Raw genomic sequence first — 57671 nt, 5'->3', positions numbered from 1 at the left:
CTCGGACGCGGTGCGTCACGGAGTGTCCGCCGAGGAGGCGGCCGAGGCGGCCGATCTGCTGGTGCTGCCGCGCCACGCGGTGAGCGGGGAGTGGACGCTCGACCTGGGCGGCCGTCAGGTGCTGCTCGCCAACGTGGGCCCCGGGCACAGCGGACACGACCTCGCGGTCCTGGTTCCCGCGACCGGCGGCTTTCCGGAGATCGTCTTCTGCGGCGACCTCATCGAGGAGTCGGGCGAGCCCCAGGCGGGCCCCGACGCGGTGACCTCCCGCTGGCCGGCCGCCCTTGACCGGCTGCTCTCGCTCGGCGGCGAGGGCGCGGTGTACGTGCCGGGGCACGGGGCGGTGGTGGACGCGGCGTTCGTCCGCGCCCAGCGGGAGCGACTCGCGGCGCGCTTCGGGGTGTCGTAGCGGCGCCATGCCGATCTGCCCCGGGGCGCCCGTTCGTCGCGGCCGCCGCGAATAATGGGGCCATGCGCAGCTACAGCCCTGATCTCACGCCCCCTTGGAAGAAGAAGCAGGCTCCTGCTCCCGAGGTGCCTGCCGAGACCGACCTCGTCGTGGAGGAGGTCTCCACGGGATTCTGCGGGGCGGTGATCCGCTGCGAGAAGACGGCCGAGGGGCCGACGGTCACCCTTGAGGACCGCTTCGGCAAGCACCGCGTCTTCCCGCTCGCGCCGCGCGGCTTCCTCCTGGAGGGCAAGGTCGTCACCCTCGTACGCCCCTCCGCGGCCGCCCCGCCGCGTCCCGCGCGTACCGCCTCCGGCTCGGTGGCCGTGCCGGGGGCGCGGGCCCGGGTGGCGCGGGCCGGGCGGATCTACGTCGAGGGGCGGCACGACGCGGAGCTCGTGGAGCGGGTGTGGGGTGACGACCTGCGCATCGAGGGCGTGGTCGTCGAGTACCTGGAGGGCATCGACGACCTTCCCGCGATCGTGGCGGAGTTCGCCCCGGGGCCCGACGCGCGTCTCGGGGTCCTGGTGGACCACCTGGTCCCGGGCTCGAAGGAGTCCCGTATCGCGTCGTCCGTGACGCATCCGGACGTGCTGGTCGTCGGGCACCCCTACATCGACGTGTGGGAGGCGGTGAAGCCGGCGTCCGTGGGGATCGCGGGGTGGCCGGTGGTGCCGCGGGGGCAGGACTGGAAGACGGGGGTGTGCCGGGCCCTGGGGTGGCCCGAGAACACGGGGGCCGCGTGGCAGCGGATCCTTTCGGGGGTGCGGTCGTACCGGGACCTGGATCCGTCCCTGCTCGGCTCGGTGGAGCACCTGATCGACTTCGTCACGGCCCCGTAGGTCCTCAGCCCGGCCCCCTCAGTCCACCAGGTCCCGGACCACCGCATCGGCCAGCAGCCGACCCCGCAGGGTCAGCACCGCCCGCCCCGCCGCGAAGGCGGAGGGTTCCAGCAGGCCCCCCTCCACCGCGTCCCGCGCCGCCGCGAGGCCCGCCGGGTTCAGGAGGGTCAGGGGGCAGCCCTCGCGGAGGCGGAGTTCGAGGAGGATGCGTTCGACCCGGCGGTCCTCCGGGGACAGGAGTTCCCGGCCCGCGCCGGGAGAGCGGCCGGACGCCAGGGCCGCCGCGTACGCACCGGGGTGCTTGACGTTCCACCAGCGCACCCCGCCCACGTGGCTGTGGGCGCCCGGGCCGGCCCCCCACCAGTCCGCGCCGCGCCAGTACAGCTCGTTGTGCAGGCAGCGGCCCGCCTCGGTGGTGGCCCAGTTCGAGACCTCGTACCAGGAGTACCCGGCCGCGCCGAGGACCTCGTCCGCGATCAGGTACCGGTCCGCGTGCTCGTCGTCGTCCGTCATCGGCACCTCGCCGCGCCGGATCCGGCGGGCCAGCTGGGTGCCCTCCTCGACGATCAGGGCGTACGCGCTGATGTGGTCGGGGCCCGCGCCGACGGCCGCGGTGAGCGAGGCACGCCAGTCCTCGTCGCTCTCGCCCGGCGTGCCGTAGATCAGGTCCAGGTTGACGTGGTCGAAGCCCGCCGCGCGGGCCTCGGCGACGCACGCCTCGGGGCGGCCCGGGGTGTGCGTACGGTCGAGGACCTTCAGGACGTGCTGCCGGGCGCTCTGCATGCCGAAGGAGACCCGGTTGAATCCGCCGGCCCGCAGCTCCGCGAGGTACGCGGGGTCGACCGACTCCGGGTTCGCCTCGGTGGTGACCTCCGCGTCCTCGGCCAGGCCGAACTCCTCCCGTACCGCCGCCAGCATCCGGACCAGGTCGGCCGCCGCGAGCAGGGTCGGGGTGCCGCCGCCGACGAACACCGTGCGCACCGGGCGGGGGTCCCCGTCGAGCACCTTGCGGGCGAGGCGGATCTCCTCGACGACCATGTCCGCGTAGTTGTCGCGGGAGGCCAGGACCCCGCCCTTGCCGACCAGCTCGCTCGCCGTGTACGTGTTGAAGTCGCAGTAGCCGCAGCGCGTCGCGCAGTACGGAACGTGCAGGTAGAACCCGAGCGGCCGGTCCCCCGCGCCCTCCAGGGCATGGCGGGGCAGCGACCCGTCCTCGGGCATGGGCTCACCATCGGGCAGTACGGAAGGCATGCCCCCATTGTCCGGCACGCGCGGCCGTCCCTTGCCGCGTGCTCCGGACCGGCCGGCCCGGCCCGGTCCGCCCCAGGTCAGCCGACCCGGAGCACCAGCAGCGCCAGGTCGTCGGCGGGCGGGGTGTCGGCGAAGTCGTACACCGCCTGCTTGATCCGGGCCGCCACCGCCGACGCGGTCAGGCCGGTGCAGCCGGCCAGGACCGTGGCGAGCCCGTCGGCGTCGTCGAACATGCGCGGGCCCGAGCGCCGCTCGGTCACCCCGTCCGTCACGCACAGCAGGGTGTCGCCGGGGTTCAGGCGCAGGCTCTCGCTCTCGTAGCGCGCGCCCTCGACGACGCCGAGCAGGATCTGCGGGGCGGCGGCCGGGCGCACCGAGCCGTCGGGCCGCAGCAGCAGGGGCAGCGGGTGGCCGGCGCTGGCCAGGGTGCAGCGCACCGAGCCGCCGTCGGCGTCCGGCACCAGTTCCCCGTACAGGAGCGAGAGGAAGCGGGCCTGCTGGCCGTCCAGGGGGTCGGGCGGGGCGGTCGGCTCGATGGGCGGGGTGGCGGTCGCGAGGTGGACCGCCGCCTCGGCGGCTTCGGTGGCGTCGTCGACGAGCAGCTGGTTGAGCCGGTCGAGGACCTCGTGCACCGGGTGCCCCTCGCGGGCGAGGAGCCGCAGCCAGGGCCGGGCGAGGCCGGTGATCACGGCGGCCTCGGGGCCGCTGCCCTGGACGTCGCCGAGGGCGAAGCACCAGCGTCCGCCGGCGCCGGGGAAGACGTCGTAGAAGTCGCCGCCGGCCAGCGCCTCGTTGCTCGGCTGGTAGACGAAGGCGCTGTCGATGCCGGGGATCTCCGCGACCCGGCTGGGCAGCAGGCCGCGCTGGAGGATGCGGCTGATGGTGGCCTGCCGGGTGTACTGGCGGGCCGCGCCGATCGCGAGGGCCACCCGGCGCAGGAAGTCCTCGATGAGGCCGGTGACCTCGTCGGGGATGGGGGTGGGTCCGGCCCGGCCGAGCAGCAGGGAGCCCATGTCGCGGCCGCCCGCGACGAGCCGGTAGGCCAGGGCCACGCCGTCCGCCCCGAGCCCGGCGGCCCGCGGCCAGGGCATCGGCACCGGCCCGCCGCGCGCGGCGGCGGGCAGCCGGGGCGGCTCCTTCTCGACGGCGGCCCGCAGCGGCGCCATGGCGGCCTCCTTGGCGTGCCAGACCCGGGCCAGGCGGGGCGCGGCGAGCGGGCCGCCGGCGTCCTCGTCGAGCCAGATCGCGCACCAGTCGGCGAGCCGGGGCACCAGGAGCTGGCCGGCGAGCGCCGCGATCATGTCCTCGTCGAACTGCCCGGCCAGCAGGTCGGAGGCCTCGGCCAGGAAGGAGAGCGCGCCCCGGTCGACCCAGTCCCGGCCGGGTCCGCGCGGGGTGCGGGGCGGGGCGGGGGCGAGGATCTCGGCGGCGCGCGGGCCGCGTTGGGGCCGTTCGTCGCGGTGCGGGCCGCGCGGGGCGGGCCCTTCGGTGGCGTCCGCGCGGAGCCGGGCCCACACGGTCTTGAGCCCGGGGCGGTAGGTGATGCCCCAGCTGTCGGCGAGGGCGGCGACGACGTGCAGGCCGCGCCCGTACTCGTACGCGGTGAGGTCGTCCCGGGCCCGCCGCGGCGCGCCCCGTACCGTACGCGCGGGATGGTGGTCGGAGACCTCGATGACGAGGGCCGCGGGGTCCGACGGGCCGCCGCACTCCAGGCGGCACAGCAGATCGACGGTGGTGCCGGCGTGGACGACCGCGTTGGTGACGAGCTCGTTGACGAGGACGGCCGCCTCGTACGCGAACTCCTCGGCCAGGTGAGGGACTTGGGCCCCGCCGGCCGGTCCGGGGCCCGCCCAGTCGGCGAGCGTGGCGCGTATGAAGCGCCGGGCGGCGCCGGGGGCGAGCGGGTTGCCGGGCAGGCTGGTGCGGGCGGTGGGGCAGCCGGCGAGGGCGGCGGGGCAGGCCGCGGGGGTCGTGCGGGGGTCCGGCGGGGTCGAGGCGCGCGGCGCGGGTTCCCCGAACAGGTCGGACGGGAGCGGGGGTTGGGGGCGGTTCGCGCTGCCCCGCTGGGCTGGTAAGGGTCCCACGTGCGGCTCCTGACGGGTTCTCGCAATGCGCCGCTCACGGCTTCGACAGAGTGACAGACTGAGCGGGCCCATAAGCACCGAGTCATCGAAGTGGGCCCGCATGAACAGAGACAGTGCTATGCCGCCCGACGACGGCTGGGTCCGCGCCTCGGAGCTGCGTCCCCTGCTGGCTGCGCTGACGGCGCTGCGGGACGGCGACTTCCGGGTGCGGCTCCAGGAGGCCCACGAGGGCCTTCCGGCCGAGCTGGCGGCCCTGTTCAACCAAGTGGCCGGGCGCAACCAGCACTTCAGCGACGAGCTGACGCGGGTGCGCCGCGAGGTGGTCCGGCACGGGCGGCTCGACGAGCGGCTCGCGGCCAGCCCCGGCCAGGGCGCCTGGACCGCCGGCATCGGGCACGCGAACACGCTGCTGGACGCCCTGGTGGTGCCGGCGGCGAACGCGACGCGGGTCCTGGACGCGGTGGCGGGCGGCGATCTGACCCAGCGGGTCGATCTGCACGACGGGAGCCGGCAGCTGCGCGGCGATCTGCGCCGGCTCGGCCGGGCCGTCAACAAGATGGTCGACCAGCTGTCGCTGTTCACCGGCGAGGTGACCCGGGTCGCCCGTGAGGTCGGCACCGAGGGGCGGCTCGGCGGCCGGGCCAAGGTGCAGGGCCTGAGCGGGAGTTGGCGCGATGTGACGGAGGCCGTGAACACCATGGCCGCGCGGCTGACCGCGCAGGTCCGTGACATCGCGGCGGTGACCACGGCGGTGGCCCGGGGCGATCTGACCCGTACGGTCACCGTCGAGGCCACCGGTGAGCTGCTCGAACTGAAGCTGACCGTGAACACGATGGTCGACCAGCTGTCCGCCTTCGCCGACGAGGTCACCCGGGTCGCCCGCGAGGTCGGCACGGCGGGGCGGCTCGGCGGCCGGGCCCAGGTGCGGGGCGTGTCCGGGGTCTGGAAGGACCTCACGGACAACGTCAACTTCATGGCGTCCAACCTGACGTCGCAGGTGCGCAACATCGCCCAGGTCACCACCGCCGTCGCCAACGGCGACCTGTCGCAGAAGATCACCGTCGACGCCCAGGGCGAGATCCTGGAGCTGAAGTCCACCATCAACACCATGGTCGACCAGCTCTCCGCGTTCGCCGACGAGGTCACCCGGGTCGCCCGCGAGGTCGGCACGGAAGGGAACCTGGGCGGGCGGGCCGAGGTGCGCGGGGTGTCGGGGGTGTGGAAGGACCTCACCGAGAACGTCAACTTCATGGCGGACAACCTGACGTCGCAGGTGCGCAACATCGCTCTGGTGTCGACGGCCGTGGCCCAGGGCGACCTCGGCAAGAAGATCACGGTGGAGGCGAAGGGCGAGATCCTGGAGCTGAAGTCCACCATCAACACCATGGTCGACCAGCTCTCCGCCTTCGCCGACGAGGTCACCCGGGTCGCCCGCGAGGTCGGCACCGAGGGCAACCTCGGCGGTCAGGCCCAGGTGCGGGGCGTGTCCGGGGTCTGGAAGGACCTCACGGACAACGTCAACTTCATGGCCTCCAACCTGACGTCGCAGGTGCGCAACATCGCCCAGGTCACCACCGCCGTCGCCAACGGCGACCTGTCGAAGAAGATCACGGTGGACGCCCGGGGCGAGATCCTGGAGCTGAAGGACACCGTCAACACGATGGTGGAGCAGTTGCGCGCCTTCGCCGACGAGGTCACCCGGGTCGCCCGCGAGGTCGGCACCGACGGCCGGCTCGGCGGGCGCGCCCAGGTGCTCGGCGTGTCCGGCGTGTGGAAGGACCTCACCGACAACGTCAACTACATGGCGGACAACCTGACTTCACAGGTGCGCAACATCGCCCAGGTGGCCACGGCGGTGGCGCAGGGCGATCTGTCGAAGAAGATCGACGTGGACGCGCGCGGCGAGATCCTGGAGCTGAAGACCACCATCAACACGATGGTGGACACGCTGTCGTCGTTCTCCTCCGAGGTCACCCGGGTCGCCCGTGAGGTGGGTTCGGAGGGCCAACTCGGGGGCCAGGCGCGGGTGGAGGGCGTGTACGGGACGTGGAAGCGCCTGACGACCAACGTCAACGAGCTCGCCCTGAACCTCACCACGCAGGTCCGCGCGATCGCCGAGGTCGCCTCGGCGGTGGCCCAGGGCGACATGTCGCGCTCGATCACCGTGGAGACCCGGGGCGAGGTCTCCGAGCTGAAGGACAACATCAACCTGATGGTGTCCAACCTGCGCGAGACGACCCGCGCCAAGGACTGGCTGGAGTCCAACCTGGCCCGCCTGGCCGGTCTCATGCAGGGCCACCGGGACCTGATGGAGGTCGCCGATCTGATCCTGCGGGAGCTGACCCCGCTGGTGAACGCCCAGTACGGCGCGTTCTTCCTGGCCGACCCGGACGGCGACGGCACCCCTTCGCACATCACCAGCTCCACCAAGGGGCTCGCCTTCATCGCGGGGTACGGCGCGGCGCAGGGCGCGACCGTGGACACCACCGGCATGCCCGGGCACGGCCTGGTGCGCCAGGCGGCCCTGGAGAAGAAGCGGATCCTGCTGGAGGAGGCCCCGCCGGACTACATCAAGATCAACTCGGGTCTGGGCGAGGCCTCGCCCGCCAGTGTCGTCATCATCCCGATCCTCTTCGAGGACAAGCTGCTCGGCGTGATCGAGCTGGCCTCCTTCTCCCGCTTCTCCGATGTCCACCTGGCCTTCTTCGACCAGTTCGTGAACACCATCGGCGTCGCCATCAACACCATCATCGCCAACTCGCGCACCGAGTCGCTCCTGAGCGAGTCCCAGCGGCTCGCCGTCCAGCTCCAGGACCGCTCCAACGAACTCCAGCGCCAGCAGGCCGAGTTGCAGCGCTCCAACGCCGCCCTGGAGGAGAAGGCGGCACTGCTCGCCACCAGCTCCCAGTACAAGTCGGAGTTCCTGGCGAACATGTCGCACGAGCTGCGCACCCCGCTCAACTCGCTGCTCATCCTCGCCCGGCTGCTCGCCGACAACCCCGACGCCCATCTGTCCGAGCAGGAGGTGCAGTTCGCCTCCACGATCCACCGCTCCGGCTCCGACCTGCTGCAGCTGATCAACGACATCCTGGACCTGTCGAAGATCGAGGCGGGCCGCATGGACGTACGCCCCAAGAAGCTCCCGCTCATCAAGGTCCTCGACTACGTCCACGCCACCTTCCGCCCCATCACCCTCGACCGCGGCCTCGCCTTCGAGCTGGCCGTGGGCGAGGACGTGCCGCGCGAGATGTACTGCGACGAGCAGCGCCTCCAGCAGATCCTGCGCAACCTGCTGTCCAACGCGATCAAGTTCACCTCGTCGGGCCGGGTGGAGCTGCGCGTCAACCGGCTCAAGGACGCGCACGGCGGCGAGGACCTGGTCGCCTTCATCGTGAAGGACACCGGCATCGGCATCGCGCACGAGAAGCTGCCGGTGATCTTCGAGGCGTTCCAGCAGGCGGACGGCACCACCAACCGCAAGTACGGCGGCACCGGCCTCGGCCTGTCCATCAGCCGCGAGATCGCCGGGCTGCTCGGCGGCCGCATCGCCGCCGAGAGCGAGCCGGGCCAGGGCTCCACCTTCACCCTGTACGTCCCCGTCCACTACCCCGGACACGTGCTGGGCGACCTCGAGCAGCCCGGCCCCGCGCTCGCCTTCGACGCCTCCGACCGGTCGGCCCTGGGCGAGGACGTGCTGCTGCCCGAGCAGGAGGACGACTGGCCCACCACCAGCAAGCTGGAGGAGTGGCGGAACGGGCGCGCGGGTCAAGTCCTGTTCGGGAGGCGGGTGTTGATCGTGGACGACGACATCCGCAACGTCTTCGCCCTCACCCATGTGCTCGGCCGGGTCGGCATGCCGGTCCTGTACGCGGAGAACGGGCGGGAGGGCATCGAGACCCTGGAGCGCAACCCCGGCATCGAGCTGGTCCTGATGGACATCATGATGCCGGAGATGGACGGCTACGAGACGATCGAGGCGATCCGGCGCAGCCCCCGGTGGGCCGATCTGCCGATCGTCGCGCTCACCGCGAAGGCGATGCCCGGCGACCGGGAGAAGTCGATCGCCCAGGGCGCCAACGAGTACGTGCCCAAGCCCGTCGACGTGGACCGCCTCCTCGGCGTAGCCTGCGCCCTTCTGGACCCCGGCGGCGCGGCGCGGGAGGAGGACGGCGAAGCCCCCTCGATCCCCGGGCGGCAGGGCGGCGCCGGGGAGACCGAAGCCACATCACCCAGCCCGTGAGGGGCCTGGCATGAGCACACAGGCACCACCGCACGACGGCGCCGGCATCCTCCTCGTCGACGACATGGAGGACAACCTGATCGCCCTGGAGGCCGTACTCGGATCCCTCAACGAGCCGTTGGTGCGGGCCCGTTCGGGCGAGGAGGCGATGAAGGCGCTGCTGCGCAGGCGGTTCGCGGTGGTGCTGCTCGACGTGCGGATGCCGGGCATGGACGGCTTCGAGACCGCCTCCCACATCAAGCGCCTCGACCAGACCAAGGACGTGCCGATCATCTTCCTGACCGGCAACGACGGCGACGACGGCTACGCGTTCCGCGGCTACGCGACCGGCGCGGCCGACTTCCTCACCAAGCCCTTCGACCCCTGGGTGCTGCGCGCCAAGGTGAAGGTGTTCCTCGAACTGCACCGCAAGAACCGGCAGTTGGAGCGGATGCTGGCGGGCGACCGCGAGCGCCTCGACGAGATCGGCGCGCGGCTCGGCGCGATCGAGGACGAGCTGGGCCGGGGCGAGCGCGGCGAGCCGGCGGAGCTGCGCCACCAGATGGCCCGGCTCGAAGAGGCGCTGCGCGCCCTGAAGCAGGCCCGCAGCGCCCCGTGACGCCTTCCGCTCGGGCGCGGGCTCGCGGGCGCCGCCCCGTGACCGTGACGCGGGGTCTCAGGCCTCGCGGGAGCCGGCGTACATCTCCTCGATCAGGGCCCGGTACTCGCGCTCGACGACCGGGCGCTTCAGCTTGAGGCTGGGCGTCAGCTCGCCGTGCTCGATGTCGAGATCGCGCGGAAGCAGCCGGAACTTCTTGATCGTCTGCCAGCGCTGGAGGCCTTCGTTGAGGCGCTTGACGTAGCCCTCGACCAGCTCCAGCGTCTGCGGGGCGGCCACGACCTCGGCGTAACCGCCCTTGATGCCCTGCTCCTTGGCCCAGCCGAGGATGGTGGGCTCGTCGAGGGAGATCAGCGCGGTGCAGAAGTTCCGGTCGGCGCCGTGCACCAGGATGTTGGAGACGAACGGGCAGACCGCCTTGAACTGGCCCTCGACCTCGGCGGGCGCGATGTACTTGCCGCCCGAGGTCTTGATGAGGTCCTTCTTGCGGTCGGTGATGCGCAGATAGCCGTCCGCGGACAGCTCGCCGATGTCACCGGTGTGGAACCAGCCGTCGGACTCCAGGACCTCGGCGGTCTTCTCGGGCAGCCGGTGGTAGCCCTCCATGATGCCGGGGCCGCGCAGCAGGATCTCGCCGTCGTCCGCGATCCGCACCTCGGTGCCGGGCAGCGGCTTGCCGACGGTGCCGGTGCGGTAGGCCTCGCCCGGGTTGACGAAGGAGGCGGCCGAGGACTCGGTGAGGCCGTAGCCCTCCAGGATGTGGATGCCGGCGCCGGCGAAGAAGAAGCCGATGTCGGGCGCGAGCGCCGCCGAGCCGGAGACACAGGCCCGCAGCCGGCCGCCGAACGCCTCGCGGATCTTGCTGTAGACCAGCGCGTCGGCGGCCTTGTGCTTGGCCGCGAGGGCGAAGGGCGCCCCGGGCCGGCCGGTGCGGCGGAAGTTGTCCTGGCTGACCTTCGCGTACTCGCGGGCCACCCCGGCCGCCCACTGGAAGATCTTGTACTTGGCGCCGCCGCCCTCGCGGGCCTTGCTCGCGACGCCGTTGTAGACCTTCTCGAAGATGCGGGGCACGGCCGCCATGTAGGTCGGCTGGACCACCGGCAGATTCTCGATGATCTTGTCGATCCGGCCGTCGACCGCCGTGACGTGCCCGACCTCGATCTGGCCGGAGGTCAGCACCTTGCCGAAGACGTGCGCCAGCGGCAGCCACAGGTACTGGACGTCGTCGGCGGTGATCAGGCCGGTGGCCACGGTGGCCCGGGCCATGTACGACCAGTTGTCGTGCGGCAGCCGCACGCCCTTGGGGCGGCCGGTGGTGCCGGAGGTGTAGATGAGGGTGGCGAGCTGGTCGGCGGTGATCGCCGCGATCCGCTCCTTGACCGCCCCGGGGTTCTTCTCCAGGTGGGCCGCGCCGCGCGCCTCCAGGTCGGCGAGGCTGAGCACCCAGCCCTCCGGGTCGCCCTCGGCGGGCTCGGCGCCGGCCGGGTCGATGACGACGACGTGCTTCAGCTCCGGCAGCTCGGCGCGGCGCTCACGGGCCTTGGCCAGCTGGGCGGCGTCCTCCGCGATCAGGACCCGGCTCTCGGAGTCGGCCAGGATGAACGCCGACTCCTCGGCGTTGGTGGAGGGGTAGATCGTGGTCGTGGCGGCCCCGGCGCACATCACCCCGAGGTCGGCCAGGATCCACTCGACGCGGGTGGAGGAGGCGAGCGCGACCCGCTCCTCGGCCCGCACCCCGAGGTCGGCGAGGCCCGCCGCGATCGCGTAGACCCGCTCGGCGGCCTGGGCCCAGCTCAGCGACTTCCACTCGTCGGGGCTCTGGCCGCTGCCCGGTACCGGGTAGCGGTAGGCCTCGGCGTCCGGCGTGGCGTCCACGCGCTGGACGAAGAGGGTCGCCACGGACGGCGGCCGGTTCTCGATCAAGGTCTGTGTGTCGCTCACGACGTCCTCCGGGCTGGCCTGCGGCAAGGCTGCGCGACTGGTTTTGTTGTTCGAGTGCTCTGGCTGTCCGACCCTTGTTTAACTGGCGAGTAACCATCGGGCCGTGATCAGAGTAAGGCGCCACCGCCCGGCGCGTAAGGGGCAACGGAGAGTGGTTTCATAACGAACGGACCCCCGCGCGAAGGCGCGGGGGTCCGTTGTGGCGATGGTGCGAAGAGCCGGTGATCGCGGGCGTACTACTTCTTCTTGCCGCCCGACTCGTCGCTGGAGAGCACCGCGATGAAGGCCTCCTGGGGGACCTCCACGGAGCCCACCATCTTCATCCGCTTCTTGCCCTCCTTCTGCTTCTCGAGCAGCTTGCGCTTGCGCGAGATGTCACCGCCGTAGCACTTGGCGAGGACGTCCTTGCGGATGGCGCGGATCGTCTCGCGGGCGATGACCCGGGAGCCGATCGCGGCCTGGACGGGCACCTCGAAGGCCTGGCGCGGGATGAGCTCGCGCAGCTTGGCGACCAGGCGCACGCCGTAGGCGTAGGCCGCGTCCTTGTGGCAGACCGCCGAGAAGGCGTCGACCTTGTCGCCGTGCAGCAGGATGTCGACCTTGACCAGGCTCGCGGCCTGCTCGCCGGTGGGCTCGTAGTCCAGCGAGGCGTAGCCGCGGGTCTTGGACTTCAGCTGGTCGAAGAAGTCGAAGACGATCTCCGCGAGCGGCAGCGTGTAGCGGATCTCGACCCGGTCCTCGGACAGGTAGTCCATGCCGAGCAGGGTGCCGCGCCGGGTCTGGCACAGCTCCATGATCGAGCCGATGAACTCCGACGGGGCGAGGATCGTGGCCCGCACGACCGGCTCGTACACGTCCGAGATCTTGCCCTCGGGGAACTCGCTCGGGTTGGTGACCGTGACCTCCTTGCCGTCCTCCAGGACGACCCGGTAGACCACGTTGGGCGCGGTCGCGATGAGGTCGAGGTTGAACTCGCGCTCCAGGCGCTCGCGGATCACGTCGAGGTGCAGCAGGCCGAGGAAGCCGACGCGGAAGCCGAAGCCGAGGGCCGCGGAGGTCTCCGGCTCGTACACCAGGGCGGCGTCGTTGAGCTGGAGCTTGTCGAGGGCCTCGCGCAGGTCCGGGTAGTCCGAGCCGTCCAGCGGATACAGACCGGAGAAGACCATCGGCTTCGGGTCCTTGTAGCCGCCGAGGGCCTCGGTGGCCCCGTTGTGCAGGCTGGTGATGGTGTCACCGACCTTGGACTGACGGACGTCCTTCACGCCGGTGATGATGTAGCCCACCTCGCCGACGCCGATGCCGTCGGCCGGGGTCATCTCGGGGGACGAGACGCCGATCTCGAGGAGCTCGTGGGTGGCGCCGGTCGACATCATGCGGATGCGCTCGCGCTTGTTGAGCTGGCCGTCGACGACACGGACATAGGTGACGACGCCGCGGTAGGAGTCGTACACCGAGTCGAAGATCATCGCGCGGGCGGGCGCGTCGGCGACGCCGACCGGGGCGGGCACGTCACGGACCACGCGGTCCAGGAGCGCGTCCACGCCGACGCCGGTCTTCGCCGAGACCTTGAGCACGTCCTCGGGCTGGCAGCCGATGAGGTTGGCCAGCTCCTCGGAGAACTTCTCGGGCTGGGCGGCCGGCAGGTCGATCTTGTTGAGGACGGGAACGATGGTGAGGTCGTTCTCCATGGCCAGGTACAGGTTGGCCAGCGTCTGCGCCTCGATGCCCTGGGCGGCGTCGACGAGCAGGACCGTGCCCTCACAGGCGGCGAGCGAGCGCGACACCTCGTACGTGAAGTCCACGTGGCCCGGGGTGTCGATCATGTTCAGGATGTGGGCCCGGCCCTGGCCGGGGCCGTCGCTGGGAGCCCACGGCAGACGGACCGCCTGGGACTTGATCGTGATGCCGCGCTCGCGCTCGATGTCCATGCGGTCGAGGTACTGAGCACGCATCTGCCGCTGATCGACGACACCGGTCAGCTGGAGCATCCGGTCGGCAAGGGTCGACTTGCCGTGGTCGATGTGCGCGATGATGCAGAAGTTGCGGATCAGCGCCGGGTCGGTACGGCTCGGCTCGGGCACGTTGGGAGGAGTCGCGGGCACGCAGGGTCCTGATTCTTGAGGCGCGCGGTCTGATCGCGGCGCCTCGTCTCGGGTCGACGACGGTTCGATACGTAAGTAGCAGCCCCTATCGTCCCACGCCTGCGGGCCTGTGCTCGGTTTGGGCTGGTCGGGGGGCGGCTGGTAACGTGGACAGCTGTGTCTCGTCACCCTTGTGGCGGCGGGACGCGACCTAAGATCGAATCATCGAACCTGCAAAGGCTCTTTCGTGGCGAACATCAAGTCCCAGATCAAGCGGAACAAGACGAACGAGAAGGCGCGCCTGCGCAACAAGGCCGTCAAGTCCTCGCTCAAGACCGCGATCCGCAAGGCCCGTGAGGCTGCTGCGGCCGGCGACCTCGAGAAGGCCACCGTGGCCGCTCGCGAGGCCTCCAAGAAGCTCGACAAGGCCGTCAGCAAGGGTGTCATCCACAAGAACGCCGCCGCCAACAAGAAGTCGGCGCTGGCGCACAAGGTTGCCGCTCTCCAGGGCTAAGACTCAACCGCTTCATCTGATCGACCGCCTTACGGGACTCAGCGGACCCTCTCTACCGCTCCCGTACGGCAGCTTGGGTGCCGCACGCGGACGCGTTCGCCACGCGGGTGCGGCGCAGCAGAAGTAACACCGAGGCCCCGTTCCTCGTCCTTCCCCAGGACGGAACGGGGCCTTCGTGCTGCCCGCACGCGGTCGGTGCGGTACGGGGTCAGTGCGGTACGCGGCCGACCAGGTCGACGACCTCGCCGAGGAAGCCCTCGTCGAGCATGGTGGACACCGCGGTGTCGCCCTCGTCGCGCAGCCCCGCGTCGTGGCAGGCCACCCCCACCAGATAGCCGCCGTCGAGTTCGAAGGTGGCGAAGGCCCACTCGCCGTGCGAGGCGGGCTCGCCCTGCGGGGTGAGCAGGGTGGCGGCCTCGGCGTCGAAGCCGAACTGGGTGAAGCCCATCCGCATGCCCTGCCCGAGCGCCTTGGTGTACGCCTCCTTCAGGGTCCAGGTCCGCACCAGGCGGCGCTGCTGCTCGGCCTCGTCCAGGGCGCCGAGCCAGCGGCGCTCGGCGGGGGTGCACAGATGGCGCTGGACGGCGGAGTACTGGATGCGGCGGTCGGCGAGCTCGGTGTCGACGCCGACCCGGCCGCGCCGGTTGAGGCCCACCACCAGGAGATCCCCGGTGTGGCTGAGGCTGACCTCGATCTGGTCGCAGCCGCGCAGATAGGGGCGCCCGCCCGCCTTGGAGGCGAGCTCCACGGTCTCGGGCGGGGTCTGCAGGGCGGCGCCCGCGGTGTACTTCACCAGGAGCCGGGACGCGGCGAAGCGGTCGCGGGCCTCGGGGTCGGCGAGGTTGTTGAGGCGCTGCCAGTCGCGGGCGCCCAGCAGCGGGCGCAGCTGGGGGTCGGCGATGGCCGCAGGCAGCCAGTCCCGCCAGCTCGCGTGCACCACGACGTGGCCGTGCCACGCCATGGACTGCCGCACCCGGCTCCATGGGCTGTCGGGTCCCGGCATCAGAAGGGGTTCGGCGATGCCCGTCCTCTTGAGGGGGCTCATGGGGTACCTGCTTCCGCCAGAGGCGCGTCGTGAAGATCGAAACTGCGGCCGGCGCGAAAACGCTCCAGCAGCTCCTCCGCGACCCGGTCGACGCAGTCCGGCGGCAGCGGAGGAAGGGTGAGGCCGAGCCGGCGCCCGTAGCGGTGCAGGGCGAGCACCAGCCAGGCGGGGTCGGCGAGGAATCCGGCGCCGCGCCGGTGGTGCTCCCACCGGGCCAGCGCCGCGCCCGCCGCGGACAGGACGGAGTGCCGGTCGGCGAGGGCGGCGGTGGCGGGGCTCGCGAGGGCGGCCCGGTCGCCGGGTTCGATGAGGAGGCAGGCCTCGCGGACGGCGAGGAGGTCGGCGTGGAAGGCGGTGGCCATCGTCCGGAGCACCTCGCCGTAGGGGCCCTCGGGTGCGGAGCCGGCGAGGCGGGCGGCGACCGCGGTGAGGGACGCGGCCAGGAAGTCGCCGCCGCCCGCGACTTCTAGGCCGCCGATGTCGAGGTGCGGCACGGGCTCCGCGCTGTCGAACAGGGCGGCCGGCGGTTCGGCCTCCTGCCCCCAGAAGTGCCGTGCCAGAATGGGCAGTTGGGGAATGACCACGGCCTGGCAGGACGCGGTGCCGGCGTGGCCGAGCCCGGCGGCGGGCAGGTCGCGCAGGAGCTTGGTGAGCATCCCCTGGTCGGTGTCGCGGCTGTAGCCGCCGGCCCCGAGGACGGTGGCGAGCTCCTCCAGGTCGTCCCGGAGCAGATCCGGTACGAGGTACTTGAGTTCGGCCGCGGCCAGATGGGCGGCGCCGGGCAGCAGGGACAGGGCGCGCAGCACGGCGGTGGCCATGGCGTCGCCCGCCAGCAGATCGGCGAACACCCCAGCCAGGACGCCGCGTTGGCGCCTGCCGAGACTCTCGCCCGCGAGGGCCGCCCGCACGGCGGCGCGCAGCACGGTGTCCACGGAGGCGATGACGGCGCCGGTGATCAGGGTGCGGTTGAGCTGGAAGGTGCGCAGCGCGAGCCGTACGCCCGCGCCGGGTTCGCCGACCAGCGCGTCCCCGGGCACCTCGCACTCGTCGAACTCGTACCCGGCGAAGCGGCAGCCGCGCATGCCGGTGGTGGGCTGCCGCTTCAGCAACCGCACGCTGTCGTTGGGCAGTTGGGCCGGGTCGAGCAGGAACACCGAGTGCGAGGCGGGCCCCGGCGCGGGGTCGGTGCGGACGTAGGCGACGACGGCGCCCGCGCGTTCGGCGTTGATGACGACGTCCTTGCGGCCGTCCAGGACGAAGCCGCCGGAGTACTCCATGGCGGTGAGTTCGCCGCGCAGCATCGCGGTGCCGTGGGCGAGCGAGCGGTGCACGATGGCCGCGCGGCCGCCCGACACCAGGAGCCCGGCCACGCTCGCGCGCTGCTGGGGCGACCCGGCGGCGAACACCGGGGCGGCCGCGAACAGCGAGGTGATGCCGTAGCCGAAGGCGAGGGCGACATCGCGCCGGAAGACCGGGCGCAGCATCCGCATCAGCTGGTCGGCGTCGCGCAGCCGGCCGCCGAGCGCGACCGGCACCAGCTCGGCGCCGAAGCCCACCTCGTCCAGCAACTCCTCTGCGGCACCCAGGAGTTCGCTCTGTCCGTCGGCGGCGAGCAGGGCCCGGAAGCCGAGCGGGTTGGCCGGGTCGCAGGGGTCGCCGAAGCGGAATTCGAGCCGCTCGGCGCGCCGGCGGACGTCCGGGTCGGCGACCCGGACGGCGGTCTCGGTCATGGACTCAGCCTCCTTCCGCGGCGTACGGGGGCGCCGAGGCGTACAGCGGGCGCAGTTCGCCGCGCAGATAGAGCTCGCGCATGAGCGAGCGGCGGACCTTGCCGCTGGTGGTGCGGCGCACGGTGCCGGGGCGGACCAGGAGCACCCCGCCGAGGGACGCGCCGAACTCCTCGTGCAGGCAGCCGCGCACCCGCTCGGCGAGGTCGGCGAGCTGGCCGTGGCTCCAGCCGGCGCCGCGGATCTCCTGGATGGCGACGATCTGCTCGTGCTCGGCGGGCGCGGAGAGCACCACGGCCGAGCCGAACGGGGCGCCGGAGCGGGCGAGTTGGCGCTCGGCCTCCTGGGGGTGCAGGGTGCGGCCGTCGACGAGGAGGGCGTCCTTGATGCGGCCGGTGAGGTACAGCTCGCCGTCGCGCAGCGCGCCGAGGTCTCCGGTGCGCAGGAAGCCGTACTCGCCGGAGGCGGTCGCGTGCCCGAAGGCGGCGGCGGTCTCCAGGGGGCGGCGCCAGTAGCCGTCGGCGACGGCCTCGCCGCGCACCCAGATCTCCCCGACCGTCCCCTCGGGCAGCACGGCGGAGCTGCGCGGGTCGACGATGCGTACGGTGACGCCGCGCGCGGGGCCGCAGCCCGCCAGGGTGCGCACCGGGTGGCCCGGCACCGGTGGGGTGAGTTCGCCGCGTTCCAGGGCTTCGGCGGAGACGGTGGCCGGGGCGGGCGGCAGCCGGTCGGCGAGGCTGACCAGCAGGGTGGCCTCGGCGAGCCCGTATCCGGCGGCGAGCACGCCGGGGCGCAGGCCGGCGGCCGCGAAGCGGTGGGCGAAGGCGGTGAGGGTGACCGCGGAGACCGGCTCGGAGGCGTTGACGGCGGTGGTCAGCGCGCTCAGGTCCAGGCCCGCGAGGTCCTCGTCGGTGGCTTCGGCCAGGCACCGGGCGTACGCGGAGTCGGGGGCGGCGGTGACGGTGACGCCGTGCCGGGAGATCTCGCGCAGCCAGCTCAACGGGTCGGCGGCGAAACGGCGCCCGGGCATGAGGACGGCGGTGGCGCCCAGCCAGAGCGGGTGCAGGAGCTGGCCGATCAGGCCGAGGTCGTGGTGGAGCGGGAGCCAGCCGCCGACGCGGGCGTTCTCGTCGGTGCCGAGCGCGGTGCGCAGGCTCTCCATGGTGGCGAGGAGGTTGGCGTGGGTGACCTGGACGCCGCGCGGGGCGGCGGTGGACCCGGAGGTGTACTGGAGCAGCGCGGTGTCGCCGCCGTCGAGGGCGGGCGGGCGCCAGTCGGCGCCGTCGTCGGGGAGGCAGTCGACGGCCAGGCAGACCACGGAGGAGCGCCCGGCGTCCGCGAGGCGCCGGGAGAGTTCGCCGGCCTGGGCGGACTCGGTGAGCAGGACGGCCGCGTCGGTCTCGGCGGCGATGGCGGCGGTGCGTTCGGCGGCGGCCCGCGAGGTGTCCGGGGGCGGCACGGGTACGGCGACGGCGCCCGCGTACAGGCAGCCGACGAGGGCGGTGACGGCGTGCGGGCCGCCGTCCATGGAGATGAGGACGGGCCGGCCGGCCGCGCGGCGGCGCAGCAGCGCGGCCGCGACGGACCTGGCCCGTGCGTCGAGTTCCCCATAGGTGCGCCCGTCGGCGTTGCCCTCACCGTCCAGGCAGAGCAGAGCGGTCCGTGCGGCCCTGTCGGTGAACCGGGCCGCCAGTGCCTGTGTGAAGCTCCTGGCTTGGGTCATCCTCTGCTCCCTGGTGCTCGGACGGATGGTTGGTTCTCCTACTCTGCGCGTCACCCCTCGACGGCTGCTTGAAGATCAACTGTGCTGCGGCGGGCGGGCCGCTCATCTTCTGTGACCGGGCACCTCGTTCAGCAGGTCCTGCAGGAGCGCGAGTTCCTGACGGGTCAGCGGGACGTCGGGGCGCAGCCGTTCGGGATGGCCCGGCGGCGGGCCGTCGGCGTCGGTGCGCAGCATCAGGCGGAAGCCGCTGTCGAGCGAGTGCAGCCGCGCCCTGTTCCCGTCGGCGGCGGTCAGATACATGTCAACACCGCCGTGGACCATGAGGGCTTCGCCCACGGGTCGCAGGAAGCGGCCGATGAGGCGGCGCCATGTGCCCTTGGGACGGCGGCGGCCGGAGCCCTCGACTCCGTCCGGAACGTCCGGGTTCTGCCGGCGGGCCATGTCAGAGAACACCTTCCGAGCTGGGGTGTCCGTTCATGTTCACGTCACCTCTCCCTTCCCCCTGGCCGCCGGACGGCGCCTGGGTGGAGGGAGGATGGGAGCGACCACTTGAGCCGTGGTCGGGTTCTGGCTGAAAGGCGCGGGTGCGGAACCACTCGTACCGGTCCTGAAACGGCATGTGCCGGATTAGTCTCAGCCCCGGGATCCGGTGGCGGCCTATTGCATAATCGCTAGCAACCGACCCATGATCCAGCACAACGGGGGGCACCATGGTGCGAGTTCTGATTGCCGAAGACATGCATATGCTGCGCAAGGCATTGGTGTCGCTCATTGAACTGGAGTCCGACCTGGAAGTGGTCGCCGAGCTGTCGTCCGGTACGGACATCGTGCCGACCGCGATGGCGATGCGGCCGGATGTCGCCGTTCTCGACATCGATCTGCCCGGCACCGACGGGATCACCGCCGCCGCCGGACTGCACACTTCGGTACCGGAGTGCCGCACGCTCATCCTGACCAGTCTGGGCAGACCGGGAAACCTCAGACGGGCGCTGGCCGCCCACGTCTCCGGCTTCCTCCCGAAGGACTCCGACCCGGACAGCCTGTGCGCCGCGATCCGCCAGGTCGCGGCGGGCGAGCGGGTCATCGACCCGCAACTCGCGCTCGCCACGCTCGACTCGGGCCCTTCCCCGCTCACCGACCGCGAGCGCGAGGTGCTCCAGCTCGCCTCCGAGGGCATGGAGGCCGGCCAGATCGCGTCCCGCCTGCACCTCTCGTCCGGCACCGTGCGCAACTATCTGACCTCGGCCGTCAGCAAACTCAACGCGCGTAACCGGGTCGACGCGATCCGCATCGCCCGTGAGGCGGGCTGGCTGCATTCGGTCTGACCGCCACCGCAAAGGCTGCCGCCACAGCCTGGGCTGAAACGTTTCTTCAGTGGTGTTGTCGCCCCGGCCCTTCAGGCCACGAGCAGGACGACCTCGGCCCGCAGCTCGAACCGGCCGTCGGGGCGCGGCCCGGCGGTGAGCCGCCCGTTGACCGCCTCCACGCGTGTCGTCAGGTTGCCGATCCCGCTGCCGCCGGAGCGGCGAGCGGCGAACTCCGGGTCCCCGGTCGTGTCGGCCCCGTCGTTGACGAGGGTCAGCCGCACCGCGCCGGCCGTCCGCACCGCGGTGATCTCGCAGCAGGCCGGCTTGCTGTGCCGCAGCATGTTCGTCAGGCCCTCGCGGACCATCGTGGCGAGCACGGTCTCCACGTCACCGGGCAGCTCACCGCAGTCCAGGCGGACGGTGGCGTGGATGCCGGCGCCGGTCAGCATCGCCATCGCGTGCTCGGCCTCGGCGGTCAGGCACATCCGCCGGCTGCCGCCCGCCACGGTCCGCACATCGGCGAGCGCCTCGCGGACGATGCCGAGCACCTCGTTCAGCTCGTGCCGCGCCTGCACCGGCCGGTCGGACGCGAGCCGCCGTACCAGCTCGCACTTGAGCGTGATCGCGGACAGGCTGAAGCCGAGCAGATCGTGCAGGTCGCGCGAGAACCGCAGGCGCTCGGTGGTGACCGCGAGGCGGGCGATCTCGGCGCGGGAGCGGTGCAGTTCGGAGGCGAGCTGGGCCATTCTCGTCAGCCCGAAGACGACCACCGCGCAGATCGGGGTGTACGCGGCCTCGTAGACCACGTCCGCCGCCGGAACGCCCACCGCGTACTGGGCGGCGGCGCTCGCCGCGGTGACCAGCAGCAGCACCGGCCAGGCGGCCACCGCGGGCAGGGCGAGCAGCGCCGATCCGGCGAGGAAGCCGGGCAGGCCCGCCCACTCCTTGCCGAACGCCCAGAACGGCACGAACTGGAGCAGCGCCTGGAGCCCCAGCGCCCCGAACCGCACCCGTCCCCGCCAGCGCGGGCCCCAGGAGAAGCGCCGGTGGAAGGACTCGGCGAGCTGGAGCGCGAGACAGCCGAGCAGACAGAGCTCGACGGTGGGCAGGCCGTGTGCGTACGGGGCGTAGGACCAGCCCTCGGCCGAGTACGCCAGGAAGTAGCCGACCAGGACCGCGAGGGTGATCGCGCTCGCGGCGCGGGGCACCACATCGGTGTGGCCGGCCCGGGCGGCCCTGCTCCGGTCCCCGCGCGCGGAACGCCGGCCCCGGCTTCCGGCGTCGGGCGCGGCGGCCTCCTGCCGCAGCGGGACGACCGCCCGCAGTCTGAACCAGCCCCGCCCGTCGGCGCCGTGGGTGAGGGTGCCGCCGAGTTCGCGCAGGCGCGAGTCGAGCGCGGCCAGGCCGCTGCCCGGCTCCGGCTTCGCGGTGCGGCCGCGGCCGACGCCGTCGTTGCCCAGCACGAGAACGGCCACGCCGCCGCCGCGCTCGGTGGTGATGACACAGCGCTCGGCCCTGCTGTGCCGCAGCATGTTGGTCAGACCCTCGCCGAGCACGGCGGCGAGGACGGTGTCCACGGCGGCGGGCAGTTCGCCGCAGCGGTGGCGCACGGTGGTGTCGATGCCCGCCGCCGAGAGCATCGAGACCGCCGCGTTCGCCTCGTCGGACAGGGACATCTGGCGGTAACCGCGGCTGACCGAGCGCACATCGGCGAGCGCCTTGCGCGCGGTGCGCAGCACCTCGGCGACCTCGGCCTGTGCCTTGGCGGGCGCGTCCGCGAGCAGCCGGTGGGCGAGTTCGCACTTGAGGGCGATCACGGACAGGCTGAGCCCGAGGACGTCGTGCAGATCGCGCGCGAACCGTAACCGCTCCCCCGCGACCGCGAGCCGGGACAGCTCCTCACGCGAGGCGTGCAGCCGGTCGATCATGTCGGACATCCGCGAGAGCCCGATGACGACCAGCGGGATCAGCACCGCCTCGATGCCGCCGTACACGAAGTCCCCGGCGTCGAACCGCAGATGGTGGAAGAGCACGAGCTCCCCGGCGACCGCGCACGCGAAGAGCGGCCAGCCCACCGCCGCCGGGAAGACGAGCACCGCCGAGGCCGCGAAGAACTCCGTCATCCCGCCCCACGCGGCCCCGAACACGGCGATCGGCGCGTACGAGAGCAGCCCGAGCAGCGCCCAGGTCGCATAGCGGTAGCGCCCGAGCCGGGGGATGAACCCCGGGAAGGAGTGCACCAGTTGAAGCCCCATGATCCCGGCGAAGCCGAGGACCGCGGCGGCCCCGTGCCACACCGACGGGCGCTCGGCCCACACATGGCTGCCGTCGATCGCGCAGAGGCCGAGCAGCACCCCCGCGGTGATGGCTACCGCCGTACGCCGCGGCAGCGCCCGGCCGTCCCCGCGCACCGGTCCCCCTCGTACGGGTTCCCCACCCGTACGGCCGACCGCATCGGTCCCCAACTCTCCCCCCGGAGCTCTCACATATTCGGTTGCGGGTCGTGCGCCGGCATCCGTTCAGGCCGCTGTGGCGAGGAGTTCGACCTCTGCCCTCAGCTCGAACCATCCGTCCGGCCTCGCCCCCGCTTCGAGGCTGCCGTTCACCGCGTTGACCCGGGTGGTCAGGTTACCGATCCCGCTGCCGCCGTTGACCTTCGAGTCGAGTCCGGTGTCCGCGCAGCCGTCGATCCCGTCGTTCACGAGCGTCAGGCGCACCCCGGCCACCGTGCGCTCCGCGCGTATCTCGCAGTGTGCCGCCCTGCTGTGCCGCAGCATGTTGGTCAGGCCTTCGCGCAGCATGGTGGCGAGCACCGTCTCCACGTCGCCGGGAAGTTCGCCGCAGTCGGTGTCGACCGTCGCCCGGATGCCCACCCCGGCCAGCATGGCCGTGGCGCTCGCCGCCTCCTCGGTCAGGCTCATCCGTTGGCGGCCGTCCGCCACCATCCGCACATCGGCAAGGGCCTGGCGCGCGATCCCCAGTACCTCGGTCAGCTCGGCCTGTGCCTGTACGGGCCTGGTGGGTGCGAGCCGGCGTACCAGCTCGCACTTGAGGGTGATCGCGGACAGACTGAAACCGAGCAGGTCGTGCAGGTCACGCGCGAACCGCAGACGCTCCGTGGTCACCGCCAGGCGCGCGATCTCGGTACGGGACCAGTGCAGTTCGGACGCCAGCTGCGCCATGCGGGACAGACCGAAGACGACGAGACCGCACATGACCGTGTAGGCGCACTCGTACCAGATGTCCCAGAACATGTTGCCCGCCAGGTACAGCTCGACGCCGCACACCGCCGTGAGGCCCGCGACGACCGGCCAGGCGGCAACCGCCGGCAGCGTGAGGAGCGCCGCACCCGCCACGAAGCCGGGCAGCCCGAGCCAGCTCGGCCCGAAGAAGGCCCAGGGTACGAACTGGAGCAGCAGCATCGCGGCGAAGGCGCCATGGCGCAGCAGCCACGGATGGCGCGCCAGCCAGTCGAACCGCCACTGGAACGAGAGGGCGAGCTGGAGCACGAGGGTGGCGACCATGCAGACCTCCTCCACGACCGCCCTGCCGAGCGGCGGCCGGTAGGACATGGCAACCACGGAGTACGCCAGGAAGTAGCCGATCAGAACCGCGAACGTCATCGTGGAGGCCGCGCGCGGGACCATGTCGGGGTGACCGAGCCCCCGGGGCGGGAGCGACGGCCGGCCGGCCGTGCTCGCCTCGGGTACGGCGGCCCGGCCCTGGCCCTGATCCGCTTCCGCCAGGGCGGGCAGCGGCACGACGGCTTCCAGCCGGAACCAGCCCTGTCCGTCGGAGCCGTGCACCAGCTCGCCGCCGAGTTCCCGGACCCGTGAGTCGAGTGCGGCCAGGCCACCGTCAGCGCCGCTCTTGGGCGGCCGGGTCCGGCCGATGCCGTCGTTGGCCAGGATCAACGCGGCGGCGCCGTTCCGGCGTTCGGCGCGGATCTCGCACTGTTCGGCCTTGCTGTGCCGGAGCATGTTGGTCAGCCCCTCGCGCAGGACCGTGGCGAGCAGGGTGTCCACCACGCTCGGCAGCTCCCCGCCCTCGAACTTGAGCGAGGTGCGGATCCCCGCCGCCGAAAGCATCGACACCGCCGCGTGCGCCTCGCCCGAGAGCGACATCTCCCGGTAGCCGCGGCTGACCGAACGCACGTCGGCGAGCGCCTTGCGCGAGGTGCGCAGCACTTCGCCGAGCTCCTCGTTCGCCCTGGCCGGTGCGTCCGCCAACAGCCGGTAGGCGAGTTCGCACTTGAGGGAGATCGCCGAGAGGCTGTAGCCGAGGACGTCGTGCAGGTCGCGGGCGAAGCGCAGGCGCTCGTCCGCGACCGCGAGCCGGGAGAGTTCCGCGCGGGACCGGTGCAGCTTCACGATCATGTCGGACATCCGCGAGAGCCCGATGATGACCAGCGGGATCAGAGCGCCTTCGAGCACGTTGTAGAGCACCGTGTTGGTGTCACGGCCGCTGTAGAGACCCCAGCAGGTGAGCACCCCCGCACCGAAGAGCGGCCAGCCGATCACCGCCGGGAACACCAGGACCGAGGACGCGGTCAGGAACTCCGTCATGCCGCTCCACGCGGAGCCGAACAGGGTGATGGGCGCGTACGCGAGGACCGCCTGCACGGCCCAGGTGCCGTAGCGGTAGCGGTGGAGGCGCGGCAGCAGCTGCGGAAAGGAATGGACGAGCTGCAGCCCCATGATGGCCAGGAAGCAGAACAGGGCCGCGATGTCCTCCCACCACGGCGGATTCTCGGCCCAGATGAAGACGGCGTCGATGATGAAGAATCCGAGCAGAGCGGCCGCGGTCACGGCTATCGCCTTGCGCGGTGGAAGGGCCACACTGCCTACGTCCGCGGGCATTCCTTCCCCATGACCGACTACTTCTGTTTTCAACTGTCCCCCATGGTTTTCGGTGCCCGGTCAAAAGCACGTCTCCGGCCCGGATCATAGGCAATCCGGAGGCCGAATCTGTAGTGCCCGACCGGTTCTCACAGCCGGGCCGACCCTTTGAGATCCACAGCGCTGAGCACGCCGGCGGCAACCGCGTAGGCCAGGGCCGCCCGGACGACACTGCGCGGAAGCGGAACATCGGCCGGTGACCGAAAGTCGCCCTTCGCTCCCTGCAGATGGGCGAGCAGCCGCGGGGCGTCCGGACCGTGCAGTTCGACCCGGTGGTGGGCGCCCTCGTACGACAGCACGGGCTCGCGGCCCGGCCCGCGCAGCACCGCCTCCTTACGCACCCGGAGTTCGCCCCGGGGCGTGACCGGCGGCGGATGGAAGGTGGCGCGAGGTGAGAGCGGGATCACACTCAGCAGCGGCGAGGCCCCGATCGCGAGGTGCCGCACGATCAGGTGCTGCAACGGCTCAAGGGCATCGAGCAGCTCGCGCGACGCCTCGTTCCACTCGTTCTCCGGTACGTCATATCCCGGGAAGCCCGGCACCACGTTGCCGAGGGACACCGGGCCGAACTGCATCCGGTGCAGCGCCTCGCGCAGCAGCGGACCCGGACGCTCCAGGCGCAGCTCCCCCCAGGGCGTACGCAGCACGGTGCTCTGGCCGAACAGCACCGTGACGTCCTCGCGCAGCGACCAGAACTCACCGAGTTCACGGGCCGCGAGGCGGTCGATACGCATGAGAGGGGGTCCTTCCACCGGCAGGGTGTGGTTCGCGTGCGCCGTGCGGGTTCAGAGGAACAGCGGGACCGGGTTGAGGTCCTCGTACGGGGTCGGCGCGGCCAGTCTGCCGAGCTGCACCGGGATGTCGAAGAGTCTTCCGGGGGCGTAGCGGGCCCAGTGGGGTCTGAGTCCGGGCACCACCACCTTGACCACGGGAAGGCCGACGTCGGGCCGCGTCTGGTCGAGTACGAGGAGTTCCATCCCCTTGCCGCGCAGCAGCCCTACGACCGCCTCGATGTCCTCGTACAGGTCGTCGGTCGGAGTGTAGGGGTGCGTGTGCGGGCCGGTTCGGGCGCCGTCGGCGGGAAGGAGGTAGGGATGCCCCTCGACGGTGGCGGTCCGCAGCCATTCGCGTACGTCGGGGTCATCGGCGGCGGCGCGGGAGACGCTCCCGTCGGGTGCCACCACGTGCGGCATCATCTGGTTGAGTTCGGTCAGGGCACGGCGCAGCGCGATCGCGGGGTCGAAATGCGCGCCGAAACCGAACATGATGTCCTGCCGCTGCCCGGGTTCGGCGTCCACAATCCTCGACAGGGCCGCCATGACCGGGATGCCGAGGTCGGCGGTGAGGTCGAGGACCCACACCTCGCGCCCCAACGCGCCGTGCACGCGCCGCAGTTCACTGATCCACGGGTCGTCGAAGGCGTCGAGGTCCACGGCGGGATGACGGGTGCGGTTGTACCACCACAGGGCCAGCGCGTCGCGCTCGACCAGTTCGAGGAACCCCTGGAGCACGGCGTCCTCCACGGTCCCGCCGGCGGCCGTCCCGTTGGAGGTGGCCAGGCAGGAGAAGGCACCTGCGGGCTGGGGTACGCCGTAGTAGAGGAGCGAGGTCGGGAGCAGCTTGTGCCGCTGCTCGGTCACCGACCACAGCGGGGTCCAGTCGGTGGGGGCGTCGGCGTCGAAGGGGTCGGCCACGTGCTGGAAGGGAGCGTGCCGGGCGTTCCAGTCGGCACGTCCGGTGAACTGGCGCTCGTCGTAGAGCTGCACGGCGTCCGGGTGGATCGCGTCGGCCGCCAGTTCCCGGTAGCTGCCGCGCACGGTGGCCTCGCCGCCCTCGAAGTGACCCGAGTGGCGTTCGAGCGCCTCGGCCAGCGCACTGACCCGGGCCTGGACCTCGGTGGCGCCCTTGCCTCCGCAGGATGCCCGCAGGCCTCCGCGTATCGCACCGAGCCCCTCGGTGCCGGCGGCCGGGTTGAGGCCCGCCGAGAAGGAGTTGAAGAAGGCGGGACCGCACTCGTTGCGCACGATGCCGCGCACGAGCCCGGTGACCGGGTCGACCAAGTGACCGTAGCGGTCGAGGAGTTGTCTGGGCGTCAGACTGCGGTGGCCGTTTCCGTCCGTGTCCCGCTTGACGCGGGAGCGCAGCACGACGGGTGCCCGCACCTGTGCCGCGGCCATCCCCGGCTCACCGCAGCTCGGGCACTGCGGGCGGCGGACGACGGGGTGGAGTTCGCCGGTGAGGGTCAGCCCGTCGAGCGTGCGCAGCGCCTGCTGGCTCGCGTCCCGGTATCCGGCCAGCCACTTGGCGGCTTCGAGCCCCGCCAGCTGGAGGGCGGCGAGCCGGGCGGCGGGCAGGGTGCAGGACGGGCGGGCCACCGGGCCCGAACGGCCCAGCATCCGCTGGACGTGGGCCTCCACCGGGCGGCTGCGCCACAGACGTTCGGCCAGGCAGGCCCAGCAGGGCCCGTCCGCGTCCCCGAAGAAGGGGCCGATCCACAGCTCGGTGCCCTCGGTCTTCACCGGCAGCCAGCGCCTGCCCGAGGCCCTGAACTCGGCGTCGATGACGGCGAGTTCAGGGTCCAGATAGTCGTCACACAGGACGAGTGCGAGATCCGCGGGCTCGTCGGTGACGGTGAGCCCGGCGGCGCCGAGGACCGCGCACAGCTCCTCCGCGCTCGTGCTCCCGGCCGCCACGACGCGTATCGCGCCGTGGGCCAGGGCGTCGGCCGCCATGGTGCCGTCCAGCCCCGCCGCTTCCCAGTACGCCTGCTCGGCCGCCTCCTGCGGCGACATCTGGCGCTCGCGGCCGCAGAGCAGCCCGGCGCCGGTCAGTCGCGACACCAGCCGGGCGGCCTGCCCGGTGGGGAGCGCGCCCTCCGTGTCCCGGGCGATGCGCTCCAGGGGGCGGGTGCCGTCGAGCAGGGGGGCGAGCCGTGCGATCTGCTCGCCGTGCAGTGCGGTGACCCGCTGGTCGGAGATCAGGTACACCGCTTCACCGGGCACCTGCTCGACCCGCAGGTGCGGCTTGAACCCCAGGAGCGGGGCGGCGGTCCGGACGGCCCCCATCAGACGGTGCGCCGGGAGGTCTCGGTGGCGGCGGAGGCCGGTATCGGGGCGACGCCGGAGCCCGAGCACAACATCGGAACCTGTCCGAAAGCGGCCTGCCGCCCGAACTCCTCGATCACGAGGTCATCGCTGACAGACACCGCAAGTCCGACGTTCGCATTCATGGTTTTCCCCCTGGCAGACAGCTGACGAAGGCTCGGGGGACCTGACCCCCTAGCCGTCGGCTCTCGACTCCTGGTCGGGCCGACGTCCAGAACTCTGCCGGGTCGGCCGAATCCGCCCCAGTGCCGCCGTCACGGGATGCACATGAAACTTTCATACCCGTGCCCAGGACACTCACATGCCGGGTTCAGGAGCGCGGCACTGCCGTAAGCCGGGCCCGGATGACAGCTTTTGAGGGTGCTTGGAGCCGGGTCCGAAAACCATCGGGTCATCCGGCAGATCCGACCCCGGAGGAATCCCATGGAGATCAAGGTTCTCGGTCCGCTCATGGCCGAGTCGGGCGGCACGTCGGTCGTCCCGAGCGCCGGCAAGCCGCGGCAGATACTGGCGCTGCTCTCGGTGTACGCCAACCAGGTCATGCCCGTGCCGACGCTGATGGAGGAGATCTGGGGCGCCGACATGCCCCGGAGCGCGCTGACCACCCTGCAGACGTACATCCTTCAGCTGCGCCGGCTGATCGCGGGAGCGCTCGGCCCGGACAGCCCCTACACCGCACGTGAGGTGCTGGCCACCCGGCACGGTGGCTACCTCCTCGAAGTGACGCCGGGTGCGGTGGACGTGCACGAGTACGACCGTCTGGTGGCGACCGGGCGCGGTGCCGCCGAGCGCGGCGACGACGAGAGCGCGGCCGCGCTCTACCGCGAGGCGCTCGGCATGTGGCGCGGGCCGGCCCTGGTCGACGTGCGCCTGGGGCCGCTGCTGGAGATCGAGCTGGTCCGGCTCGAAGAGAGCCGGCTCGGCGTCCTGGAGCAGCGGATCGACTCGGATCTGCGGCTCGGACGCCACATGCAACTGCTCGCCGAACTCACCTCCCTGACGGCCCGTCACCCGCTGCACGAGGGCCTGCACGCCCAGTGCATGGTGGCGCTGTACCGCTCGGGCCGGCAGTGGCAGGCGCTGGACGTGTTCCAGAACCTGCGCCGCGGGCTCGCCGACGAGCTGGGGCTCGACCCCTCGGCGCGGCTGCGGCAGCTGCACCGCGCGGTGCTCGCCGGCGACCCGGCGCTGGACTCGCACCTGGCCGGGCGCCGCCCGGTGCTCGACCTCTTCGCCGCCTGAGCGGCGCACGGGCGGCCCGACCGCCCGGCAGCAACGCGTCCGGACCCCGCCCTCTCCCCCCACAGGGCGGGGTCCGACGCGTGCGTGGCTCGATCCGGCCTCTAGGCCCTCGACGCACAGTGCCCCCCGAACGTCGCCAAACGACACTGGGGGTTACCTTGCGAGTCATCGATCTGTCGTCGCCCGTGGACGCGGCCGGCTGGGAACCGGACCCGATCGTCCACGAGATCATGACGCCCGCAGAGGGCGCCGCACACATGGCGGCGGAGATGAAGGAGCACTTCGGGCTCGACTTCGATCCCGCCGACCTGCCCGGGGGCGAACTCCTGTCCCTGGACACGCTCACCCTGACCAGCCACACCGGCACCCATGTGGACGCCCCCTCGCACTACGGCTCGGTCGGCGACTACGGGCGGCCCCGGCACATCGACGAGATGCCGCTGGACTGGTTCCTGCGCCCGGCCGTCGTGCTCGACGTCAGCGATGTCGGCATCGGCGCCATCGGCGTCGAGCGCATCGAGAAGCAGATCGCCGAGATCGGGTACACCCCGCAGCCGCTCGACATCGTCATGCTGCACACGGGGGCGTCCCGGCACTCGGGCACGCCGCGGTACTTCACCGATTTCGCGGGCCTCGACGGACCCGCCACCGACTTCCTGCTCGACCTCGGCGTACGGGTCATCGGCACCGACGCCTGGAGCCTGGACGCACCCTTCGGGCACATGATCCGCACCTTCCAGGAGACCGGCGACAAGTCGGTCCTGTGGCCCGCGCACTTCGCGGGGCGGCGGCGCGAGTACTGCCAGGTCGAGCGGCTCGCCCAGCTCGACACGCTGCCCACGCACGGCTTCCGGGTGTCCTGCTTCCCCGTGAAGATCGCCGGAGCGGGGGCGGGCTGGACCCGGGCGGTCGCCCTGATCGACGAATGAGGGCCGAGAGCGCCACGCGGGAGGACACCGTGACGCCCTGGCTGTTCTGCTTCCACCACGCGGGCGCCGGGATCTCCTCCTTCGCCAAGTGGCAGAAGATCCTGGGCGACACGGCCGAGGTGGTGCCGGTCCTGCTGCCGGGCCGCGGGCCGCGCGCCAAGGAGGCCCGGATCACCGACGCCACCGAACTCATGAACGAGCTACGGGAGTTGATCACCCCGCTGCTCGACCGGCCCTACCTCCTGTACGGGCACAGCCTGGGCGGTCTGGTCGCGCACGCGCTGACCCGGACCCTGGAGGACGACGGGCTGCTGCCGCCGGCCCGCCTGGTGATCGGGGCCGTGCCGCCGCCGCATCTGCGCAACACGCTGCTGCGCGGGGCGCGGCTCCCGGACCACGAACTCATCGATCTGCTGGTCGACTTGGAGGCGGCTCCGCCGGAGGCCGGCGGGCGGGACCGGTCGCTGTGGCAGCGCCATGTGATCCCGGCGCTCCGTGACGATCTGCGGCTCGGCGAGGCGCTGTGCCAGGTCAACGCCGACAAGGCGGTGGGCACCCCGCTGATGGCGCTGGCCGGCCGGGACGATCCGATCGCGCCGCTGTGGGAAGTGGCCGAGTGGGCCGACTACTCGGTGACCCGCTTCCGGCTCCAGACCATGCCCGGCGACCACTTCTTCGTGCGCGAGCGCGTGGTGCCCGAGCTGCTTCGCGAAGTGGCCCTCGAACTGCGGGAGTCGCTCAAGGGCGAGTACGGCGGCGAGTCGAGCGGGCGTCAAGAGGACGGGACGAGACTCCTTCCAACAGCGGATCTCACAGCGGACCTATCAGAGAGGTGACGCAGCCGTGCTGCACATTCCCGGGGCGCACCCCCAGGCCCAGCCCAACGAGGGGGACAGGTGAGCCGACGCGTAGTCATCACCGGAATCGGTGTGGTCGCCCCCGGGGGCGTTGGCACCAAGGAGTACTGGTCCCTGCTGACCGCGGGCCGCACCGCGACCAGGGCCGTCACGCTCTTCGACGCCTCGGCCTTCCGGTCGAGGATCGCCGCCGAAGTGGACTTCGACCCGGTCGCCCAGGGGCTGACCGAGGAGCAGGCGGGACGGCTCGACCGGGCCGCCCAGTTCGCACTCGTCGGCGCCCGTGAGGCGGTCACCGACAGCGGTCTCGACATGACGGGCATCGACCCGTTCCGCACCGGCGTCACCATCGGCAGCGCGGTCGGCGCGACCACCGGGCTCGACTACGAGTACGCGGCGGTCAGCAACAACGGCGCCGAGTGGCTCGTCGACCACGAGCGGGCCGTGCCGCACCTGTACGACTACTTCGTGCCGAGCTCGTTCGCGGCCGAAGTGGCCTGGGAGTTCGGCGCGCAGGGCCCCACGGCCGTGGTCTCCACCGGCTGCACCTCGGGCCTCGACTCGGTCGGCCACGCCGTCGAGCTGATCCGCGAGGGCAGCGCCGACGTCATGATCGCCGGTGCCACCGAGGCGCCGATCTCGCCGATCTCGGTCGCCTGCTTCGACGCCATCAAGGCCACCTCGAACCGCAACGACGAGCCGGAGACGGCCTCGCGGCCCTTCGACAAGTCCCGCAACGGCTTCGTACTCGGCGAGGGCAGCGCGGTGTTCGTCCTGGAGGAGTACGAGCAGGCCGTGGCGCGCGGCGCGCACATCTACGCCGAGATCGCCGGGTTCGCCTCGCGCTCCAACGCGTACAACATGACGGGCCTGCGGGCGGACGGCGCGGAGATGGCCGAGGCCATCGGCGCGGCGCTCGACGAGGCCGGCATCCCCGGCACCGACATCGACTACATCAACGCGCACGGCTCGGGCACCCTGCAGAACGACCGGCACGAGACCGCCGCGTTCAAGAAGAGCCTCGGCGACCACGCGTACGCGACGCCCGTCTCCTCCATCAAGTCGATGATCGGGCACTCGCTCGGTGCCATCGGCTCCCTGGAGATCGCGGCGTCCGCGCTCGCCATCGAGCACGGCATGGTGCCGCCCACCGCGAATCTGCACGAGGCCGACCCCAAGTGCGACCTCGACTACACGCCGGTCCACGCCCGTGAGCGCGAGATCAACACCGTGCTCAGCGTGGGCAGCGGCTTCGGCGGATTCCAGAGCGCGATCGTGCTCACCAAGCCCGAGCGGAGGAAGACGGCATGACGAGCGAGCTGCTCGAACGTACGGCGGTTCGCTCCGCCACCGCGGTGTTCACCGGGATCGGCGTCACCGCCCCCAACGGCCTTGGCACACAGGCCTGGTGGGAGGCGACGGTGGCCGGCGAGAGCGGCATCCGCCCGGTCTCCCGCTTCGACGCCTCCGGCTACCCGTCGACGCTCGCGGGCGAGGTGCCCGGCTTCGAGGCCGAGGAGCACATCCCGAGCCGGCTGCTTCCGCAGACCGACCACATGACGCGGCTCGCGCTGACCGCCGCCAAGGAGGCCCTGGAGGACTCGGGCGCCGACCCGGCCGAGATGCCGCAGTACTCGGCGGGCGCGGTCACCGCGGCCTCCGCCGGCGGCTTCGAGTTCGGCCAGCGCGAGCTCCAGGCGCTGTGGAGCAAGGGCGGCCAGTACGTCTCCGCGTACCAGTCGTACGCCTGGTTCTACGCCGTCAACACCGGCCAGATCTCCATCCGGCACGGCCTTCGCGGGCCCAGCGGCGTCCTGGTCACCGAGCAGGCGGGCGGCCTCGACGCCGTCGCGCAGGCCCGGCGCCAGCTGCGCAAGGGCAGCAAGCTCATCGTCACCGGTGGCGTGGACGGCGCGGTCTGCCCCTGGGGCTGGACGGCGCAGCTCGCCGGCGGCCGGATGAGCCCGGTCGCCGATCCGGCGCGCGCGTTCCTGCCGTTCGACAGCGAGGCCAGCGGTTACGTCGCCGGCGAGGGCGGCGCGATCCTCGTCCTGGAGGACGCCGAGGCGGCCCGCGAGCGCGGCGCCCGGATCTACGGACAGCTCTCGGGTTACGCCGCCACGTTCGACCCCGGGCCGGGCCGCGAAGGTGAGCCGGGCCTGCGCCGGGCGGCCGAACTCGCGCTCACCGAGGCCGGGTTGACGGCATCCGATGTGGACGTCGTCTTCGCCGACGCGTCCGGGGTGCCCGAGCTCGACCGCCAGGAGGAGGCGGCGCTCACCGCCCTCTTCGGCCCCCGTGGGGTGCCGGTGACGGCCCCCAAGACCATGACGGGCCGCCTGTCGGCCGGCGGCGCCTCGCTCGACCTGGCGGCGGCGCTGCTCTCCATCCGGGACGCGGTGATCCCGCCGACCGTGAACGTCACCTCACCGGTCGCGGCCGACGCGCTCGACCTGGTCACCGAGGCCCGGCGCGGGCCCGTCCGCACCGCACTGGTCCTGGCCCGTGGAACCGGCGGCTTCAACGCCGCGGCCGTCGTGACCGCGGCGAACTGAACTCCAACTGTTGTCATTGAGAGAGGCGAGCTTCATGAATCTCAAGGAACTGACCACGCTGCTGCGCGAGTGCGCGGGTGTCGGCGAGGGGATCGACCTGGACGGCGACGTCCTGGACGTGCCGTTCGACGACCTGGGCTACGACTCCCTGGCGATCCTTCAGGTGACGGGTGTCATCGAGCGGGACTACCAGATACAGCTGTCCGACGACACGGTCGCGGAGGCGTCCACGCCGCGGGTGCTGCTGGAGTTCATCAACGAGTGCCTGTCCTCCGCGAAGGCCGCGGCGTAACCCCGCCCGCACCCCGGCCGCCCACCCTCCACGGGTGCGGCGGCCGTCCGCGTTCCTGGGGCTCCGCCCCAGACCCCGTTCGCGCCTAAAGGGCGCTCGTCCTCAAACGCCGGACGGGCTGAGGATGCCCATACCACCGGCGCCGCCAGGGGCGCGAGGAACTGCGCGACCAGCCACGCACGGTGCGAGGACGAAAAGAGGTTGGGGGCGCGGGGAACTGCGCGACCGGCCACGCACGGTGCGAGGACGAAAGGGGTTAGGGGCGCGAGGAACTGCGCGACCAGCCACGCACGGTGCGAGGACGAAAGGGGTTAGGGGCGCGGGGAACTGCGCGACCAGCCACCCACGGCCCGCAGACGACACCCGCACCCGGAATCTCATACCCCCGGAGGGTTGCGGGAAGGGGCGGGGCGGGGCGAACTCCCGGGGTCTGGGGCGGAGCCCCAGCGGCCCACCCCCGGCCCCGGCCCCGCAGCCGACATGCGTACCCCGTACCCACCACCCCCCACCCCGCCGCCGCGCACACGCAGAAGTGCCCGCACGCCGGGGGATCGCGTGCGGGCACTCGTCGGGGGGGAGGGTCAGATCAGGTCGTCCCGGGTGATCTGGCGGTCCTCGATCTGCCAGGCACCGTCCACCCGCACCACCCGGTCCACACACAGCGTGCTCGCCTTGATCTCCGGGCGCCCGCCGCGCGGGGTCTCGATGACCAGCGCGTAGCAGCGGGCCGTCACGACGTCGCCGTCGACGCCCTCGACCGAGACCATGCCCAGCCAGTGGCGGCGCTGGACGCCGGCCTTCGCGTACGCCTCGGTCGCCGCGGCGGCCGCCGCGACGATGGCCTCGCGGCCGACCGCCGGCACGGGCTGCGCGTTGGCTGCGAACACACCGTCCGTGGTGAAGGTGTGGGCCCACTCCTCGACCCGGCCGTCGTCGAGCAGATGCATCTGCTGCGCGTAGAACTGCTGGATCTCCGTGTACAGCCCGGCGGTGGTCGCCTGCGGCAGCTCGGTGACGCTCATGGGGGTCCTCTCCTCCTGGATCTTCCTGCCCCCTGAGCATCGGGCCCGCCGCTCGACCCTCGCTGGTGCCCCGGTGGTGGCCGCGCCCCCGGTCGGGGGTCCAGCCCGGCTCGATACCGGTTCGAGTGGCCGTGGGCACTTTGGCCGCGTACACCAACTCATCCGAGGAGATTCGTATGACTCAGCCCAAGGCCACCAGCGAGCGCCGCGTCGCGCTCATCACCGGGGCGACCAGCGGTATCGGCCTGGCGTCGGCACGGGCGCTGGGCCAGGCCGGTCTCGCGGTGTTCATCTGCGCGCGCGGCGCCGAGTCCGTCGAGCTCACCGTCAAGGAGCTCCGCGAGGAGGGCCTCGAGGTGTCCGGCGCGACCGCAGATGTCCGCAGCCCCGAGTCCGTCAAGGAGCTCGTCGCCGCCGCCGTCACGGCGTACGGCCGGGTCGACGTCGTGGTCAACAACGCGGGCCGCAGCGGCGGCGGTGTGACCGCCGACGTGTCGGACGAGCTGTGGGAAGACGTCATCGACACCAACCTGAACAGCGTGTTCCGGGTGACCCGCGAGGCGCTCAACGCCGGCGGCATGCGCGAGCGCGGCTGGGGCCGGATCATCAACATCGCCTCGACCGCCGGCAAGCAGGGCGTGGTGCTCGGCGCCCCGTACTCCGCGTCCAAGCACGGCGTGGTCGGCTTCACCAAGGCGCTCGGCAACGAGCTCGCCCCGACCGGCATCACGGTCAACGCGGTCTGCCCCGGTTACGTCGAGACGCCGATGGCGCAGCGCGTGCGGCAGGGCTACGCCGAGGCGTACGACACCTCCGAGGACGCGATCCTCGCCAAGTTCACCTCCAAGATCCCGCTCGGCCGCTACTCGACGCCGGAGGAGGTCGCCGGTCTCGTCGGCTACCTGGCCACCGACACCGCCGCCTCGATCACCGCGCAGGCCCTCAACGTCTGCGGCGGCCTCGGCAACTTCTGAGGCCGGGGACCACCAACCCGCCGAGCCCGACGGCTTCCCTCAACTCCCGCCAGAAGCAAAGGAATTCACTCGTGTCCGTGACCGGAACGAAGCACCACACCCTCCACAGCGTCGCCGTCGCCGCCCCCGCCGAGGTCGTGTACGGGATCGTCGCCGACGTCACCAAGTGGCCGCAGTACTTCGGCCCCAACGTGCACGTCGAGCACCTGGAGCAGGACGACCGCGCGGAGCGCATCCACATCTGGGCGACCGCCAACGGCGCCGTCAAGAACTGGATCTCGCGCCGCACCTTCGACCCGGAGCGGCTGCGGGTCGACTTCCGCCAGGAGGTCTCGACGCCGCCGGTGGCGGGCATGGGCGGCGCCTGGGTGGTCTCCCGCGTGGACGACGAGACCTCGCTGCTCGAACTCCACCACGACTTCGAGGCCATCGACGACGCCTCCGACTCGGTGGACTGGATCAACGCGGCCGTGGACCGCAACAGCGCGGCCGAGCTGAACAACATCAAGGAACTCGCCGAGCGGCACGCTCAGTTGGACGAGCTGGTCTTCACCTTCGACGACACCGTCCACATGAAGGCCGACGCCGGTGACGTGTTCGACTTCCTGAACCGGGCGGACCTGTGGCCCGAGCGGCTGCCGCACGTGGCGCGCCTGGACCTGACCGAGGACGAGCCGGGTGTGCAGGTCATGGCGATGGACACCAGCACCGCCGACGGTTCGGTGCACACCACCGAGTCGATCCGCGTCGTGTTCGCGCCGGACCGCATCGTCTACAAGCAGACGACCGTGCCCGGTCTGATGACCGCCCACACCGGCCGCTGGACCATCGTGGAGACGGCGGACGGTGTCGACGTGACCTCGCGGCACACCGTCACCCTGCGGACCGACACCATCGAGAAGTACCTCGGCGAGGGCAAGACGGTCGCCGATGCCCGCGCCTACGTGCACCGCGCGCTCTCCACCAACTCGACCAACACCCTGAAGCTGGCCCGTGGTTACGCGGAGGCGCTCCGTGGCTGACACCCTGCCCGAGGTGCCGGAGCGGCTCGACCTGCTGCTGTCCCGGGCCGCCGCCGCGCACCCCGCGCGGCCCGCCGTCGTCACCGACGACTCCACGATGGACTACGCCACCTTCGACGCCCGGGTGACGAGGGTGGCCGCCGGCCTCCAGGCCCTCGCGCCGGAGCCCTCGGTGGTCGCGGTCGGCACGGTGCTGCACCCCGATGTCGCGGTCGCCTACTACGCGGCCGTGCGGGCCGGGCACACCGTCGCGGTGGTCAACCCGCTGCTGCGCGAGGACGACCTGGCGCATGTGCTCGGCCTCGGCGGGGCCCGGGTGGTCCTGCTCGACCCGGCCCTGAACGCGCGTCTGGAGAAGGTCCGCGACCGGCTGCCCGCCTTGCGCGAGGTCGTGCTGATCGGCGCCGGCACGGACGGCCTCGACCTGCTCGCCTCCGACGCCCCGCTCGCCGCCTCCGCCAGGCGGGCCGAGGACACCGCGGCCCTCCAGTTCACCAGCGGCACCACCGGGCGCCCCAAGGCGGTCCGGCTCAGCCACCGCAATGTGACCGTGAACGCGGCGCAGATCGCGCGGGCGCACCGGCTCGACGGCGGGACGGTCAGCCTGAACCACCTGCCCACCTACCACCCGATGCACCTCAACTCGGCGATCGCCGCGGGCGCCACCCAGGTCCTGTGCGCCTCGCCGGAGCCGTACGCGGCCCTGATGACCGCCAACCGGCACCGGGCGACGATCCTGTACAGCCTGCCGGTTCGCCTCGCCCGGCTCGCGGCCGACCCGGACCTGGACTCCGTCTCGATGCCGACGGTCCAGCGCATCGCGTCGGGCGGATCGGGCCTGCCGGTGCCCGCAGCGCGCCGCCTGTCCAAGCGGTTCGGCGTGCCGGTCTTCCAGGGGTACGGGCTCGCCGAGACCTCCCCGCTGACCCACAGCGACGACCCCGACCACCCGGTGCACGGCTCGGTCGGCACCCCGGTCGCCGGGACCGAGTGCCGCGTCGTCGACATCGACTCGCGCGCGGTGCTCGCGCCGGGCGGCGTCGGCGAGGTGCAGCTGCGCGGCCCGCAGGTGATGCAGGGGTACGCGGGCGGCCCCGACGGCACCGGCCTGGAGCCGGACGGCTGGCTCAGCACCGGCGATGTCGGCCGGGTCGACGAGGACGGCCGCCTCTTCCTGGTGGACCGCCTCAAAGACGTCTTCAAGTGCGACAACTTCCTGGTCGCGCCCTCGGACGTGGAGCGCGTGCTGCGCCAGGACGCCCGGGTCGCCGACGTCGTCGTGGTCGAGCTCGCGGACGTCGAGCACGGCGCGGTCGCCGGCGCCCTGGTGGTGCTGGCGGGCGCCCACTCCGGCGACCTCGCGGATGTGATCGCGCGGGCCAATGACGCCCTGCCCTACTACCAGCACGTGCGCGACGCCATGACGCTCGACGCGATCCCGCGCTCGGGCAACGGAAAGATCCAACGCCGCCTGTTGGCACAGCAGTTGACCAGCCGTCAGCCCGTCGCGGGCTGAATCCGAAAGGGTTCGCATGTCCTTCACCGTCATCAACACGTTCACGCTGCTCGACCCGGCCGGCGCCGAGGAGTTCGAGGCGCGCTTCCTGTCCCACGTGGAGTGGATGCGCGCCCAGCCCGGCTTCGTCGCCCACCAGGCCGTGCGCTCCACGGAGCGGCCCGAGGTGTACGTCAACCTCGGCTGGTGGGAGCGGCCGGAGGACTTCCAGAAGGTTTTGGCGAGCGCCACGTTCCAGGAGCACGCCGAGGAGTTCCACAAGATCGTCGCCGTGGAGGCCGACCCCTCGATGGGGATCGCCCGCTTCGACGGCGCCCCGGGCGAGCCCGGTGACGTGCTCTTCGTGGACTCCTTCACCGTCGAGGCCGACAGCGCGGACGCCTTCGTCGGCGCCTTCCACGCCCACGCCGGTGCCGCGGCCGCCCTCGACGGCTTCGTCGCCGGCGACCTCGCCAAGTCGCTGTTCGCGCGGCCCGGCGGGTTCACCGCGCTCACCCGCTGGCGCGACGCGGAGGCCGCGCTCGCGGCGACCGCCCTGCCCCAGTACGCGGCGCTCGCCGCCCTTGCCGAGGTGCGCACCACGCCCGCCGCCCATGTCGCGGGCAACCGCGCCGAGTTCGCCCCGGCCGGGGCCTGACGGCTCGGGAGGCGGGGTCCGCCCGGCGGAGCCGCCCGCAGGACCGCTCGTAGGGCCCGCCGGAGAGGCCGGCCGGAGAGAGAAGGGATTCACCATGGAGTACCGCCGTCTCGGCGCCTCGGGACCGGTGGTCAGCCGGGTCGCGTTCGGGAACTCGCTGACCGCGGGCAACCAGCTGGACGACCGGGCCGCCTCCGCCTGTGTGCGGGCCGCGCTGGACGCGGGCATCACCACGTTCGACACCGCCGACGCGTACGCCGAGGGCCGGGCCGAGGAACACCTCGGCCGGGCCCTCGCGGGCGTCGACCGGGACGCCGTCGTGATCTGCACCAAGGTCGGCAGGGGCGGCGGGCCCGGTCCCGGCGCGCTGTCGCGCACCCGGATCGCCGAGTCCCTCGACGCCTCGCTGCGCCGGCTCGGCACCGGGCACATCGACCTGTACCAGGCGCATCTGTACGACGACTCGACGCCGCTCGAAGAGACGATGAGCGCCTTCGCGGCCGCCGTCGGCGCGGGCAAGATCCGCCATGTCGGCGTCTCGGAGTGGGCCGCCGACGAGATCGAGCGGGCCGCCGCACTCGCCCGTGAGCTGGGCATCGAGCTGGTCTCCAACCAGCCGCAGTACTCGATGCTGTGGCGGGTCATCGAGGCCGAGGTCGTCCCGGCCTGTGCGCCGCTCGGCATCGGACAGATGGTGTGGTCGCCGCTGGCCGGCGGTGTGCTGACCGGAAAGTACCGGCCGGGGCAGCAGGCGCCCGCCGGGTCGCGGGCGGTGGCCGCCAAGGGCGGTGACGTCTCGATCCAGCGCTACCGCTTCCTGTCGGACGAGGTCCTCACGGCGGTCGCCCGGGTCGCCGAGCTCGCCGCCGAGACCGATCTGACGATGCCTCAACTCGCCCTGGCCTGGGTGCTCCAGAACGCCCAGGTCGCCACGGCCGTCATCGGCGCATCGGCACCCGAGCAGATCGCCCGCAACCTCGCGGCCGCCGAGGCCGTGCTCGACCCGGAGCTGCTGGCCCGCATCGACGCGGCGCTCGGGTCCGTCGTGGTCACCGACCCCGGCCTGACCCTGAGCCGCATGCTCCGCGCCAGAGCCGCCGCCCCCTCCCCCGCCACCCTCTGAGAGGTATCGCTGTGAGCACTTCCACGACCGCCAGGGAGATCCACCGCACCCGCGCCGGCATCGACGTCGACGCCTCGGCGGACACCGTCTACCGGGCGCTGACCGATGTGGCCGACTGGCCGCTGCTCTACCCCTGGATCGCGCACACCGAGGTCGTGTCCCAGCGGGGCCACGACGACGAGGTGAAGTTCTGGGCGGTGCGTCCGGGCCCCGAGGGCGGGCTGCGCATCTGGACGTCCAAGCGCACCCTGGACCCGGTGGCCCTGCGCATGGACTTCGTCCAGCAGGGCTCGGTGGGCCCCATCAAGGAGCTGGGCGGCACCTGGGACTTCCTGCCCCGCCCCGGCGGCGGCTGCCGGGTGGTGTCCGGGCACTGGTTCACCACCGACGCCGACCCGCAGGACACCGCGGGCGAGCTGGACCGGCACGGCGGGCTCCAGATGCGCACCCTCAAGTCCAAGACGGAGAACCCCAGTTCGCTGACCAGTGACGTCATCCGGGTCGAGGACAGCGCGGTGCTGCCCGGCTCGGTGGCCTCGGTGCACGCGCGTCTCCTGGACGCGCTGCCGTGGCGCGACGGCGAGGAGAGCGCCTGGTTCGGCGTCCAGGACGGCGTCAGGACCGTACAGATCGAGCACGACGGCCACACCCTCGTGCAGAAGCCGCTCACCCCGCCCGAGCCTGCCGACCTCTACCGGCGCCGCTGGCGTCTGGAGGCGGTACCGGACGGGGTCCGGGTGACGGCGGACGTGCTCGCGGTGGCGTCCACCGGGCGCGACCGGGTGCTCGCCCTCGCCACCACCGATGTGCGCGCCGCGCTCGCGCTGGCCGGGCAGCGATGACCGCGGCCGCCGAGGAGGTCCGCGCCGGGGCCCGCGCCGACGAGGAGCACCGCGCCGACGTGTGCGTCGTCGGGGCGGGCCCCGCCGGTCTGACCCTCGCCCTGCTGCTGCTCAAGTCCGGGGTGCGGGTGACCGTGGTGGAGCGTTCGCGCTCGCACCAGCGGGAGTTCCGCGGCGAGATCCTGCAGCCGGGCGCGATGACGGTCCTGGACCGGCTCGGCGTGCTCGCCGGGGCCCGGGCGCGCGGCTGCCACGAGCACGACCGTTTCCGCCTGGTCGAGCAGGACCGGGTGCTGCTCGACATCGACTACCGCGCGCTCCCGGCCCCGTACGACCACCTCCTGTCCATACCGCAGTCCCATCTGCTGGCCGAACTCCTGCTGCACTGCGCCGAGTTCGCGGGCTTCGAGTACGTGGACGGCTGCCGCGTCAACGCCCTCCTGCGCGACGAGCGGGGCCGGATCACCGGGGCCGCCGCCGACGGGCACGTCTTCCACAGCAAGGTCGTGGTGGGCGCCGACGGGCGGTTCTCCAAGGTGCGCCGGCTCGCCGGCATCGAGGCGGGCCGCAGCGAGGCCTTCGACCAGGACGTGCTCTGGTTCAAGCTGACCCAGCCCGACCCCCAGGCAAGCCATGACGTACGGGTGTTCAGGAGTGCGGGCACCAGCCCGGTGCTCGCCTACGGGTCCTGGCCCGACCGGATCCAGGTCGGCTGGACGCTGCCGCACGGCGGCTACAAGAACGTCGTCTCCGAGGGCCTCGGCCACGTCAAGGCACAGCTGTCGCAAGCGGTGCCGGCGTACGCGGACCTGATCGACGCGCAGATCACCTCGCTGCGCGACCTCAGCCTGCTCGACGTGTTCTCCGGGCGCGCCGAGCGCTGGGCCGCCGACGGCCTGGTCCTGATGGGAGACGCCGCGCACACGCACAGCCCGATCGGCGCGCAGGGCATCAACCTGTCGGTGCAGGACGCGGTCGTGCTGCACCCGCTGCTCGTCGAGTCGGTGGGCCGCGGGGACGCGAGCGCCGCGTTCCTGGGGCGCTTCGAGGAGCTCCGGGCGCCCGACATCGCCACGATGATGCGGCTCCAGGGCCTGCAGTCCAAGGCGATGCTGTCGACCGGCACGTTCGCGACGCGGGTGCGCCCCAAGCTGGCGGCCGTCGTCAAGCACACCCCGGTCTACCGCAAGGTGCTGCGCACCATCGCGTTCGGCAACCCGTCGATCGAGGTGGCCGAAGGGCTGTTCACCGCTCACTGACCGCGTGGCACACGAAAGGCGGGCCGGGTCTCGAAGACCCGGCCCGCCTTTCGTGTGCGCTGGTTCAGACGCTGGCGACCTCGGTGCGGGCCGAGTCGACGACCGCCTTGTACAGGCCGCCCTTGACCTCGGCGTGCACGGCCATGGTCTTGGCGTCGGCGGCCATCTCGGGGCTCTGCAGGACCGGCAGGTAGGCCTGGGGGCCGCTCCACCAGCCGATGTTGACGTAGGCACCGGTCTCCCGGTTGGAGTGCACCAGCTGGTGGCCGAGGAAGCCCTCGTGGCCCTTCACGAAGGAGAGGTGGCCGAGGAAGGAGCCCTCGAAGGCCTGCTGGTCGGCGCCCTCGCGCAGGGTGAACGTGGTGAGCGCGACCGCCGCGTCCTCGGACGGCACCGCGAGCTCGCCGAGCCCGTCGGCCGCGTTCTCGCCGGCCAGGACCGGGCCGTGCACGCTGGTGATGGCGGCGAGGTAGACGAAGCGGCTGCTCACCGCGGTGAAGAACTGCCAGTCGCCGACGACGGTGCGGTGCGCGTCGGCGTCCCGCCACCAGGTGAGGATGACGAAGTTGTCGGGCTCCTTGATGCCGCGCAGCAGCGCGGTGCGCAGCAGACCGTCCTTGGCGGCGACGGCCTCCTTGTACTTGAGGTAGGCCTTCTCGAACTCGGCGCCCTTCGCCTTGTGCTTCTCCTTGAGGACGAAGTGGGCGACCGCGACGACGGGGCTGTTCTCGCTCATGGGGTGGACCTTCCGATTCTTCGGGTGGATGGGTTACGCGGCGACCGGCTGGTGGTGCGCATAGGCGTGGACGTACTTGTCGAGGACCGCGCGGTAGTAGTCGGGTCCGAAGCCGAGCCCGTACACCGGCGGCACGAGACGGCAGAGCTTGTCGATGGACACGGGCTGGGCCCCGGACGCCTCGACGTAGGACTTCTCGGCGCGGGTGGCGAGCAGGTGCTCCATGTGCGTGACGATGTCCTCGATGCGCGGGGCGTGGCCCGAGGCGACGTTGACGACGTCACGGGTGCGGCCGTCGACGAGCAGCGTGTGCACGATCTTGATGACGTCCTCGACGTCGATCAGATCGCGCTGGGCGCCGCGGTAGACCTGGATCCGGCCGGCCGTCAACTGCCGTACGAGCGCGGGCAGTAGCTGGTGCGCGGGCTGGTTGAAGCCGACGACGTGCGACAGGCGCAGGATCAGGTACTCGACGTCCGAGGACTTGACGACCGCTTCGAGGGAGAGCTTGTGGCGGCCGTACGGGGTCGCCGGGTAGACGGGCCCGTCCTCGCGGCCGGGCGAGGCGTCGGGAACCGAGTACATTCCGGCGGACGCCGTGGAGAAGAACACCAGGCGCTTGCCGTTCTTCTCGCAGTACCGCAGCACCTCGTACAGGCGCTTGGACTCCCGGGTGTACTGCTCGGGCGGGATGTCACCGGCCGCCGAGACCCCGGCGGCCAGCGCCACCACGTCGGGGTGGTGTCCGGCGATGCCTGCCAGGTGTCCGGCCAGGAAGCCCCTGCCGACTATCTCCATGGGGTGTGCCAACTCCTTGTGGTGGACGGCTTGTTCAGGCCGCTGCGGATTCGGCCCAGGCGGGGATCTCCAGGATTTCCAGGACGGCGGTGGTGATGGTGTAGCCGGCTCCGCCGCCGTAGAGCATCACGTGGTCGCCGGGCTTCAACTGGCCGGTGAGCAGCAGGTTTTCCAGGCCCGCGGCCCAGTCTCCGGCGCCGATGTGACCGCTGCGACGGGCGAACTCCCAGGTGGTCTCGGACTCGTCCACGCCCAGCAGGTGGTGGATCTGGAAGGGGCCCTTGATGCGGCCGGTGGAGGGGATGATGACGAACGCGATGTCGTCGATCTCCAGGCCGGCGTCGTCCAGGACGGACTGCTTGGCCTCCTGCATCACCTTGCCGAAGCGGATGTTGGTCATCGTCTCGTCGCTCACGGCCTTGTGGGCGTCGCCGCGTGCGGTGAGGTCGATCTGCCGTTCGGCGGCGCGCGAGACGGGGCCGAACTCCTCGTCGCCGCGGGCCATCGGCTCCAGGGAGTTGTCGGCGACGGTGGCAGTGGCCACCAGCCGGGCGAAGCCTCCCGCGGTGGACAGGACGGTCGCGGTCGCGCCGTCGGCGTAGGCGTTGCCGTGCCGCAGCTGCCAGCGGTTGGCGCCGGGACCGCCGAAGCGGTCGGCGGTGGTGAGCATGACCGCGCTGCCCTTGCCGTAGCCGGCCGTCAAGTGGGCGGCGGCCAGGTCGAGTCCGCTGATGCCGATGTTGCAGCGCTGCTGCACATCGAGGCCCGGCACGGTGGCGCCGACGGTCCGCTTGGCGATGTAGGACGCGGCGGGCCAGATGTCGAGGCCCTGGAACCAGGTGCTGCCGTGCAGGAGCAGGGAGTACGCGGACTTGTTCAGGCCGGAGCGCTCGTGCGCGGTGCGGCCGGCGGCGACCGCCATGTCCGGCGGCGCGGTCCAGCCCTCCTGCTCGCTCTCCCGGGCGATCCGCACCGACTCGTACCCGAAGTCGTCGATCCACTCCTGGCCGCACTCCCCGGCCGCGACGGCCTCGGCCACCGGGACGGGCTCGGGCAGCCAGGTGCCGAGCGAGGCGACATAGATCTCGTTCCAACGCATCCAGCTACTCCCCTGTTCGGCGGTTCGGTCGAATCCTTCGGGCATACGGCATGCGCCCAAGGTCGCCACCACCTCTCGAATCGGACTTGAGTGCGGCCGGGGAAAGTCCGGCCCAGGACGGCTCAAGTGCCTCTCGAGTGGGGCAGGTCACGCTCTTGGGCATGACCGACGGTCGGCCCAGGCGGGCCGGCCCCACCCCCCAATCGGAGACCCGCCGTGCGCATCCTGTTCACCGCCCATGCGGGCAAGTCGCATCTGCGCCTGCTGATCCCCCTGGCCCAGGCCGCCGTCCGGGCCGGGCACACCGTTGCCGTGGCCGACGACGAGTCCATGCGCGAGGAGAGCGTGAGCTACGGCCTGGAGTTCTTCCCGGCCGGGTTCGACTGGGCCAAGGACCCCTTCTGCGTCGAGGCGATCGCGCTTCCGCTGTTCCGCGGCGACCAGGAAGCGTACGAGGACGGGCTCGTGGAGTGCGTGCTCGGCCCGCCCGCCCTGGCCGCGGCCCGCGACATCCTCGCCGTCGCCGCCGACTGGAAGCCCGATCTGATCGTCCGCGAGGGCGAGGAGCTGGGCGGCCTGCTCGCCGCCGAGACGCTCGGCATCCCGCACATCGCGGTGGCAGGCGGCTCGACGCATCTGCTGCCCCCCGCCGTCACCAACGGACCGCTCAACGAACTGCGGGCCGAACTCGGCCTGCCCGCCGACCCCGACGACAACTCCGCCTACCGGCACGGGCTCATCAGCTGGCTCCCGGCCGAGTGCACCGGCGACGACCTGGACCCGCGCACCCTGCGCCACTACCGCCAGACCGCCCCCTACCGCAGCGACGACAAGGCCCTGCCCTGGCTCGCCGGGCTGCCCGACGACAAGCCGGTGGTGTACGCCTCGATCGGCACCATGGCGCCGTCCATGCCGTGGAAGTCCGACGAGGTGCTGCACGCCGTGATCGAGGCGGTCTCCGGCCTGGAGTGCACCGCGCTGGTCTCGATCGGCGTGGGCCGCGACCCCGAGGAGTTCGGCGAGGTGCCGCGGCATGTGCGGCTGCTCACCGAGTGGGTGCCGCAGGACGTGCTCCTTGAGGCGGCCGACGTGTTCGTCACGCACGGCGGCCACAGCAGCATCCGCGAGGGCCTGCGCAGCGGGACGCCGATGCTCGTCACGCCCATGTACGACGACCAGCCCAACTCCGCCGAGCACGTCGCCGACGTGGGCAGCGGCATCAACCTGCCCGCCTACTGGGTCACGGGCGAGACCGTCACCGAGGCGCTGGGGCGGCTGCTCACGGAGCCCGCCTTCCGGCTGCGCGCGGCGGCCGTGCGGCGCTCGGTGCTCGCCTGCCCGCCGGTGGAGCAGTTGGTCACCGACCTCGAAGAACTCGTCGCCGTACACGCGGCACAGGAGGAGACATGCGTGTCCTAGTGACCGCTCTGGTCCCCAGCCACATCGTGCCGATGGTGCCGCTGACCTGGGCGCTGCGCGCGGCCGGGCACCAGGTGATCGTGGCCGGCGACGCCGAGCTGGTGAAGTTCGCCGCCGCGGCCGGTCTCGACACCCGTCCGGTCGGCGGCGGGGAGACCCGCCAGCGTCTGACCCGGCCCGGCGCCGTGGCGATGCCCGACCGGGCCGGCATGGACCGCCGCGCGGACTCCGAGTGGGACGCGGTCGGCGAGCGCTGGCGCACCCGGCTCGGCGGTTACATCGACGACCTGGTGGCGCTCGGCCGCGCCTGGGAGCCGGACCTGGTGATGACCGACCCGGTGGAGTTCGGCGGGCTCGTGGTCGCCGCCGCGCTCGGTGTGCCCGGTGTCGTCCACCGCTGGGGCCCGGACGACTTCACCAGCCCGCTGCTTCGCCAGGCCAAGGTCCAACTCCACGACCTGTGCGTCGAGTTCGGCGCGCCCGGCTTCCCCGACCCGGCCCTCCTCATCGACCCGAGCCCGGCCTCGCTGCTGCCCGAGGGCGACAACACCCCGGGCCTGCTCTCGCGTTACGTGCCTTACTGCGGCACCGCCGAGCTGCCCGACTGGGCGGTCCGCACGCCCGAGCGGCCCAGGGCCCTGCTGTGCCTGGGCATGTGGCACGGCCGGGTGCTCGCCGAGACGGGCGAGCTGCCGCTGGGCTTCCGCCACGTCCTGGACGCCTGTGTCGAGCAGGGCCTGGACGTGCTGTTCCCGATCGACGCCCAGTACCACTCGGCGCTCGCGGGCATCCCGTCCTCCGTCAAGGTCGTCGACCGCTTCCCGATCGGTCCGGTGATGCGCCACACCGCGCTCGCCGTCCACCACGGCGGCAGCGGCACGAGCATGACGTCGTTCGCCTCGGCGGTCCCGCAGCTGGTGCTGCCCGGTGACAAGCCGTTCCTCCAGACCACCGGCCGGCTCGTCCAGGAGTCCGGATCCGGGATCAGCCTCGCCACCGAGGCCGAGCAGCACGACCCCGCGCTCGTCCGGGAGGCCCTCGCGGACCTCCTGGAGAACGAGCGGCACCGCAAGGCCGCGCGGGACGTACGCGCGGAGATCGAATGCCTGCCAGGCCCCACGGAACTGGTCCACACCTTGGAAGGGCTGATCTGACATGCGTCCACTCACACAGGAAAGGGAACAGGTGCCACCCCCCATGGCAGAACAGCACGGCCCGCCCGCGGTCGTCTTCAAGGGTGTCGTCAAGGAGTACGGCAACGTCCGTGCCGTCGACGGAATCGATCTGACGATCCACCGAGGTGAGACGGTCGCCCTGCTCGGCCCCAACGGTGCCGGCAAGTCCACCACCATCAACATGCTCCTCGGGCTCTTCCCGCCGGACCAGGGCCAGATCGAGGTCTTCGGCAAGAAGCCCGAACTCGCCATGCGGGCAGGGCACTTGGGGGCCATGCTCCAGGAGGGGAAGATGATTCCCCGGGTGTCGGTGCGCGAGCTGGTGGACTTCGTCCGCCAGACCTACCGCAAGCCGCTGCCGCTCCAGGAGATCCTGGACCTCGCCGAGCTCTCCAAGATCGCCAACCGCAACGTGGACCGGCTCTCCGGCGGTCAGGCCCAGCGGGTGCGCTTCGCCCTCGCGCTGGCCGGCGACCCGGACCTGGTGGTCCTCGACGAGCCGACCGCCGCACTCGACGTGGAGTCGCGGCGTGAGCTGTGGGCCGCGATGCAGCGGTACGCGGAGCGCGGCAACACCGTGCTGTTCTCGACGCACTACCTCGAAGAGGCCGACGACAGCGCCGACCGCGTCGTCGTCATCGCCTCGGGCCGGGTGGTCGCCGACGGCACCACCTCGCAGATCAAGTCCATGATCGAGGGGCGTACGGTCAGCTTCGTGCCGCGCGGCCGCCAGGAGGGCTTCGACCTGCTGCCGGGCGTCAGCTCCGTGGAGCACCGCGGCGGGCGCGTCCACCTGCGCACCAGCGACTCCGACTCCACGGTGCACGCGCTCTCGCGCGCCGACGCCTTCACCGATCTGGAGGTGTCGGGCGTGGGCCTGGAAGAGGCCTTCATCGCGCTCACCCACCAGTCCCGCCACGCGGCCGCCGCTCCGGAAGGACGGACCACCTGATGCTCGGTTACATCCGCCTCGAAATCCTGCGGCTGGTCCGCAACGGCGGCTACCTCATGATGAGCCTCATCATGCCGGTCGGCCTCTACGTCACCCTCGCGGGCGGCGGCCCCGACCAGGAGTCCCTGGTGCGGGCCATGGTCGGCGCGGCCGCGTTCGGCGCGCTCGGCGTGGTCATCACCAACGGCACCGGCATCGCCGAGGACCGGGCGCTCGGCTGGCTGCGCCAGCTGCGGCTCACCCCGCTCTCGCCGGTGCAGGTCGTCATCGCCCGCGGCGCCGTCGCCACCTGCCTCGGCATCCTGCCCATCGTGGTCATCGGCCTGATCGGCAAGTTCTACCGGGGCGTCGACCTGTCGCCCGGCACCTGGCTGGAGATCTTCCTGCTGCTCTGGGTCGGCATCGCCCCGCTCGCGATGCTCGGCATCGGCATCGGCTACCTCTTCAAGGCACAGCTCGCCCAGATCGCCGGCACCGTCTCCTACCTGACGCTGACGCTGCTCGGCGGCCTGATGATGCCGACCGACACGCTGCCCAGCTGGCTCCAGCCGCTGTCGAAGGAGACCCCGGTCTACCGCTACGCCCAGCTCTCGTGGGACGCGGCCGCCAACTCGGCGCCCAGCGGCACCGGCCTCGGCGTCCTCGCCCTGTGGACGGCGCTGCTCGCGGCCTTCGCCGCCTTCGCCTACCGCAGGGGCGGCCGCCGCGCCTGATCCGTACCGCCCGTGAAGTGCCCGCAGGGACTCCCCTGCGGGCACTTTCGTGTTCGTACCGGACGCGAGTCGCATTCGAGCGGGTGCCCCCACCCTTGCCCTGCCACTGACCGTACGCGATGGAGTGAGGCAACTGAATGCGCGTGTTGTTCGTGGGGCACGGCCCGGCCCATGTCCCCTGGATCATCCCGCTCGCCTGGGCCTGCCGCCTTGCGGGCCACGAGGTACGGGTGGCGGTGCGGCCCCAGTGCGTGGCCCCCGTGACCCGGGCCGGTCTGGTGGCCGTGCCCGTCGGTGACGAAGCGGCGGCGGGAGCCGTCGCGGCCCGCCAACTCGGCCTGGGACCCGGCAGGTTGAAGGCCGGCTCGGAGTCCGCGGCGGTGCTCGACGCCGATCTCAGCGAGGCCCTCATCGAGAAGATGATCGCCGTCGCCGACACCCTCACCGACGACCTCGTCGACTTCGCCCGCTTCTGGCGCCCGGACATCGTGGTGCACGACACCGCGGCCGCCGCGGGCCTGGTGGCCGCCGCCGCGGTCAAGGTGCCGGCCGTCGGGCACACCTGGGGCGTCTCGCTCGGCGTGCACTGCGAGAGCGAGGCGGACCTCCGCCCCTCCTACGCCAAGCTCTTCGAACGCTTCGGCGCCGACCCGGTGGTGGGCCCCTCGGTGTGGATCGACCCGTGCCCGCCGGGCCTGCGCCCGCCGCACGGGGTGCGCCGCGCCAACATGCGCTACGTCCCGTTCGCCGGGCCCGCGGCGCTGCCCGACTGGCTGCGCTCGGAGCGCCCCTCGGGCCGCCCGCTGGTGTGCGTCACCGGCGGGGTGACCACCAGCGCCCTGGACGAGGTGCGCGACCACGTGGTCCGCTCGCTGCTCGCCCTGGACACCGACGTGGTCCTCGCGGTCACGCCCGAGCAGGCGGCGAACACCGGCCGGCTCCCCGACGGCGTACGGATGGTGGAGTCCTTCCCGCTGGACGTGCTGCTCGCGCACTGCGACGCGCTCGTCCACCACGGCGGCGTCGGCAGCGGGTTGATCGCGGTCACCCACGGACTTCCCCAGCTGCTCCTTCCGCGCAACGCCTTCCAGGAGCACTGGTCCGATCTGGTGCGCGCGTCCGGCGCGGGCACCGCACTGCCCGCCGACGCCGAGGAGGGCGCGGTGGGAGCCGCCGTCCAGGACCTCCTGACGCGGCCCTCGTACCGGGAGCGGTCCGAGGCGCTGCGGGCCGAGACCGACCGGATGCCCACCCCCAACCAGCTCGTGGGCTTCCTGGAGGAGTGCGTGAGAGCCGGTCGCACGGACGTACCCACACCTGAGGAGACAGGAAGACGATGACCGTACTCCTTGAGCCCACGACGGGCACGAACCGCTTCGTGCGGGGCGAGACGATGCACGGCCTGTTCCAGGACGCGGCCCGCCGCTTCCCGGAGGCAACGGCCCTGTCCCATCGGGGAGTCGCGGTCACCTACCGCGAACTCGACGCCGCGTCCGACGGCTACGCGGCGCTGCTCCAGGCCCACGGGGTGCGCCGGGGTCATCTCGTGCCGGTGCTCATGGAGCGCGGCACCCCGCTGATCGCGGTCCTGCTCGCGCTGTTCAAGTGCGGGGCCGCCTATTCGTTCCTGGACGCCCGCTGGCCCGTCGACCGGATCGAGGGAGTGATCGGCCAGCTGGAGGCACCCCTCCTGGTGACCACCACGGCCGGCGACTGGTCCGTGCCGGTGTGGGCACCGCCCGCCGAGGACCTCCGCCTCACCGCGGCGCGCGGCCTGCGGCCCGCCCCGGTCGCGGTGACCGGCACGGACGCCTGCTCGGTGTTCTTCACCTCCGGCTCCACCGGTACGCCCAAGGGCGTGGTGTCCAGCCACGAGAACGCGGTGCGCCTGTTCGACGGCGCCTTCTACGCCGAGCTCGGCCCCGGCACCGTGATGCCCCAGACCGCTCCCCCGACCTGGGACGGCTTCACCCTGGACTGCTGGAGCATGCTCCTGACCGGCGGCACGACCGTGCTGCTCGACGAGACGGTCCTGGTGCCGCGCACCCTGCGCGCGCTGATCGCCGAGGAGGGCGTGAACGGCGCGTTCATGACGACGCAGCTGTTCAACATGCTGGTCACCACCGATGTGGGCGCCTTCGCCGGGATGAAGTGGCTGTCCATCGGCGGCGAGCGGGCCGCCCCGACCCGGGTCCGCGCCTTCCTGGCCGAGCACCCCGGCATCCGCCTGGTGAACGTGTACGGGCCCGTCGAGTGCGGCGCGGTCGTCACCGCGCACGCGATACGCCCCGAGGACTGCGACGACCCGGCCGGCATCCCGCTGGGCCGGGTGCTCGCGCACACCGATGTGTACGTCCTCGACGGCACCCGGGTGTGCGCCCCCGGCGAGACCGGCGAGCTGTGCCTGGCAGGCCCCGGCCTGGCCCGCGGCTACCTCGGCGACCCCGAGCTGACCGAGGCCGTCTTCGTCGAGGCCGAGATCGAGGGCCGCACCCAACGCCTCTACCGGACGGGCGACTTGGGCAACCGGTCGGCCGAGGGAGTCTTCCACTACACCGGCCGCGGCGACCGCCAGATCAAGATCCGGGGGCACCGGATCGAGCCCGCGGAGGTGGAGCGCACCGTGGAGCGGGTGGCCACGGTGACCGGCGCCGCGGTGGTGCCGATGCCCAAGCCCGACGGTTCGTACCACGGGCTCGCCCTGTTCTACACGCACGGCGGGCACGGCACGGGGCCGGAGGAACTGCGCGAGCGGCTCACCGAGCTCCTGCCGGAATATCTGGTGCCGCGCCGGGTCCATCTCCTGGACGTGTTCCCCCAGTTGGCGAACGGCAAGATCGACCGGCGTGAGCTGGCCGCCCGGGTCCGCCCGGAGCAGGAGCGCACCGAGGTGCCGGCCGAGTCGTTCGAGGGCACGTCGGCGCTGGTCGCCGACGGGTTCCGCGCGGTGCTCGACCTCGGCCGGGTGCCGGGTGACACCTCGTTCTTCGAGCTCGGCGGCAGCTCCCTGGAGGCGGCCCGGCTCTGCCAGCACCTGGACGCGACGCTCGGCGCGGCCGTCCAGCCCTCGCAGATCTTCCGCACCCCGACCGTGCGCGGGCTCGCCGCCTGGCTGGACGCCACCGCGCGCTCCGCCGAGGCGGCCGACGCCCCGGTGCCGGGTCTCGAGCCCGGCGAGATCCTGCTGCCGCCCGAGCAGTCCGGCTTCCTGTTCGCCGCCGCCCACGACAAGGACGGGCTCGGCGGTCTGTGCCGGATCACCTGGTGGATCGAGGGGCCGGTCGACCTGGACGCACTGCGCCTCGCGGCCGGCGACGTCCATCTGCGCCACCAGGCCCTGCACGCGCGGTACTTGATCCGCGACAACGAGATCGGGTACGCGGTGGTGCCGCAGGTCCCAACCGATGCCGAGGTGCTGCTGCTCCCCGACGCGGCCGACGAGCAGCGGGCGGCCCAGGACTGGCTGGCGGCGGCGCTCACTCCGCTCGCCGTGCGCGACGCCCGGGTGTGGCGGTCCGCCGCCGTGCGCGCGCAGGACACCGGACGCACCCTGTTCGGCCTGGTCGCCCACCACGTGGCGTTCGACGGCGCCTCCGAGACGGTGCTCGCGCGGGACCTCTCCCTCGCCTACGCGGCCCGCAGCGCGGGCCGTGCCCCCGAGTACCCGGCCCCCGCCGCGACGCTCGCCGAGGTGTCCGCCGACCACCGCAGGGTGACCGCCCGGGTGGACCTGGCGGCGCAGGCCGAGTACTGGGAGGACCATCTGGAGCTCCAGGAGCCCCTGGAACTGCCGGGCCGCGTCGACAACGACCTCAACGCCGGGCCCGGCCACTCCCCCGCGCTGACCGTGACCAGCGCCGAACTCGCCCGCTGGGACGAGCGGGCCCGGACCCTCGGCACCACCCGCTTCGCGCTGCTCGCCGCCCAATTCGGGCTCGTTCTGCGGGACTTGACCGGCCAGGAGGACATCGCGGTCAAGGTCCCGGTGGCCCGGCGCGGCAGCGAGGTGCTCGCCTCCGCCGTCAGCTGCCGGGTCGATCTGCTCTTCCTGCGCTTCTGGCCGCCGCACAAGGACGACGGCTCCGGTCTCCTGGAGCGCGCCGTCACCCATGTCGACGAGGCGCTCGCCGCCCAGGAGACCGGCGGCGCCCAACTGGCCAGGACCGTGGTGCTCACCGGCGGCGGCGAGTCGCTGCGCCCGATGCCCAGCTTCCTGATGCAGGACGACCCGGACCCCCGCCTCGAACTCGCCGACTGCACCACCCAGTTGTCGCGCATCGGCGCGCCCACCATGTTCACCGAGCTGGAGCTGGACGTCCGCACCACCGCGGACGGCGCCCTGATCACCGCCTCGGTACGCACCGACCGCATCCCGGCCGAGATCGCCGACCGGGTGGTGACCGCGTACACCGAGCGTCTGCGCCGCGGTCCCGCCGAACCGGCCGCGCCCCTCGCCGCTCCCCTCACCTCCAAGGACACCTCATGCGTGTACTGATCCTGAGCAGCCCCGAGTCCACCCACTTCACCTGCATGGTGCCGCTGGCCTGGGCGCTGCGCGGCGCCGGGCACGAGGTCCTGGTCGCGGGCCAGCCCGACATCATCCCGATGGCCCGTTCGGCGGGTCTCAACACGGTCTCGGTGGGACGGCAGTTCTTCGGCAGGGACCTGCTCAGCCCGCCGCTGCCGCCGGACAAGCGGCCCATCGAGATCGTCGGGCCGCTCACCCCGAAGATGACCATGATCGGCTCCCGGGTGTGGGTCCTGCACACCCGCTACATGGCGCCCAAGTACCTCGAAGTCGCCGAGGCGTTCAAGCCGGACCTGGTGATCTCGGAGATATTCGACTGGGTCGCCTGCCTCATCGGCGGCGTCCACAAGATCCCGGTGGTCTCGCACCGCTGGGGCGTCGACCCGATGAGCCACCTGATGCGGGCCACCGCCGAGGACCTGTTGCAGGGCACCTGTGAGCGGCTCGGCATCGAGGGCGGCCTGCCCAAGCCCGATCTGCTGCTCGACCCGGCGCCGCCGCAGCTCCTGGTGGCGGGCGCGCCCGCCGGGGCGCCGATCCGGCACATCCCCTTCAACGGCACCGGCTCCGTGCCCGGTTGGCTGCGCCATCGCGGCGACAAGCCCCGGGTCTGCGTGACCATGGGCCGCCAGACCATCTCGCTCGGCGGGCTCCCGATGTTCCGGGGCATCGTCCAGGCCTTCGGCGACCTGCCGGAGACCGACGCGGTGATGACGGTGCAGGAGGAGTTCGTCGACGAGCTCGGCACCATCCCGTCCAACGTGACCATCATCCCGCCGACCCCGCTCAACGGCTTCCTCGACAAGACGGACGCGGTGGTCACCCACGGCGGCGCCAACACCCTGCTCGCCGTGGCCAGTTTCGGCGTACCGCAGCTGATCATGCCGCAGCTGGTCGACCAGTTCGAGGGCGGCGACCTGCTGGCCGCCGCCGACGCCGGTCTGACCCTGCGCACGGCCGAGGCGCAGAACGACCCGGCCCAGGTGGCCGAGGCCGTGCGCACCCTGCTCGCCGAGGAGCGGATCGCCAAGGGCGCCACCGTCCTCGCCGAGACCATGGCCGCCATGCCGAGCCCCGCCGCCGTCGTCCGTGACCTGGAGAACCTCCGATGCGCGCACTGATCATCGCCACCCCCGTCGACACGCACTTCCTGCCCCTGCTGCCGCTGGTCCGCGCGCTCACCGGCGCGGGACACGAGGTGCTCGTCGCCGGGCAGCCCGACGTGACCGGACCCGCCGCGGCCGCGGGACTCGCGACCGCGACGTTCGGCGAGGCCTTCCACTACAGCGAACTGCGCCGGGGCCGGCGCCCCGAGGGCCTGCGCCCCATCGAGGTGGTGGGCCGCCCGCCGGCCCAGCAGATCGACGGTGCCGCCCAGATGTGGCGCAACCACGCCCCCTACTTCCTGTACGACTACCTGGAACTCGCCCGCGAGTGGCGGGCCGACCTGGTGATCGGCGACCACATGGAGTTCGCCGGTCCCGTCGTCGCGAAGGTGCTCGGCGTCCCGAGCGTCTGGCACCGCTGGGGCGTGGCCCCCACCAGCGAGTTCATGCTCGGCCAGACCCGGATGTGGCTGGGCCCGCTGTGCGAGCGGCTCGGCCTGGACTCCGTGCCGGAGCCGGACCTGGTCCTCGACCCGGCGCCGCCCTCGCTCGCCGCCACCGACGCACCCCCCGCCCGGCCGATCCGCCCCGAGCCGCACACCGGCGACGGCACGCCCTGGACGTACACGGCCGCGCCCGGACGCCGGGTCGCGGTGGCGCTCGGCGGCTACACCCTGGACCTGGACGGCGCCCCGCTGCTGCGCCGGGTCCTGGACGCGCTGGCCGCCGCCGAGGGCGTGGAGGCGGTCGTCTCGGCGGCCCCCGAGCACCGCGCCACGATCGGGGCACTGCCCGAGGGCATGACGTACACCGCGGAGACCGCGCCCGGGCTGCTGTTCCCCGGCGCCGACCTCGTGGTCCACCACGGCGGACCCGGCTCCACGCTCGCCGCCGCCGCGCTCGGCATCCCGCAGCTGGTCCTTCCGCAGCTGGACGAGACGTTCGTCGCGGGCGACCGGGTCGCGGCGGCGGACGCGGGGATCAGCCTGGACAGCGCCGGTTCGCAGAACAGCGACGCCGAACTCGCCTCCGCAGTGCACCAGTTGCTCACCGACCCGGCTTACCGCGCCGGCGCCCAGCGCCTGCGCTCCGAGACCCAGAACATGCCGACCGCGGCCGAAGCGGTCACCCTGCTCAATGAATTGACGACACGTCAGGAGGTCCTCGCGTGAGCACCGACGTGAGCGCCGAAGTCACCGGAAGCGACGCGGCGCCCCAGGAGGGCGCCAAGGAGAAGAAGCCCAACCCGAACGGCATGAGCGACATCCAGGTCCTGGTGTTCATCGTCTGCGCGATGGCCACCATGACCCTGGCCCTGCTCGACGGCTCGATCATCTCCTCGGCCGTCCTGCCGATCGTGCGCGACCTCGACCCGGCACACGGCATCGACCGCTTCCCCTGGCTGATCACCGCCTACCTGCTGGCCGCGACGGCCGCGCAGCCGCTGTACGGCAGGCTCAGCGACAGCTACGGGCCGCGCCGCATCTATCTGGCCGCGCTCGGCACCTTCCTCGCGGGCTCCGCGCTGTGCGCGACCGCGCACTCGCTCACCCAGCTGATCGTCTTCCGCGCGGTACAGGGGCTCGGCGGCGGCGGCCTGATGAGCATGACGCTGATCGTGATCGCCACCCTGTACCCGCCCAAGTCCCGGGCCGGACGTTCCAACGCGGGCGGCGCGCTCATCGCGGCCGGCATCATCGCCGGGCCCATGATCGGCGGACCGCTCAGCGAGAACCTGTCCTGGCGCTGGATCTTCCTGCTCAACGTGCCGCTCGCGGGCCTCGCCCTGGCCGGCGTCGCCTGGGCGCTGCGCCTCCCGGTGAAGGGCACCCGGCAGAAGGTCGACATCCTCGGCTCGGTCCTCATCGCGGCAGCCACCTGCGCGCTGCTGCTCGGCGTGAAGGCGTACGGGGAGCACAACTCGTTCTCCGGGCCGGTGCTGCCCTACTTCTACGGCGGCCTCCTGATGGCCGGGGCGTTCGTCGCCCGGCAGCTCAAGGCATCCGATCCCCTGATGCCGCTCACCCTGTTCACCGACAAGGTGTTCCGGCCCGCGGCCATCCTCCAGTTCGTGGGCGGCTTCGCGCTGCTCTCACTGCCGGTGTTCCTCATCAACTACCTGAACATCGTGCGGGGCGTCTCGCTCGACGCGGTCGGCCTGCATCTGATCCCGCTCGCCGTCGGCGTGGTCCTGGTCTTCCTCGGCTGGGGCAGGATCATCACCCGTACCGGCAAGTGCAAGGCGGTCCTGGTGACCACCACGGCCACGGCGGCGGCCGCCGTCGCCGGGCTCGGCCTGACCGTCGCCGACGCTCCCGTCTGGGAGTTCGACCTGCTGCTCCTGCTGCTCGGCGTGGGCCTGGGCGGCGTGACCCAGATCGCCCTGTTCATGACCCAGTCGGCCGCTTCCGCGGACCAGTTGGGCGTGGTCACCACGACCTCGCGGTTCGCGACCATGCTGGGCACCACCATCGGTGGCACCGTGCTGGGCGCGGTGCTCAGCGCCCGCTTCGCCTCGGCCGCCGGAGCCGCCGGCGTCAAGGACCCGGACGCCGCCGCGGCGCAGCTCGCCGGGCTCGACGCGGTCCGCCGCCACCTGGTGACGGACGCCTTCGCCCACGCCACGTCCACGCTGCTCCTGACCGCCGCCGGGCTGCTGCTCCTCGCCCTCGTCACGGCGCTGCTCATGAAGGACGTCGACGTCAACACCGCGGCGCTGTCCGGCGACGGCTCCGCCGAAAGTCCTGCCGAAGCCTCCGCCGCAGAGGCCACCGAAGAGGCCGTCCCGGCCGCCCCCACGTCCGAGGAGGACGAAGTCGATGCGCGTACTGATGCTGAGCACCCCCTTCCCCACCCACTTCACCCCGATGGTGCCGCTGGCCTGGGCGCTGATGGGAGCGGGTCACGAGGTGATGGTCGCCGCGCAGCCTGACGTCACGGACGCGGCCCGCGCCGCCGGGATCTCGGCCGTCGACATCGGCGACCGCTTCCACGGCCTTGACGTCCTGCAACGCCATCTCCCGGACGGCGTACGCCCGTTGGAGCTGATGGGTCCGACCCCGCCGGAGAAGA

Annotated in this window: 46 protein-coding genes (2 of these 46 only partly in view); 29 read left to right on the top strand and 17 right to left on the bottom strand. The window is 72.3% G+C overall.

The features are described 5' to 3' along the window. A protein-coding gene (locus ACFYZA_RS08690) for an MBL fold metallo-hydrolase (RefSeq protein WP_388488584.1) crosses the window boundary here: on the top strand, positions 1-409 show its 3' portion. The gene continues 314 nt to the left of window position 1, outside the view; only the last 409 of its 723 coding nucleotides appear in the window; its start codon lies beyond the left edge, outside the window; it ends in the stop codon at positions 407-409. Positions 410-471: 62 nt separating this feature from the next. Continuing rightward, entirely contained in the window at positions 472-1290 is an 819-nt protein-coding gene (locus tag ACFYZA_RS08685) for a DUF3097 domain-containing protein (RefSeq protein ID WP_388488581.1), read from the top strand. Between the two features lie 18 nt (positions 1291-1308). Here ACFYZA_RS08685 and hemW read toward each other — a convergent pair whose 3' ends face one another. Both hemW and ACFYZA_RS08675 read right to left on the bottom strand, forming a co-directional pair. Further along, a complete protein-coding gene (gene hemW, locus ACFYZA_RS08680; RefSeq protein ID WP_388488578.1) occupies positions 1309-2541 on the bottom strand; it encodes a radical SAM family heme chaperone HemW in 1233 nt (410 codons plus the stop codon). Between the two features lie 77 nt (positions 2542-2618). Next, positions 2619-4625 (bottom strand): SpoIIE family protein phosphatase, encoded by a 2007-nt coding sequence (locus ACFYZA_RS08675; RefSeq protein ID WP_388488575.1) that lies wholly within the window; start codon positions 4623-4625, stop codon positions 2619-2621. Positions 4626-4743: 118 nt separating this feature from the next. Between ACFYZA_RS08675 and ACFYZA_RS08670 the strand changes: the two genes are divergently transcribed. Both ACFYZA_RS08670 and ACFYZA_RS08665 read left to right on the top strand, forming a co-directional pair. Further along, positions 4744-8865, top strand: a complete 4122-nt coding sequence (locus ACFYZA_RS08670) for a HAMP domain-containing protein (RefSeq protein ID WP_388489401.1) — start codon at positions 4744-4746, stop codon at positions 8863-8865. Between the two features lie 10 nt (positions 8866-8875). Further along, the gene (locus tag ACFYZA_RS08665; RefSeq protein WP_382593558.1) at positions 8876-9463 is read left to right on the top strand and encodes a two-component system response regulator; all 588 of its coding nucleotides are present in this window, start codon (positions 8876-8878) and stop codon (positions 9461-9463) included. A gap of 57 nt (positions 9464-9520) precedes the next feature. Here ACFYZA_RS08665 and ACFYZA_RS08660 read toward each other — a convergent pair whose 3' ends face one another. Both ACFYZA_RS08660 and lepA read right to left on the bottom strand, forming a co-directional pair. Then, a complete protein-coding gene (locus ACFYZA_RS08660) occupies positions 9521-11404 on the bottom strand; it encodes an AMP-dependent synthetase/ligase (RefSeq protein ID WP_382593555.1) in 1884 nt (627 codons plus the stop codon). A 236-nt stretch (positions 11405-11640) separates the two neighbouring features. After that, a complete protein-coding gene (lepA, locus tag ACFYZA_RS08655) occupies positions 11641-13506 on the bottom strand; it encodes a translation elongation factor 4 (protein ID WP_345261788.1) in 1866 nt (621 codons plus the stop codon). A 226-nt stretch (positions 13507-13732) separates the two neighbouring features. On the opposite strand from lepA, the gene rpsT reads away from it, so the two are divergent. After that, positions 13733-13999: a 30S ribosomal protein S20 gene (rpsT, locus tag ACFYZA_RS08650; protein WP_350230208.1), complete on the top strand. Its 267-nt coding sequence runs from the start codon at positions 13733-13735 to the stop codon at positions 13997-13999. A gap of 208 nt (positions 14000-14207) precedes the next feature. Here the strand turns inward: rpsT and ACFYZA_RS08645 are convergent, their stop codons facing one another. The 4 genes from ACFYZA_RS08645 to ACFYZA_RS08630 form a co-directional block, all read right to left on the bottom strand. Continuing rightward, a complete protein-coding gene (locus tag ACFYZA_RS08645; RefSeq protein ID WP_382593549.1) occupies positions 14208-15044 on the bottom strand; it encodes a 4'-phosphopantetheinyl transferase family protein in 837 nt (278 codons plus the stop codon). Further along, positions 15041-16774, bottom strand: coding sequence for an acyl-CoA dehydrogenase (locus ACFYZA_RS08640; RefSeq protein ID WP_388488569.1), 1734 nt, complete (start codon positions 16772-16774; stop codon positions 15041-15043). The genes ACFYZA_RS08645 and ACFYZA_RS08640 overlap by 4 nt, the downstream gene beginning before the upstream one ends. Positions 16775-16778: 4 nt before the next feature. Next, a complete protein-coding gene (locus tag ACFYZA_RS08635) occupies positions 16779-18494 on the bottom strand; it encodes a fatty acyl-AMP ligase (RefSeq protein WP_382593543.1) in 1716 nt (571 codons plus the stop codon). A 102-nt stretch (positions 18495-18596) separates the two neighbouring features. Then, positions 18597-18935 carry a DUF6059 family protein gene (locus ACFYZA_RS08630; RefSeq protein ID WP_382593540.1) on the bottom strand — a complete coding sequence of 113 codons (339 nt, stop codon included), beginning with the start codon at positions 18933-18935 and terminating at the stop codon, positions 18597-18599. 269 nt (positions 18936-19204) lie between these two features. On the opposite strand from ACFYZA_RS08630, the gene ACFYZA_RS08625 reads away from it, so the two are divergent. Further along, positions 19205-19819 carry a DNA-binding response regulator gene (locus tag ACFYZA_RS08625; RefSeq protein ID WP_053726109.1) on the top strand — a complete coding sequence of 205 codons (615 nt, stop codon included), beginning with the start codon at positions 19205-19207 and terminating at the stop codon, positions 19817-19819. 71 nt (positions 19820-19890) lie between these two features. Here ACFYZA_RS08625 and ACFYZA_RS08620 read toward each other — a convergent pair whose 3' ends face one another. The 5 genes from ACFYZA_RS08620 to ACFYZA_RS08600 all read right to left on the bottom strand — a co-directional run bounded on the left by ACFYZA_RS08620 (position 19891) and on the right by ACFYZA_RS08600 (position 27928). After that, positions 19891-22212, bottom strand: coding sequence for a sensor histidine kinase (locus ACFYZA_RS08620; protein ID WP_388488565.1), 2322 nt, complete (start codon positions 22210-22212; stop codon positions 19891-19893). Positions 22213-22320: 108 nt separating this feature from the next. Beyond that, positions 22321-24609, bottom strand: a complete 2289-nt coding sequence (locus ACFYZA_RS08615) for a sensor histidine kinase (RefSeq protein WP_382593533.1) — start codon at positions 24607-24609, stop codon at positions 22321-22323. A 179-nt stretch (positions 24610-24788) separates the two neighbouring features. After that, entirely contained in the window at positions 24789-25433 is a 645-nt protein-coding gene (locus ACFYZA_RS08610) for a hypothetical protein (RefSeq protein WP_382593529.1), read from the bottom strand. A gap of 51 nt (positions 25434-25484) precedes the next feature. Continuing rightward, on the bottom strand, positions 25485-27764 hold the full coding sequence (locus ACFYZA_RS08605; RefSeq protein ID WP_388488561.1) for a TOMM precursor leader peptide-binding protein: 2280 nt from the start codon (positions 27762-27764) through the stop codon (positions 25485-25487). After that, positions 27764-27928, bottom strand: coding sequence for a hypothetical protein (locus ACFYZA_RS08600; protein ID WP_161244451.1), 165 nt, complete (start codon positions 27926-27928; stop codon positions 27764-27766). Before ACFYZA_RS08600 ends, ACFYZA_RS08605 begins: the two co-directional genes overlap by 1 nt. Before the next feature lie 298 nt (positions 27929-28226). Here ACFYZA_RS08600 and ACFYZA_RS08595 point away from each other — a divergent pair, with 298 nt between their 5' ends. The 6 genes from ACFYZA_RS08595 (at position 28227) to ACFYZA_RS08570 (ending at position 33678) form a co-directional block, all read left to right on the top strand. Continuing rightward, positions 28227-29045 carry a BTAD domain-containing putative transcriptional regulator gene (locus tag ACFYZA_RS08595; protein WP_382593522.1) on the top strand — a complete coding sequence of 273 codons (819 nt, stop codon included), beginning with the start codon at positions 28227-28229 and terminating at the stop codon, positions 29043-29045. Between the two features lie 158 nt (positions 29046-29203). Continuing rightward, positions 29204-29974: a cyclase family protein gene (locus tag ACFYZA_RS08590; RefSeq protein WP_382593519.1), complete on the top strand. Its 771-nt coding sequence runs from the start codon at positions 29204-29206 to the stop codon at positions 29972-29974. 29 nt (positions 29975-30003) lie between these two features. Beyond that, positions 30004-30810: a thioesterase II family protein gene (locus ACFYZA_RS08585; RefSeq protein ID WP_388488558.1), complete on the top strand. Its 807-nt coding sequence runs from the start codon at positions 30004-30006 to the stop codon at positions 30808-30810. Between the two features lie 60 nt (positions 30811-30870). After that, the gene (locus ACFYZA_RS08580; RefSeq protein ID WP_382593513.1) at positions 30871-32142 is read left to right on the top strand and encodes a beta-ketoacyl-[acyl-carrier-protein] synthase family protein; all 1272 of its coding nucleotides are present in this window, start codon (positions 30871-30873) and stop codon (positions 32140-32142) included. Further along, positions 32139-33386: a ketosynthase chain-length factor gene (locus ACFYZA_RS08575; RefSeq protein ID WP_388488555.1), complete on the top strand. Its 1248-nt coding sequence runs from the start codon at positions 32139-32141 to the stop codon at positions 33384-33386. Before ACFYZA_RS08580 ends, ACFYZA_RS08575 begins: the two co-directional genes overlap by 4 nt. A 34-nt stretch (positions 33387-33420) precedes the next feature. Further along, entirely contained in the window at positions 33421-33678 is a 258-nt protein-coding gene (locus ACFYZA_RS08570) for an acyl carrier protein (RefSeq protein ID WP_161244445.1), read from the top strand. A 581-nt stretch (positions 33679-34259) separates the two neighbouring features. On the opposite strand, the gene ACFYZA_RS08565 is transcribed toward ACFYZA_RS08570, so the two are convergent. Further along, positions 34260-34700 (bottom strand): nuclear transport factor 2 family protein, encoded by a 441-nt coding sequence (locus ACFYZA_RS08565; RefSeq protein ID WP_382600825.1) that lies wholly within the window; start codon positions 34698-34700, stop codon positions 34260-34262. Between the two features lie 176 nt (positions 34701-34876). Between ACFYZA_RS08565 and fabG the strand changes: the two genes are divergently transcribed. The 7 genes from fabG to ACFYZA_RS08530 all read left to right on the top strand — a co-directional run bounded on the left by fabG (position 34877) and on the right by ACFYZA_RS08530 (position 42073). Then, entirely contained in the window at positions 34877-35674 is a 798-nt protein-coding gene (gene fabG / locus ACFYZA_RS08560; protein WP_382600823.1) for a 3-oxoacyl-ACP reductase FabG, read from the top strand. A 71-nt stretch (positions 35675-35745) separates the two neighbouring features. Then, on the top strand, positions 35746-36696 hold the full coding sequence (locus tag ACFYZA_RS08555; RefSeq protein WP_388488551.1) for an aromatase/cyclase: 951 nt from the start codon (positions 35746-35748) through the stop codon (positions 36694-36696). After that, positions 36689-38212: a class I adenylate-forming enzyme family protein gene (locus ACFYZA_RS08550; protein WP_388488549.1), complete on the top strand. Its 1524-nt coding sequence runs from the start codon at positions 36689-36691 to the stop codon at positions 38210-38212. The genes ACFYZA_RS08555 and ACFYZA_RS08550 overlap by 8 nt, the downstream gene beginning before the upstream one ends. A 16-nt stretch (positions 38213-38228) precedes the next feature. Continuing rightward, a complete protein-coding gene (locus ACFYZA_RS08545) occupies positions 38229-38849 on the top strand; it encodes an antibiotic biosynthesis monooxygenase family protein (protein ID WP_382600817.1) in 621 nt (206 codons plus the stop codon). Between the two features lie 94 nt (positions 38850-38943). Then, positions 38944-39972 (top strand): aldo/keto reductase, encoded by a 1029-nt coding sequence (locus tag ACFYZA_RS08540; RefSeq protein ID WP_388488548.1) that lies wholly within the window; start codon positions 38944-38946, stop codon positions 39970-39972. Positions 39973-39983: 11 nt separating this feature from the next. After that, the gene (locus ACFYZA_RS08535) at positions 39984-40814 is read left to right on the top strand and encodes an SRPBCC family protein (RefSeq protein WP_388488545.1); all 831 of its coding nucleotides are present in this window, start codon (positions 39984-39986) and stop codon (positions 40812-40814) included. Beyond that, a complete protein-coding gene (locus ACFYZA_RS08530; RefSeq protein WP_388488543.1) occupies positions 40811-42073 on the top strand; it encodes an FAD-dependent monooxygenase in 1263 nt (420 codons plus the stop codon). Before ACFYZA_RS08535 ends, ACFYZA_RS08530 begins: the two co-directional genes overlap by 4 nt. A gap of 64 nt (positions 42074-42137) precedes the next feature. Here ACFYZA_RS08530 and ACFYZA_RS08525 read toward each other — a convergent pair whose 3' ends face one another. Genes ACFYZA_RS08525 through ACFYZA_RS08515 form a run of 3 tightly spaced genes read right to left on the bottom strand, consistent with a single transcriptional unit; the run spans position 42138 to position 44706 of the window. Beyond that, on the bottom strand, positions 42138-42809 hold the full coding sequence (locus ACFYZA_RS08525; protein ID WP_382594798.1) for an antibiotic biosynthesis monooxygenase: 672 nt from the start codon (positions 42807-42809) through the stop codon (positions 42138-42140). A gap of 33 nt (positions 42810-42842) precedes the next feature. After that, positions 42843-43607: an NAD-dependent epimerase/dehydratase family protein gene (locus ACFYZA_RS08520; RefSeq protein ID WP_382594801.1), complete on the bottom strand. Its 765-nt coding sequence runs from the start codon at positions 43605-43607 to the stop codon at positions 42843-42845. A gap of 34 nt (positions 43608-43641) precedes the next feature. After that, entirely contained in the window at positions 43642-44706 is a 1065-nt protein-coding gene (locus tag ACFYZA_RS08515; RefSeq protein ID WP_382594804.1) for a ketoacyl-ACP synthase III family protein, read from the bottom strand. A gap of 216 nt (positions 44707-44922) precedes the next feature. Here ACFYZA_RS08515 and ACFYZA_RS08510 point away from each other — a divergent pair, with 216 nt between their 5' ends. The 10 genes from ACFYZA_RS08510 to ACFYZA_RS08465 all read left to right on the top strand — a co-directional run. Continuing rightward, positions 44923-46125, top strand: coding sequence for a glycosyltransferase (locus ACFYZA_RS08510; RefSeq protein WP_388488540.1), 1203 nt, complete (start codon positions 44923-44925; stop codon positions 46123-46125). Next, positions 46113-47279, top strand: coding sequence for a nucleotide disphospho-sugar-binding domain-containing protein (locus ACFYZA_RS08505; RefSeq protein WP_388488537.1), 1167 nt, complete (start codon positions 46113-46115; stop codon positions 47277-47279). Before ACFYZA_RS08510 ends, ACFYZA_RS08505 begins: the two co-directional genes overlap by 13 nt. A 43-nt stretch (positions 47280-47322) precedes the next feature. Then, complete coding sequence (locus tag ACFYZA_RS08500) at positions 47323-48252, top strand: ABC transporter ATP-binding protein (protein ID WP_161254870.1); 930 nt, start codon at positions 47323-47325, stop codon at positions 48250-48252. Continuing rightward, positions 48252-48965: an ABC transporter permease gene (locus ACFYZA_RS08495; RefSeq protein ID WP_161254873.1), complete on the top strand. Its 714-nt coding sequence runs from the start codon at positions 48252-48254 to the stop codon at positions 48963-48965. Before ACFYZA_RS08500 ends, ACFYZA_RS08495 begins: the two co-directional genes overlap by 1 nt. Positions 48966-49102: 137 nt before the next feature. Then, positions 49103-50305, top strand: a complete 1203-nt coding sequence (locus ACFYZA_RS08490; RefSeq protein ID WP_388488535.1) for a nucleotide disphospho-sugar-binding domain-containing protein — start codon at positions 49103-49105, stop codon at positions 50303-50305. Then, positions 50302-53460, top strand: coding sequence for an amino acid adenylation domain-containing protein (locus ACFYZA_RS08485; protein WP_388488532.1), 3159 nt, complete (start codon positions 50302-50304; stop codon positions 53458-53460). Before ACFYZA_RS08490 ends, ACFYZA_RS08485 begins: the two co-directional genes overlap by 4 nt. Beyond that, the gene (locus ACFYZA_RS08480; protein WP_382594818.1) at positions 53448-54614 is read left to right on the top strand and encodes a nucleotide disphospho-sugar-binding domain-containing protein; all 1167 of its coding nucleotides are present in this window, start codon (positions 53448-53450) and stop codon (positions 54612-54614) included. The genes ACFYZA_RS08485 and ACFYZA_RS08480 overlap by 13 nt, the downstream gene beginning before the upstream one ends. Continuing rightward, complete coding sequence (locus ACFYZA_RS08475; RefSeq protein WP_388488530.1) at positions 54602-55771, top strand: glycosyltransferase; 1170 nt, start codon at positions 54602-54604, stop codon at positions 55769-55771. Before ACFYZA_RS08480 ends, ACFYZA_RS08475 begins: the two co-directional genes overlap by 13 nt. Further along, positions 55768-57531, top strand: coding sequence for an MFS transporter (locus ACFYZA_RS08470; protein ID WP_382594824.1), 1764 nt, complete (start codon positions 55768-55770; stop codon positions 57529-57531). The genes ACFYZA_RS08475 and ACFYZA_RS08470 overlap by 4 nt, the downstream gene beginning before the upstream one ends. Beyond that, positions 57419-57671 carry the beginning of a nucleotide disphospho-sugar-binding domain-containing protein gene (locus ACFYZA_RS08465; protein WP_388488527.1) on the top strand. 914 nt of this gene lie beyond the right edge of the window, so only the first 253 of its 1167 coding nucleotides appear in the window; it begins with the start codon at positions 57419-57421; the stop codon falls past the right edge of the window. Before ACFYZA_RS08470 ends, ACFYZA_RS08465 begins: the two co-directional genes overlap by 113 nt.

Origin of the sequence: Streptomyces sp. NPDC001828 (genome assembly GCF_042892175.1) — a bacterium.
In the GTDB taxonomy this organism is placed as follows: domain Bacteria; phylum Actinomycetota; class Actinomycetes; order Streptomycetales; family Streptomycetaceae; genus Streptomyces.
This window is presented reverse-complemented; position numbering and strand designations above follow the sequence as displayed.

Excerpts from the sequence above, each read along its gene's own strand:
- ACFYZA_RS08670 (WP_388489401.1), top strand. The coding sequence starts at position 4,744 with ATGCCGCCCGACGACGGCTGGGTCCGCGCCTCGGAGCTGCGTCCCCTG.
- ACFYZA_RS08565 (WP_382600825.1), bottom strand. The coding sequence starts at position 34,700 with ATGAGCGTCACCGAGCTGCCGCAGGCGACCACCGCCGGGCTGTACACG.
- ACFYZA_RS08595 (WP_382593522.1), top strand. The coding sequence starts at position 28,227 with ATGGAGATCAAGGTTCTCGGTCCGCTCATGGCCGAGTCGGGCGGCACG.
- ACFYZA_RS08490 (WP_388488535.1), top strand. The coding sequence starts at position 49,103 with ATGCGCGTGTTGTTCGTGGGGCACGGCCCGGCCCATGTCCCCTGGATC.
- ACFYZA_RS08480 (WP_382594818.1), top strand. The coding sequence starts at position 53,448 with ATGCGTGTACTGATCCTGAGCAGCCCCGAGTCCACCCACTTCACCTGC.
- ACFYZA_RS08600 (WP_161244451.1), bottom strand. The coding sequence starts at position 27,928 with ATGAATGCGAACGTCGGACTTGCGGTGTCTGTCAGCGATGACCTCGTG.
- ACFYZA_RS08575 (WP_388488555.1), top strand. The coding sequence starts at position 32,139 with ATGACGAGCGAGCTGCTCGAACGTACGGCGGTTCGCTCCGCCACCGCG.
- ACFYZA_RS08570 (WP_161244445.1), top strand. The coding sequence starts at position 33,421 with ATGAATCTCAAGGAACTGACCACGCTGCTGCGCGAGTGCGCGGGTGTC.
- ACFYZA_RS08485 (WP_388488532.1), top strand. The coding sequence starts at position 50,302 with ATGACCGTACTCCTTGAGCCCACGACGGGCACGAACCGCTTCGTGCGG.
- ACFYZA_RS08505 (WP_388488537.1), top strand. The coding sequence starts at position 46,113 with ATGCGTGTCCTAGTGACCGCTCTGGTCCCCAGCCACATCGTGCCGATG.
- ACFYZA_RS08685 (WP_388488581.1), top strand. The coding sequence starts at position 472 with ATGCGCAGCTACAGCCCTGATCTCACGCCCCCTTGGAAGAAGAAGCAG.
- ACFYZA_RS08545 (WP_382600817.1), top strand. The coding sequence starts at position 38,229 with ATGTCCTTCACCGTCATCAACACGTTCACGCTGCTCGACCCGGCCGGC.
- ACFYZA_RS08525 (WP_382594798.1), bottom strand. The coding sequence starts at position 42,809 with ATGAGCGAGAACAGCCCCGTCGTCGCGGTCGCCCACTTCGTCCTCAAG.
- ACFYZA_RS08495 (WP_161254873.1), top strand. The coding sequence starts at position 48,252 with ATGCTCGGTTACATCCGCCTCGAAATCCTGCGGCTGGTCCGCAACGGC.
- ACFYZA_RS08665 (WP_382593558.1), top strand. The coding sequence starts at position 8,876 with ATGAGCACACAGGCACCACCGCACGACGGCGCCGGCATCCTCCTCGTC.
- ACFYZA_RS08605 (WP_388488561.1), bottom strand. The coding sequence starts at position 27,764 with ATGGGGGCCGTCCGGACCGCCGCCCCGCTCCTGGGGTTCAAGCCGCAC.
- ACFYZA_RS08625 (WP_053726109.1), top strand. The coding sequence starts at position 19,205 with ATGGTGCGAGTTCTGATTGCCGAAGACATGCATATGCTGCGCAAGGCA.
- ACFYZA_RS08635 (WP_382593543.1), bottom strand. The coding sequence starts at position 18,494 with ATGACCCAAGCCAGGAGCTTCACACAGGCACTGGCGGCCCGGTTCACC.
- ACFYZA_RS08610 (WP_382593529.1), bottom strand. The coding sequence starts at position 25,433 with ATGCGTATCGACCGCCTCGCGGCCCGTGAACTCGGTGAGTTCTGGTCG.
- ACFYZA_RS08520 (WP_382594801.1), bottom strand. The coding sequence starts at position 43,607 with ATGGAGATAGTCGGCAGGGGCTTCCTGGCCGGACACCTGGCAGGCATC.
- ACFYZA_RS08530 (WP_388488543.1), top strand. The coding sequence starts at position 40,811 with ATGACCGCGGCCGCCGAGGAGGTCCGCGCCGGGGCCCGCGCCGACGAG.
- ACFYZA_RS08630 (WP_382593540.1), bottom strand. The coding sequence starts at position 18,935 with ATGGCCCGCCGGCAGAACCCGGACGTTCCGGACGGAGTCGAGGGCTCC.
- ACFYZA_RS08500 (WP_161254870.1), top strand. The coding sequence starts at position 47,323 with ATGGCAGAACAGCACGGCCCGCCCGCGGTCGTCTTCAAGGGTGTCGTC.
- ACFYZA_RS08540 (WP_388488548.1), top strand. The coding sequence starts at position 38,944 with ATGGAGTACCGCCGTCTCGGCGCCTCGGGACCGGTGGTCAGCCGGGTC.
- hemW (WP_388488578.1), bottom strand. The coding sequence starts at position 2,541 with ATGCCTTCCGTACTGCCCGATGGTGAGCCCATGCCCGAGGACGGGTCG.
- ACFYZA_RS08645 (WP_382593549.1), bottom strand. The coding sequence starts at position 15,044 with ATGAGCCCCCTCAAGAGGACGGGCATCGCCGAACCCCTTCTGATGCCG.
- ACFYZA_RS08475 (WP_388488530.1), top strand. The coding sequence starts at position 54,602 with ATGCGCGCACTGATCATCGCCACCCCCGTCGACACGCACTTCCTGCCC.
- ACFYZA_RS08640 (WP_388488569.1), bottom strand. The coding sequence starts at position 16,774 with ATGACCGAGACCGCCGTCCGGGTCGCCGACCCGGACGTCCGCCGGCGC.
- ACFYZA_RS08515 (WP_382594804.1), bottom strand. The coding sequence starts at position 44,706 with ATGCGTTGGAACGAGATCTATGTCGCCTCGCTCGGCACCTGGCTGCCC.
- fabG (WP_382600823.1), top strand. The coding sequence starts at position 34,877 with ATGACTCAGCCCAAGGCCACCAGCGAGCGCCGCGTCGCGCTCATCACC.